The organism is Vibrio sp. Vb0598, assembly GCF_033338935.1.
Taxonomy (GTDB): domain Bacteria; phylum Pseudomonadota; class Gammaproteobacteria; order Enterobacterales; family Vibrionaceae; genus Vibrio; species Vibrio alginolyticus.
On record NZ_JAWOTP010000005.1, the window covers coordinates 115,343 to 173,013 of the forward strand.

Annotated in this window: 55 protein-coding genes (2 of these 55 running past the window's edge); 28 read left to right on the top strand and 27 right to left on the bottom strand. The window is 44.4% G+C overall.

Annotated features, from left to right (window positions below; translation table 11 throughout):
- Positions 1-1,128, top strand: partial view of an FAD-binding and (Fe-S)-binding domain-containing protein gene (locus R7Q38_RS07455; protein WP_213969507.1) — the 3' portion only. It extends 1,908 nt beyond the left edge of the window; only the last 1,128 of its 3,036 coding nucleotides appear in the window; the start codon falls outside the window, past its left edge; the stop codon is at positions 1,126-1,128.
- 73 nt (positions 1,129-1,201) lie between these two features.
- A complete protein-coding gene (locus R7Q38_RS07460) occupies positions 1,202-1,663 on the top strand; it encodes a methyltransferase family protein (protein ID WP_033905135.1) in 462 nt (153 codons plus the stop codon).
- Between the two features lie 110 nt (positions 1,664-1,773).
- Here R7Q38_RS07460 and R7Q38_RS07465 read toward each other — a convergent pair whose 3' ends face one another.
- The 6 genes from R7Q38_RS07465 to hutC form a co-directional block, all read right to left on the bottom strand.
- Positions 1,774-2,499 carry a DUF3581 domain-containing protein gene (locus R7Q38_RS07465; RefSeq protein ID WP_047100718.1) on the bottom strand — a complete coding sequence of 242 codons (726 nt, stop codon included), beginning with the start codon at positions 2,497-2,499 and terminating at the stop codon, positions 1,774-1,776.
- Between the two features lie 335 nt (positions 2,500-2,834).
- Positions 2,835-4,370, bottom strand: a complete 1,536-nt coding sequence (gene hutH, locus R7Q38_RS07470) for a histidine ammonia-lyase (protein WP_017634855.1) — start codon at positions 4,368-4,370, stop codon at positions 2,835-2,837.
- Positions 4,371-4,381: 11 nt separating this feature from the next.
- Positions 4,382-6,079, bottom strand: coding sequence for a urocanate hydratase (gene hutU / locus R7Q38_RS07475; protein WP_025998636.1), 1,698 nt, complete (start codon positions 6,077-6,079; stop codon positions 4,382-4,384).
- Between the two features lie 73 nt (positions 6,080-6,152).
- Positions 6,153-7,163: a formimidoylglutamase gene (gene hutG, locus R7Q38_RS07480; protein WP_239938354.1), complete on the bottom strand. Its 1,011-nt coding sequence runs from the start codon at positions 7,161-7,163 to the stop codon at positions 6,153-6,155.
- A 1-nt stretch (position 7,164) separates the two neighbouring features.
- On the bottom strand, positions 7,165-8,415 hold the full coding sequence (hutI, locus tag R7Q38_RS07485) for an imidazolonepropionase (protein ID WP_318114177.1): 1,251 nt from the start codon (positions 8,413-8,415) through the stop codon (positions 7,165-7,167).
- 129 nt (positions 8,416-8,544) lie between these two features.
- Positions 8,545-9,252 carry a histidine utilization repressor gene (hutC, locus tag R7Q38_RS07490; RefSeq protein WP_005385493.1) on the bottom strand — a complete coding sequence of 236 codons (708 nt, stop codon included), beginning with the start codon at positions 9,250-9,252 and terminating at the stop codon, positions 8,545-8,547.
- A gap of 248 nt (positions 9,253-9,500) precedes the next feature.
- Here hutC and R7Q38_RS07495 point away from each other — a divergent pair, with 248 nt between their 5' ends.
- Positions 9,501-10,244 carry a sporulation protein gene (locus R7Q38_RS07495; protein ID WP_017821818.1) on the top strand — a complete coding sequence of 248 codons (744 nt, stop codon included), beginning with the start codon at positions 9,501-9,503 and terminating at the stop codon, positions 10,242-10,244.
- Between the two features lie 6 nt (positions 10,245-10,250).
- Here the strand turns inward: R7Q38_RS07495 and R7Q38_RS07500 are convergent, their stop codons facing one another.
- Complete coding sequence (locus R7Q38_RS07500) at positions 10,251-11,228, bottom strand: DUF3187 family protein (RefSeq protein WP_005377942.1); 978 nt, start codon at positions 11,226-11,228, stop codon at positions 10,251-10,253.
- Between the two features lie 403 nt (positions 11,229-11,631).
- Here R7Q38_RS07500 and thrS point away from each other — a divergent pair, with 403 nt between their 5' ends.
- From thrS to R7Q38_RS07530, 6 genes are all read left to right on the top strand, one after another.
- Positions 11,632-13,560: a threonine--tRNA ligase gene (thrS, locus tag R7Q38_RS07505; RefSeq protein ID WP_005395892.1), complete on the top strand. Its 1,929-nt coding sequence runs from the start codon at positions 11,632-11,634 to the stop codon at positions 13,558-13,560.
- A gap of 3 nt (positions 13,561-13,563) precedes the next feature.
- The gene (infC, locus tag R7Q38_RS07510) at positions 13,564-14,115 is read left to right on the top strand and encodes a translation initiation factor IF-3 (protein WP_080276913.1); all 552 of its coding nucleotides are present in this window, start codon (positions 13,564-13,566) and stop codon (positions 14,113-14,115) included.
- A gap of 121 nt (positions 14,116-14,236) precedes the next feature.
- Entirely contained in the window at positions 14,237-14,431 is a 195-nt protein-coding gene (gene rpmI / locus R7Q38_RS07515) for a 50S ribosomal protein L35 (RefSeq protein WP_005377932.1), read from the top strand.
- Between the two features lie 40 nt (positions 14,432-14,471).
- Complete coding sequence (gene rplT / locus R7Q38_RS07520) at positions 14,472-14,825, top strand: 50S ribosomal protein L20 (protein WP_004727974.1); 354 nt, start codon at positions 14,472-14,474, stop codon at positions 14,823-14,825.
- A 189-nt stretch (positions 14,826-15,014) separates the two neighbouring features.
- The gene (locus tag R7Q38_RS07525) at positions 15,015-15,332 is read left to right on the top strand and encodes a heavy metal-binding domain-containing protein (protein ID WP_005377919.1); all 318 of its coding nucleotides are present in this window, start codon (positions 15,015-15,017) and stop codon (positions 15,330-15,332) included.
- 366 nt (positions 15,333-15,698) lie between these two features.
- On the top strand, positions 15,699-16,508 hold the full coding sequence (locus R7Q38_RS07530) for a helix-turn-helix domain-containing protein (protein ID WP_005377917.1): 810 nt from the start codon (positions 15,699-15,701) through the stop codon (positions 16,506-16,508).
- On the opposite strand, the gene R7Q38_RS07535 is transcribed toward R7Q38_RS07530, so the two are convergent.
- Positions 16,501-16,686: a hypothetical protein gene (locus R7Q38_RS07535; RefSeq protein ID WP_005377915.1), complete on the bottom strand. Its 186-nt coding sequence runs from the start codon at positions 16,684-16,686 to the stop codon at positions 16,501-16,503. The two genes, R7Q38_RS07530 and R7Q38_RS07535, sit on opposite strands and share 8 nt — an antisense overlap.
- A gap of 270 nt (positions 16,687-16,956) precedes the next feature.
- Between R7Q38_RS07535 and R7Q38_RS07540 the strand changes: the two genes are divergently transcribed.
- From R7Q38_RS07540 to pheT, 6 genes are all read left to right on the top strand, one after another.
- Positions 16,957-17,745: a TetR/AcrR family transcriptional regulator gene (locus tag R7Q38_RS07540; RefSeq protein WP_005377913.1), complete on the top strand. Its 789-nt coding sequence runs from the start codon at positions 16,957-16,959 to the stop codon at positions 17,743-17,745.
- 248 nt (positions 17,746-17,993) lie between these two features.
- Positions 17,994-20,372 (top strand): efflux RND transporter permease subunit, encoded by a 2,379-nt coding sequence (locus R7Q38_RS07545; protein WP_239939241.1) that lies wholly within the window; start codon positions 17,994-17,996, stop codon positions 20,370-20,372.
- An 18-nt stretch (positions 20,373-20,390) separates the two neighbouring features.
- The gene (locus tag R7Q38_RS07550) at positions 20,391-21,182 is read left to right on the top strand and encodes an outer membrane lipoprotein-sorting protein (RefSeq protein WP_239939242.1); all 792 of its coding nucleotides are present in this window, start codon (positions 20,391-20,393) and stop codon (positions 21,180-21,182) included.
- 10 nt (positions 21,183-21,192) lie between these two features.
- Positions 21,193-22,368 (top strand): hypothetical protein, encoded by a 1,176-nt coding sequence (locus R7Q38_RS07555; protein ID WP_411913399.1) that lies wholly within the window; start codon positions 21,193-21,195, stop codon positions 22,366-22,368.
- A gap of 191 nt (positions 22,369-22,559) precedes the next feature.
- Positions 22,560-23,543, top strand: a complete 984-nt coding sequence (gene pheS / locus R7Q38_RS07560; protein ID WP_005385470.1) for a phenylalanine--tRNA ligase subunit alpha — start codon at positions 22,560-22,562, stop codon at positions 23,541-23,543.
- 18 nt (positions 23,544-23,561) lie between these two features.
- Positions 23,562-25,967, top strand: coding sequence for a phenylalanine--tRNA ligase subunit beta (pheT, locus tag R7Q38_RS07565; RefSeq protein WP_239939243.1), 2,406 nt, complete (start codon positions 23,562-23,564; stop codon positions 25,965-25,967).
- Between the two features lie 212 nt (positions 25,968-26,179).
- Here pheT and R7Q38_RS07570 read toward each other — a convergent pair whose 3' ends face one another.
- A complete protein-coding gene (locus R7Q38_RS07570; protein WP_239939244.1) occupies positions 26,180-27,061 on the bottom strand; it encodes an AEC family transporter in 882 nt (293 codons plus the stop codon).
- Between the two features lie 534 nt (positions 27,062-27,595).
- On the opposite strand from R7Q38_RS07570, the gene ihfA reads away from it, so the two are divergent.
- Complete coding sequence (ihfA, locus tag R7Q38_RS07575) at positions 27,596-27,892, top strand: integration host factor subunit alpha (protein ID WP_005377899.1); 297 nt, start codon at positions 27,596-27,598, stop codon at positions 27,890-27,892.
- Between the two features lie 121 nt (positions 27,893-28,013).
- Here ihfA and R7Q38_RS07580 read toward each other — a convergent pair whose 3' ends face one another.
- A complete protein-coding gene (locus R7Q38_RS07580) occupies positions 28,014-28,793 on the bottom strand; it encodes a phosphoribosylglycinamide formyltransferase (RefSeq protein ID WP_025766820.1) in 780 nt (259 codons plus the stop codon).
- A 315-nt stretch (positions 28,794-29,108) separates the two neighbouring features.
- On the opposite strand from R7Q38_RS07580, the gene R7Q38_RS07585 reads away from it, so the two are divergent.
- Positions 29,109-29,759: a thiopurine S-methyltransferase gene (locus R7Q38_RS07585; protein ID WP_213973290.1), complete on the top strand. Its 651-nt coding sequence runs from the start codon at positions 29,109-29,111 to the stop codon at positions 29,757-29,759.
- A 72-nt stretch (positions 29,760-29,831) separates the two neighbouring features.
- Here the strand turns inward: R7Q38_RS07585 and purT are convergent, their stop codons facing one another.
- The 7 genes from purT to R7Q38_RS07620 form a co-directional block, all read right to left on the bottom strand.
- Entirely contained in the window at positions 29,832-31,007 is a 1,176-nt protein-coding gene (gene purT, locus R7Q38_RS07590) for a formate-dependent phosphoribosylglycinamide formyltransferase (RefSeq protein ID WP_225472801.1), read from the bottom strand.
- A gap of 143 nt (positions 31,008-31,150) precedes the next feature.
- Positions 31,151-32,038, bottom strand: coding sequence for a cytidine deaminase (gene cdd / locus R7Q38_RS07595; RefSeq protein ID WP_005377892.1), 888 nt, complete (start codon positions 32,036-32,038; stop codon positions 31,151-31,153).
- A 429-nt stretch (positions 32,039-32,467) separates the two neighbouring features.
- Positions 32,468-33,145: an LrgB family protein gene (locus R7Q38_RS07600; protein WP_005385454.1), complete on the bottom strand. Its 678-nt coding sequence runs from the start codon at positions 33,143-33,145 to the stop codon at positions 32,468-32,470.
- 1 nt (position 33,146) lies between these two features.
- Positions 33,147-33,521: a CidA/LrgA family protein gene (locus tag R7Q38_RS07605; protein WP_005377887.1), complete on the bottom strand. Its 375-nt coding sequence runs from the start codon at positions 33,519-33,521 to the stop codon at positions 33,147-33,149.
- A gap of 55 nt (positions 33,522-33,576) precedes the next feature.
- Complete coding sequence (sbcB, locus tag R7Q38_RS07610) at positions 33,577-34,998, bottom strand: exodeoxyribonuclease I (RefSeq protein ID WP_262634187.1); 1,422 nt, start codon at positions 34,996-34,998, stop codon at positions 33,577-33,579.
- 157 nt (positions 34,999-35,155) lie between these two features.
- A complete protein-coding gene (locus R7Q38_RS07615) occupies positions 35,156-36,529 on the bottom strand; it encodes an L-cystine transporter (RefSeq protein WP_005377885.1) in 1,374 nt (457 codons plus the stop codon).
- A 200-nt stretch (positions 36,530-36,729) separates the two neighbouring features.
- On the bottom strand, positions 36,730-37,419 hold the full coding sequence (locus R7Q38_RS07620) for an NAD(P)H-binding protein (RefSeq protein ID WP_053350419.1): 690 nt from the start codon (positions 37,417-37,419) through the stop codon (positions 36,730-36,732).
- Positions 37,420-37,667: 248 nt separating this feature from the next.
- On the opposite strand from R7Q38_RS07620, the gene cobT reads away from it, so the two are divergent.
- The 8 genes from cobT to btuD all read left to right on the top strand — a co-directional run bounded on the left by cobT (position 37,668) and on the right by btuD (position 45,733).
- Positions 37,668-38,711 carry a nicotinate-nucleotide--dimethylbenzimidazole phosphoribosyltransferase gene (gene cobT, locus R7Q38_RS07625; RefSeq protein WP_021707632.1) on the top strand — a complete coding sequence of 348 codons (1,044 nt, stop codon included), beginning with the start codon at positions 37,668-37,670 and terminating at the stop codon, positions 38,709-38,711.
- A 29-nt stretch (positions 38,712-38,740) separates the two neighbouring features.
- On the top strand, positions 38,741-39,517 hold the full coding sequence (locus R7Q38_RS07630) for an adenosylcobinamide-GDP ribazoletransferase (RefSeq protein WP_053350436.1): 777 nt from the start codon (positions 38,741-38,743) through the stop codon (positions 39,515-39,517).
- Complete coding sequence (cobU, locus tag R7Q38_RS07635; RefSeq protein WP_025766771.1) at positions 39,514-40,047, top strand: bifunctional adenosylcobinamide kinase/adenosylcobinamide-phosphate guanylyltransferase; 534 nt, start codon at positions 39,514-39,516, stop codon at positions 40,045-40,047. The genes R7Q38_RS07630 and cobU overlap by 4 nt, the downstream gene beginning before the upstream one ends.
- Before the next feature lie 11 nt (positions 40,048-40,058).
- On the top strand, positions 40,059-40,673 hold the full coding sequence (gene cobC / locus R7Q38_RS07640; RefSeq protein WP_225491444.1) for an alpha-ribazole phosphatase: 615 nt from the start codon (positions 40,059-40,061) through the stop codon (positions 40,671-40,673).
- A gap of 128 nt (positions 40,674-40,801) precedes the next feature.
- The gene (locus R7Q38_RS07645) at positions 40,802-42,598 is read left to right on the top strand and encodes a M3 family oligoendopeptidase (protein WP_138939952.1); all 1,797 of its coding nucleotides are present in this window, start codon (positions 40,802-40,804) and stop codon (positions 42,596-42,598) included.
- 274 nt (positions 42,599-42,872) lie between these two features.
- A complete protein-coding gene (locus R7Q38_RS07650; protein WP_005377878.1) occupies positions 42,873-43,901 on the top strand; it encodes a succinylglutamate desuccinylase in 1,029 nt (342 codons plus the stop codon).
- An 82-nt stretch (positions 43,902-43,983) separates the two neighbouring features.
- A complete protein-coding gene (btuC, locus tag R7Q38_RS07655) occupies positions 43,984-44,979 on the top strand; it encodes a vitamin B12 ABC transporter permease BtuC (protein ID WP_005377877.1) in 996 nt (331 codons plus the stop codon).
- Positions 44,966-45,733, top strand: coding sequence for a vitamin B12 ABC transporter ATP-binding protein BtuD (gene btuD / locus R7Q38_RS07660; protein WP_017820884.1), 768 nt, complete (start codon positions 44,966-44,968; stop codon positions 45,731-45,733). Before btuC ends, btuD begins: the two co-directional genes overlap by 14 nt.
- A 69-nt stretch (positions 45,734-45,802) precedes the next feature.
- Here btuD and R7Q38_RS07665 read toward each other — a convergent pair whose 3' ends face one another.
- From R7Q38_RS07665 to R7Q38_RS07675, 3 genes are all read right to left on the bottom strand, one after another.
- A complete protein-coding gene (locus R7Q38_RS07665; RefSeq protein WP_005377875.1) occupies positions 45,803-46,378 on the bottom strand; it encodes a nucleoside triphosphate pyrophosphohydrolase family protein in 576 nt (191 codons plus the stop codon).
- 109 nt (positions 46,379-46,487) lie between these two features.
- Entirely contained in the window at positions 46,488-47,060 is a 573-nt protein-coding gene (locus R7Q38_RS07670) for a DUF1415 domain-containing protein (RefSeq protein WP_053306933.1), read from the bottom strand.
- Between the two features lie 89 nt (positions 47,061-47,149).
- Entirely contained in the window at positions 47,150-48,373 is a 1,224-nt protein-coding gene (locus R7Q38_RS07675; RefSeq protein ID WP_053306932.1) for an MFS transporter, read from the bottom strand.
- A 106-nt stretch (positions 48,374-48,479) separates the two neighbouring features.
- Between R7Q38_RS07675 and R7Q38_RS07680 the strand changes: the two genes are divergently transcribed.
- Entirely contained in the window at positions 48,480-49,349 is an 870-nt protein-coding gene (locus R7Q38_RS07680) for a LysR family transcriptional regulator (RefSeq protein ID WP_137281907.1), read from the top strand.
- A gap of 27 nt (positions 49,350-49,376) precedes the next feature.
- Here R7Q38_RS07680 and R7Q38_RS07685 read toward each other — a convergent pair whose 3' ends face one another.
- Positions 49,377-49,607, bottom strand: coding sequence for a glutaredoxin family protein (locus tag R7Q38_RS07685; protein ID WP_005377871.1), 231 nt, complete (start codon positions 49,605-49,607; stop codon positions 49,377-49,379).
- A 138-nt stretch (positions 49,608-49,745) separates the two neighbouring features.
- Here R7Q38_RS07685 and R7Q38_RS07690 point away from each other — a divergent pair, with 138 nt between their 5' ends.
- Together R7Q38_RS07690 and rlmF are read left to right on the top strand one after the other, a co-directional pair.
- Positions 49,746-50,261, top strand: a complete 516-nt coding sequence (locus R7Q38_RS07690) for a M48 family metallopeptidase (RefSeq protein WP_137281908.1) — start codon at positions 49,746-49,748, stop codon at positions 50,259-50,261.
- Positions 50,248-51,375: a 23S rRNA (adenine(1618)-N(6))-methyltransferase RlmF gene (rlmF, locus tag R7Q38_RS07695; RefSeq protein ID WP_318114178.1), complete on the top strand. Its 1,128-nt coding sequence runs from the start codon at positions 50,248-50,250 to the stop codon at positions 51,373-51,375. Before R7Q38_RS07690 ends, rlmF begins: the two co-directional genes overlap by 14 nt.
- Before the next feature lie 71 nt (positions 51,376-51,446).
- Here rlmF and R7Q38_RS07700 read toward each other — a convergent pair whose 3' ends face one another.
- The 6 genes from R7Q38_RS07700 to R7Q38_RS07725 all read right to left on the bottom strand — a co-directional run.
- A complete protein-coding gene (locus R7Q38_RS07700; protein ID WP_005397755.1) occupies positions 51,447-51,767 on the bottom strand; it encodes a hypothetical protein in 321 nt (106 codons plus the stop codon).
- Between the two features lie 70 nt (positions 51,768-51,837).
- On the bottom strand, positions 51,838-53,433 hold the full coding sequence (locus R7Q38_RS07705) for a S41 family peptidase (protein WP_225472828.1): 1,596 nt from the start codon (positions 53,431-53,433) through the stop codon (positions 51,838-51,840).
- 364 nt (positions 53,434-53,797) lie between these two features.
- Positions 53,798-54,562, bottom strand: coding sequence for a hypothetical protein (locus tag R7Q38_RS07710; protein WP_017633951.1), 765 nt, complete (start codon positions 54,560-54,562; stop codon positions 53,798-53,800).
- A gap of 30 nt (positions 54,563-54,592) precedes the next feature.
- On the bottom strand, positions 54,593-55,267 hold the full coding sequence (locus tag R7Q38_RS07715) for a GntR family transcriptional regulator (protein ID WP_225472830.1): 675 nt from the start codon (positions 55,265-55,267) through the stop codon (positions 54,593-54,595).
- A gap of 152 nt (positions 55,268-55,419) precedes the next feature.
- Positions 55,420-56,952: an aldehyde dehydrogenase (NADP(+)) gene (locus R7Q38_RS07720; protein ID WP_318114179.1), complete on the bottom strand. Its 1,533-nt coding sequence runs from the start codon at positions 56,950-56,952 to the stop codon at positions 55,420-55,422.
- 21 nt (positions 56,953-56,973) lie between these two features.
- Positions 56,974-57,671, bottom strand: the 3' portion of a protein-coding gene (locus R7Q38_RS07725) for a 4-hydroxyproline epimerase (protein ID WP_239932028.1). The gene runs 304 nt beyond the window's last position; the window shows 698 of its 1,002 coding nt (coding positions 305-1,002); the start codon falls outside the window, past its right edge; it ends in the stop codon at positions 56,974-56,976.

Consider the following 57,671-nt stretch of genomic DNA (forward strand, 5'->3'; position numbering starts at 1 on the left):
ATCAAAACCATGATTGACCGCGTACGTCATTCTATCAATCGTCGTCACGAGTATGACTTCTCTCACGAAGTGTATGAAGCGATGAATGGTTGTTTGGCGTGTAAAGCGTGTGCGAGTCAGTGTCCGATTAAAGTCGATGTTCCGAGCTTTCGCTCACGTTTTTTAAACATCTATCACTCTCGTTATCAACGTCCTGCAAAAGACTATCTGGTTGCGAACATTGAGACTATGCTGCCGATGATGGCAAAAGCGCCAGGTGTCGTAAATGGTGTTTTGAAGCAGTCGTGGGTGAAAAGTTTAACGGCATCTACGGTCGGGTATGTCGATGCGCCGTTGTTATCAGTACCCACCTTGAAACAACGAGTAGAGTCGCTGACAACGCCTTATGATCTGCAAGCGCTCAGTGGTTTGTCTTCGTCTGAAAAGAGCAAGCATGTTTTAATTGTTCAAGACCCATTCACTAGCTACTACGACGCTGATGTCGTTGAAGACTTCGTTAAGTTATTGAAAAAGCTGGGCATGAATCCGGTGCTTCTGCCGTTTAAGCCGAATGGTAAAGCACAACACATTAAAGGGTTTTTACGTCAGTTTAAGGACACAGCAGCCGACACAGCGAAGTTCTTGGCGATGGTCGCGGATTTGGATATCCCATTAGTTGGCGTCGATCCTGCTTTGGTGCTGTGTTATCGAGATGAATACGCTGAAGTACTTGGCAGTAAGCGAGGTAATTTCGATGTACTAACAGCCCACGAATGGCTTTACCCAAGACTAGAAGCGTTTGAAAGCGGAGAGCATAAGGCGCAGGAACCTTGGTATCTGTTTGCGCACTGTACTGAAAAAACCAAAATGCCAAATGCGGAAAAAGAGTGGGGCGCTATTTTTGCTCACTTTGGTGCAGTTTTGAATACGGTACCTGTTGGCTGTTGTGGTATGGCGGGTACGTTTGGTCATGAGGTTGATAAGTTGTCGATGTCGAAAGATATTTACAATTTAAGCTGGAAGCCAAGCTTAGATAAGTTGGATAGCGAGAGATGTTTGATTACAGGCTATTCTTGCCGCAGCCAAGTGAAACGCTTTGAAGGAACGAAGCCCAAGCATCCCGTTCAGGCATTGTTAACTTTGTTGTAATCGGACTAAATCAAGCCCAGTTTTACTGGGCTTTTTAGAAACCGTACTTAGACCCTTTCAAAGGATATGAATCTTGAGAAAACTTGAACTCAAAGTCCCACCTGTTGCGGTGTTTTTGTTAGTCATACTTTTGATGTACGGACTTAAAGTTTTGACGCCGAGCATGAACATTCGAGTACCCTTTGTTGAATTTGTAGTAGGTGTATTAACTTTGTTGTCTGGCTACATGGGCATTGCTGGCGTGTATGAATTTCGCAAAGTAAAAACCACAGTGAACCCAGTAAAACCTGAAGCGGCATCTTCTGTTGTAAGAACTGGTGTGTTTGCCTTTTCACGCAACCCTATGTACACGGCATTATTGCTTCTAATCATAGCAACTGGTTTGTGGTGGCAGCACTTGAGTGTGGTGCTTTGTGGCGTGATATTTGTCAGTTATATGAATCGGTTTCAAATCAAGCCTGAGGAACGCGTTTTAGAGCGATTGTTTGGTGAAGAGTATGTGGATTATAAAAACCATGTTCGTCGTTGGCTCTAAGCATTGCGTTTAGTTTTGTTTGGATGAGACATAAAAAGAAAGCCCAACGGTCGACGTTGGGCTTTCTTTTAGTAAACACGTTTTTTGTGCGCTTCTGATAGGGCAGTCGACTAGGCTGCCTTAACGAACTTTGCTAGGAATGCATCCTTACGTTCATTAAAGCGGCGTACAAGGTCGTCAACCGCTTCTTGGTCATATGGCTTCAAGCCACTTGCAACCATGCGCTTAATACCTTTACCAACGACTTCACCGTCTTCTTTGAACGCAAAGTTTAAGGTGACTACACCTCGTTTTCCTTCTACGTCGAATGTTGCGCCAGTGAAATCAACCTCTGGATGCGTAAGGTCTAAGCGTGAAAATTCGACTTCCATGCTTTCATAAATAACTAATGGACGCTGGCAGTTAATCATCATTTGCTTCTCTTCCATAAGAGGAACCATGATGTGAGGGAAGTTCATACCAGAAAATTGCACGTAATTTGTCACTACATGCTCAATAAATTCCGGATCGTGGTTAGTTTCACCTTCACGGGACATGTGTAAGTATTCTTTACCTGCCTCGTCAACAACAGCGCTTTCTTTGTCACACTTATTTTCAATATGAAGTGCTACACCATCGTTTACCATGCCAGAGAAGTTAAAACGCATCTTTTGGCTAACGCCTTCTTTACTAAGAAGCACAGCGAAAAGTAAATCTCCAGGGACACAAAAGCGTTTGTTGTCTTCATCATGAATTGGGTTGTAGTCACCTGCGACACGTTTTGCAAAGTGGCTTGCTTGTTCGCGAGTGAACTGAAACTGGTGATTAGTGTTTGAAAAATAAGGTGTTAGAAACATAATTTTTACGTAGTAACCAAAACTGTGTGGGATTATATGCGAATATCTGCGTAGCAATGGTCCATCCAGTGAAAACTTCACCGTATCCTAACAATAAGACACTATTTCGGCGGATAAACCGTCAAAAACGCATACTTTAGCAACGCTTTTATTTGTGAAAACAATAAACAACGACCTTTTCGCTCGCCTATCTTTTAAAGTATAGCCATCAAAGTAGACAGGCGTTCATAAATAGTGCTATCAACATGTTTAATCGTATGTAAAAAGGCTCCACGCAGAACGTAGAGCCTTCAAGTCATCATCTTTTTATTCGGTGAAATGCCAGTTATGCTTAATTATTGAACACTGGGTAACAAGCTCTCTGGCATGAGCGTGTTGTGGATAGCCAGCTTAAGCAGAGTGTTTGCCTGTTCAATGTCTGGAGCAAAGTAGCGATCTTTATCGTAGAACGATACTTTTTCACGCAACATTTGTTTCGCAATCTCAATACGCTCAGAGGACTTGTTTGGCGCTCTAAAGTCTAGGCCTTGTGCTGCTGAGAGGTATTCGACAGCCAGAATACCGCGAGTGTTTTCGCCCATTTCTTTCAATCTGCGAGCCGCGAATGTTGCCATTGACACGTGATCTTCTTGGTTTGCAGATGTTGGCAAGCTGTCTACTGACGCTGGGTGAGCGAGTGTTTTGTTTTCACTTGCTAACGCAGCAGAGGTAACCTGAGCAATCATGAAACCAGAGTTCACACCACCATTGTCGACTAAGAACGGTGGTAGTTTTGATAGCGCGCTATCGATAAGTAATGCCATACGACGTTCAGACAAGCTGCCGATCTCGGCAATCGCAAGTGCTAGGTTGTCGGCTGCCATTGCAACAGGCTCCGCGTGGAAGTTACCGCCAGAGATGATGTCACCATCTTCAGCAAACACCAACGGATTATCTGATACGGAGTTCGCTTCTACTTGTAATACTTCCGCCGCATTGCGGATTTGCTGTAAACACGCACCCATCACTTGAGGCTGACAGCGCAAAGAATACGGGTCTTGTACTTTTTCACAGTTAGTGTGCGAATCACCTATTTCACTCGATGTGTCTAACAAATGACGGTATGCGAGTGCTGCGTCCATTTGGCTGCGATGACCACGTACACGGTGAATGCGCGGATCGAATGGACGTCGGCTGCCGAGAGCGGCTTCAACAGACATTGCACCACAAACGGTTGCTGACGCGAAAAGGTCTTCCGCGATAAACAGTCCTTCCAATGCGAACGCTGTGGATGCCTGAGTCCCATTTAGTAGCGCTAAGCCTTCTTTTGGCGCCAGAGTGATAGGCTCTAGACCTGCGATTTTTAATGCTTCTTGCCCGGAAATGATATTACCGTTGTGGCGAGCTTGTCCTTCTCCCAGTAATACTGTGCTCATATGGGCTAGAGGAGCTAAGTCACCTGATGCGCCAACAGAGCCCTTTTTAGGTACGCAAGGGTAAACTTGTGCGTTGACTAGGTCGGTCAGCATATTAATGACTTTTAGGCGAATCCCAGAAAAGCCACGAGACAGACTATTGATTTTTAATACCATCATCAGACGAACCGTTTCATCTGACATAAACTCACCGATACCTGCCGCATGAGAAAGAACGATACTGCGTTGCAGTGTTTCTAAATCTTCTGGTGCTATTCGTGTGTTAGCCAATAGCCCAAAACCAGTGTTAATTCCGTAAACCGTTCTATCTTCCGCGATGACTCGGTCTACGACCTGTGTGCTTTCTTCAATGGCCGGAATGGCTTCAGGATCCAAAGTGAGGTTGACTGGTGAACGGCTCACTTGGCGTAGTTCGTTTAAGCTAATATGACCTGGCTTTAGCGTTAAATTTAACATCTCTTTCATCCTTACTTGAGCTTCTTCAGTTCTTCGTTGAGCATTGGCAAATCTAGCCCTTGCTCTGCTGCACATTGTTTAGCGATATCGTATCCCGCATCAGCATGACGCATGACACCAGTTGCTGGGTCGTTATGCAGCACGCGGGCAATACGTTGTGAGGCATCTTCGCTGCCGTCACAGCAGATAACCATACCTGAGTGTTGCGAGAAACCCATTCCTACGCCACCACCGTGGTGCAGTGAAACCCAAGTTGCGCCGCCCGCCGTGTTGAGTAGCGCGTTTAATAATGGCCAGTCTGATACGGCGTCAGAACCGTCCATCATACCTTCGGTTTCACGGTTCGGGCTTGCTACAGAGCCAGAGTCTAAGTGATCTCGACCAATGACAACGGGCGCTTTAAGTTCGCCATTTTTCACCATTTCGTTGAATGCTTGACCAAGACGCTCACGATCTTTAAGACCAACCCAACAAATACGCGCAGGTAAACCTTGGAACTGAATGCGCTCGCGAGCCATATCTAGCCAGTTATGTAAGTGCGGATTATCTGGAATTAGCTCTTTTACTTTTTGGTCGGTTTTATAGATGTCCTCAGGATCGCCAGAGAGAGCAGCCCAACGGAAAGGACCGATACCTTCACAGAATAGAGGACGAATGTAGGCTGGAACGAAGCCAGGGAAATCGAATGCGTTTTCTACGCCTTCTTCCAAGGCCATCTGGCGGATGTTGTTACCGTAGTCTAGTGTTGCGGCGCCGCGATTTTGTAGCTCTAACATCGCTTGAACTTGCACAGCCATGGATTTTTTCGCTGCTTTTACGACCATTGCTTCATCTTGCAAACGCATTTCTGCTGCGTGAGACATGCTCCAGCCTTGTGGTAAATAGCCATTGAGCGGGTCGTGTGCAGACGTTTGGTCTGTTACGACATCAGGCGTGATATTACGTTCTACCAGCTCAGAGAAAACGTCTGCTGCATTACCTAGTAGACCAACCGATACTGGTGTGTCTGACTCTTTAATGATAGCTAGCGCTTCATCTAAAGAAGTCGCTTTCTTATCGACATAGCCTGTACGTAGGCGGTAATCGATACGTGATTCATCACACTCTACTGCAATCATGGAGAAGCCCGCCATTGTACCAGCGAGAGGTTGAGCACCACCCATGCCACCAAGACCACCCGTTAGAATCCAACGGCCATTTGCGTCACCGTCAAAGTGTTTTTTTGCAACAGATACGAACGTTTCGTATGTGCCTTGTACGATACCTTGCGAGCCAATGTATATCCAGCTGCCAGCGGTCATTTGGCCGTACATCATCAAGCCTTGTTTATCGAGCTCGTTGAAGTGTTCCCAGTTTGCCCAATGCGGAACAAGGTTTGAGTTTGCGATAAGCACGCGTGGGGCATTTTTATGAGTAGGGAAAACACCAACAGGCTTGCCTGATTGAACTAAAAGCGTTTGGTCATCTTCGAGTCTTTCAAGTACTTCAACAATCTTGTCGTAACATTCCCAGTTTCGCGCTGCTCGGCCAATGCCGCCATATACAACCAGTGAATGTGGATGTTCTGCAACATCAGGATCAAGGTTGTTCATCAGCATACGAAGAGGGGCTTCGGTTAGCCAAGATTTTGCGCGCAGTTTATCTCCGTGAGGTGCACGAATTGTTCTGCTTGTATCAAGTCGTGGATCTTGTCCCTGGCGCTGTGTCATTTCAGACTCCTTTAGTTTCTCGTGATGACCAAGTACTTGCTTGGTCGTAATAATCAGTGGCATCTGGGATGCATTATGGTTTGTGCTGTTTTTCCGCCATTGCGTTGGCGATATCCCAACACAAACGGGCAGCTAATCGTGCTGTTTGAATATCGACGTCATAATTTGGGTTGTATTCGGCGATATCAGCCAGCATTAACTTATTTTTGTAATGAAGAATTCGATCTAAAAAGGGGGCAATTGTGTCGTAACTCACTCCCCGAGCTGCTGGTGCGCTGACTCCAGGTGCGGTTGCAGCAGGGAATACATCCAGATCAATAGTCAAATAGAGGTAGTCACAGTCGTCAATAAAATGCTGAAGCTGAGTTAAGTGATAACTGTGGTTTAAGTAGCAGAGCTGATTGTCCTCTACATACCAAACATTTAACGCATCTGCTTTTTCAAATAGCGCTTTAGTGTTGCTACTACGGCTTACACCAATACAAGCGTAATGAAAGTCCCAATCGTTACGTTGACAAAAATGATGAATTTGGTTGAAGGGTGTACCAGAGCTCGGTCTTATGTCGGCGAGGTTACTCTCAAATGCGCGCAAATCGAAATGCGCATCGAAATTGATAATGCCGATTTTAGGTTTCTTCTCTGGATGGTGCGCTTTAAAATATTCCGCTAAGCCGGAAAACGAGGCCCACGCAATCTCATGCCCACCACCTAGCACGATGACTGGCGTATGGGGCAGTGCGCTTGAAATGGTTGCTGCACATAGAGCTTGGCTCTCTTCCAGTAAGTCGTCTTCACACACCACAGTACCTAAGTCATATAGTGGGGCGTCTTGGTGCCATGCTAAATTAGCGAGTGCTCGTCGGATTAAGTCTGGCGCTTTTTTCGCGCCAATGCGTCCTTTGTTTCTCGCAACGCCAGCGTCGGTAGCAAAACCGAGTAATGAGACGCCATGCGCAACGGCACTCAACTCATCTGCTTTTTGGCGTTGAACAACGTGATGAATTCGCTGACCAAGCTTGCCGTCCTCGGCATCATGACGGCCTTGCCAATGAAATAGGGGAGAATGTAGGTCGAATTGAGACATATTATTGGCCTCCGTGTGAAATGTATTCACCATTTACTATACGACCTACCAGACGTTTTGCTCCGACTTGATAGCTTAAATCCGCAGGGCTTTCGATATCCCATATAGAGAAGTCCGCATCAAACCCTACTTTGATTTCGCCACGTGAGTTTTGATAACCCAGAGCTTTGGCTGCATGTTGCGTTACACCACGCAGTGCTTCTTGCGGTGTAAGGCGAAATAGCGTGCACGCCATATTCAGCATGAGTGTGAGATCAGAAAATGGTGATGTACCTGGGTTGACGTCCGTAGCAATTGCCATCGGCACGTTATGCTCTCTCAACAACTCAATCGGTGGTAACTGAGTTTCTCTTAGAAAATAAAAGGCGCCAGGCAATAGAGTGGCGACGGTGTTTGATCGAGCAAGTGCTTTAACACCTTGCTCATCTAAAAACTCGATGTGATCCGCTGACAGACCGTTGTATTGCGCAGTGAGGGCTGTACCACCGAGATTAGAAAGCTGCTCAGTATGCCCTTTAACCTTTAAGCCGTGACGTTTTGCAGCTACAAACACTTTTTCTGTTTGTTCAAGATTGAAACCAATCGATTCACAAAAAACATCGACACTCGTAGCTAATTCTTCCTTTGCGACAACAGGGATTATGTCCTGACAAATGTGCTCAATATAATCATCTGCACGACCTTGGAACTCTGGCGGAATGGCGTGAGCGGCGAGAAGTGTAGTCGTGATTTTAACTTTGCGCTCTTGCTCTAGCATTTTGGCGGCACGGAGCATTTTTATTTCATCATTCAGTGTCAATCCATAGCCAGATTTCACCTCGACAGAAGTGACGCCACTCGCGAGTAACCCATCTAAACGTGGTAACGCTAACTCAACTAGTTGTGCTTCGGTTGCAGAGCGTGTCGCATGTACCGTTGAGAGAATCCCGCCGCCTTGTTTGGAAATTTCTTGATATGGCACGCCGTTTAAGCGCATTTCAAATTCGTTGGCACGATTGCCCGCGTAAATAAGATGAGTGTGACAGTCGATCAGGCCCGGCAGAACTAACTGGCCTTGAAGATCGATACTCTGAGGGTAATGTTGGGCAGACAACAGAGACTCGGTTTGCGGTGCGTCTTCACCAATGGCACAGGTACTGATCGCAACGATTTTTCCAGATTGAATACCAATGCGCGCTGGAGGCGTTGGAAGGTATCCGCACTCTCCCGATTGCATGGTAATTAGACGTGCGTTTTCAATCAGCAAATCCATGTTTGTGTCCCTGTGTTTATTTGTATCATTAAATGTATATACAAATAAATAGAGCAAAATAAGAACACTGACAAGATTGATGTTGCTAAAATGTGATCAAAACGTAGATCTAGAGGACAAATCTTGTCCTTAAATGAGCACTTTTGAGCTCAGCTTATATTTGTTACCAGGGTGATAAAGTAGGGCGGTACTGACTAACTTATCTTGGCTCCACGTTCTGCGATTCAAGAGAAGGCAAGGTTCATTGGCTTGCATTTTTAAGTCTTGCTTAATACGGCTTTCAGGCACAATTGCCTCTACAGTATGTTCTATCGCGCTGAGTGGGCAATTATCTGACAGGTATTGATTTGGAGTGATTTGTGTGAAGTCTTGATTTAAATAACTCGGGGCATATTGGCTATTCACCCAGCGGAGCTCCAATTGAATCGGCGTTTGGTCTTCATAGTGAATAATTTCACTGTAAAACACTGTCGTGCCTAGCATAACGCCGAGTTTTGTCGCAATGTTGTCATCTGCTTTTATGGCAATCTGTTTGAGCACTTTACTGCCATACTTTCGCCCTCTATCGCTGACTTCTTCGGCAATGTTTCGAATGTCTAGCAGGGGAGATTCTGACTTTTCACCAGGATCACACACGAACGTGCCTAAGCGTGGGCGACGTTGTAATCGGCCCTCATTTACTAAATCCCGAATTGCTTTGTTCACTGTCATTCTACTGACACCAAATTGCTCGGTAAGCTCAATCTCGGTGGCGATGCGATGACCAACTACCCACTCTCCAGCATCAATTTTATCCAGGATAAATTGTTTAATTTGAATGTAGAGTGGTGCAGACATAATGATCTCCCTTTATTTGACTATACAAATACTGCTTAATTTAGGTACAAATTGCAAACATTTCTCGACGAATGTACCGCTTAGTGACCGAGCAATCCTATTGCAGAGCTGAATGACTCTTGCTGCTGAGCATTATTTGGATTGATGATTGAATTCAAACATTTTCTTGTGGTCTATTGCTTGCACAGCAGAAAACAATTGTGTAAACAAACGATTATTAGAAGAAAAATCGCTAAAAAAGGAAAAGTATGTTTAAAAAATTGAAAGCATCACTGGGGATCGGCTCTGCAAAAGTAGATACCATTTTGGACGAAATGAGCGTGTTTCAAGGAGCGACGCTGAAAGGGCATGTTCATATCAAAGGCGGAGACGTCGAACAACAAATTGATGCTATTACGATTAAATTGAACACGGAAATGAAAGTCGAAGTGGATGATAGCGTAAGTTACCAAACCTTCACTATTGATCAATTGAAAGCAGTTGACCCTTTTGTGATTCAACCTAATGAAGAAAAGCAGGTTCCGTTTGAGCTAAAACTGCATGATGAAACGCCAATTACTGCGGTTAGCGCACTTAAGAATCAATGTCATGTTTGGGTCGAGACGACGTTAGATATTGATTTTGCGATTGACCCGCGTGACCGTGACTATATTGAAGTGAAACCACTACCAGTAGCATCTCGGGTTATTCAAGCGATCGAGCAAGCTGGCTTCACTATGGTTAAAGCCGATGTTGAAAAAGGCTTTTTGCGCGGTGGCTCGTTTGCCTCTCGCTCTGGTATTTATCAAGAGCTAGAGTTCCGTAACAGCGGCTTTATCTCATCAAAAGAAATTGAGCTCTCTTTTATTCTGGAAGGGCAGGTCATGCATTGTTTGGCAGAGATTGACCGTTCGCTCAGCTTGGCTGGTGACCAATATCGCTCGTTTACGTTGCCGATCAATGCAACCGATGCTCAAGTCGCTGCCGCAGTTGCACCAACGCTAAATCTATAGCTCTCATCAACTTGATGAAAATATGTACCGATATCCTATTGTGAAAGCGATATCGGTACTGTTATCCATGTTTCTTGCGTTCTCTACGGCTAAAAACTCAAGCGCTGAATTTTCCATTAGATATCGATAGCCTAATACCAGTTCATTAGAGGCATCAGCAAACTCTGTGGGCCCTTCTGTTGAGCCTTGATACCAATGATATTCCAACATCAGGTGATGGTTATCTTCTAAGGCATAACGGTACCCACCCGCAATGGCAATCGTATTATGTCGATAGGGCAGATCGAGTAAGGCACGGTCATCCGAGCGAAAAGTCATGCCAATCATCGAATAAAATGCATGAGCATCACTTAAGTAGCTGTAGTTTAATTGGAAGCCTTGCTCGAAACTGCTACCTTGAAAAGTGCCGTGAGCCACATCGTTAAAATACAAACTGCCGCCAATCGATAGGCCGTGATGTTCATTTTGGAACACTTGATACTGTAAGTAAGTAGATAGGTTATTGGCCAGTGTTTGTCCTTCGAAATCATCTTCAAGCACATCATATTGCGGCATTGAAATGTAAAAACGATCTCTGTCTACTTTATCCCGCCCATTTTGTCCGATACCGAAAAGTTTATGGAAGCTTTTCGTCAGTCCATCTAAATGGTTGTCAGCGGCAAAGACCCATCGATAGTTGAGCTCCCACTGCCAACGGTTGCTGACTTGCCATTTGCTGCCTAATTCGATTTGATTGTGGTAATAATCCAGTGCGTATTCATCAGTATGAGCCCAAACACTTGCCACGGTTCCCGAACCATAGGCTTCGACAAAACCAGAGGGCAGACTGTGTCCTGAACGTAGTATGTTGGTGTGACTAACCACTTGCATTGGGGATTGTGCGTAAGAACGCAGCGGGCCATATAAGTCATTTGATGCGAAGGCTTGCAAAGAACATATCGAGGTGCTTAGAAGCACCATAAAGCGCGATTTGAAATAGACCATGATGAATACCTACATACAAACTACTCTATAAAACAACTATATACCTAAATCGCACGTTGAGCTCTCGCCCAGCGTGTTAGGCTTTGTATCGGTTCACACGTAATAGGGGATATTGTAATTTGTTGTGTAAGTTCATTGAGGGGCAATTCCATTCATCAGCTATGCGGTCTCTTAAAAAAGCATGATCAGATTGTCGTGACGGGTCTGCGGTTAAGTTCTTATGACAAAACAAAATCGCGCTTTGCATTCTAAATGTGAGCTAGGTACAATCCCACTTTCGATAACGGTCCGGTATTCGTGTTACCGAGAGGCCTTTATTGACTCTCAACTATTTTCAACAAATAGCTTCTAATTTGAATAACATGTGTTGCTTGGTGTGCAACACCACTGTAAAGGACATAGCATGCCTATTATTACTCTTCCTGACGGCAGTCAGCGTCAATTTGACAACCCAGTATCTACTATGGAAGTTGCGCAATCGATCGGTCCCGGTCTTGCAAAAGCAACTATCGCTGGTCGTGTAAACGGTAACCGCGTTGATGCGTGTGATCTAATTGAAGAAGACGCAAGCCTTGAAATCATCACAGTTAAAGATGAAGTAGACGGTCTAGAAATCGTTCGTCACTCTTGTGCTCACCTTCTTGGTCACGCTCTTAAGCAGCTTTACCCTCAAGCTAAAATGGCGATCGGTCCAACCATCGACAATGGCTTCTACTACGATATCGACCTAGACGAATCTCTAACGCAAGAAGATCTTGAAAAGATTGAAAAGCGTATGAAAGAGCTAGCGAAAACCAAGTACGAAGTGGTTAAGAAAAAAGTAAGCTGGCAGGAAGCGCGTGATACGTTTGAATCACGTGGCGAACCATACAAAGTGGAAATCCTAGACGAAAACGTATCTCGTGATGATCGTCCAGGCCTTTACCACCATGAAGAATACATCGACATGTGTCGTGGTCCTCACGTTCCTAACATGAGCTTCTGTCAACACTTCACTTTGCTGAATGTTGCAGGTGCTTACTGGCGTGGTAACAGCGACAACAAAATGCTTCAACGTATCTACGGTACGGCTTTCCACGACAAGAAAGCACTGAAAGCGCACCTAACTCGCCTAGAAGAAGCGGCGAAGCGTGATCACCGTAAGATTGGTAAGCAACTAGACCTATTCCACATGCAGCAAGAAGCACCGGGTATGGTGTTCTGGCATCACAATGGTTGGTCTATCTTCCGAGATCTAGAAGTATTCATCCGCGCTAAGCTAGATGAGTACGGTTACCAAGAAGTGAAAGGTCCACTTATGATGGACCGTGTTCTTTGGGAACGCTCTGGGCACTGGGACAAATACGCTGATGCAATGTTCACAACTTCTTCTGAGAACCGTGAATACGCGATTAAGCCAATGAACTGTCCAGGTCACGTACAGATCTTCAACCAAGGTCTAAAATCGTACCGCGACCTACCGCTACGTATGGCTGAGTTTGGCTCATGTCACCGTAACGAACCATCTGGTGCACTACACGGTATTATGCGTGTACGTGGCTTTACTCAGGATGACGCTCACATTTTCTGTACTGAGAGCCAAATTCAAGAAGAAGTAACAAACTGTATCAAGATGGTGTACGATACGTACCAAACATTTGGTTTCGACAACATCGTAGTGAAACTGTCTACTCGTCCAGAGAAACGTGTAGGTTCAGATGAAATCTGGGATCAATCTGAAGAAGCATTGAAGCAGTCTCTTGAATCGATGGATATCCCATACGAAATTCAAGAAGGCGAGGGTGCGTTCTACGGTCCTAAGATTGAATTCACACTATACGATTGTCTAGACCGTGCGTGGCAGTGTGGTACTGTCCAGCTAGACTTCAACCTACCAGGTCGCTTAGGTGCAACTTATGTAGGTGAAAACAATGAACGTCTTGTACCGGTAATGATTCACCGTGCGATTCTAGGTTCACTAGAGCGCTTCATCGGTATCCTTATCGAAGAATATGCTGGTTTCTTCCCAACTTGGTTGGCGCCAGAACAAGCAGTTCTTATGAACATTACTGATAAACAGTCAGGTTATGTTCAAGAAATAGTACAAAAACTACAAAAAAGTGGAATTAGAGCTAAAGCGGACTTGAGAAATGAGAAGATTGGCTTTAAAATCCGCGAACATACTTTGAAGCGTGTACCGTATATGCTTGTTGTTGGTGACCAAGAAATGGAAGCTGGCGAAATTGCAGTGCGTACTCGTAAAGGTAAAGATCTTGGTAAATTTAAAGTGGATGATTTTATTGCATACATCCAAGACGAGATCTCTAGCCGTAAGCTCAATCTGGAGGAATAAGCTATTAAAGGCGGAAGACGTGGCCAACAGCCGGTAAAACAAAACCCGCACCGTATCAACGGTGAAATTCGTGGTATTCGTGAAGTTCGACTAACAGGCGCTGACGGTGAATCAGTTGGTGTTGTATCGATTCAAGAAGCCATTGCAGCTGCTGAAGAAGCTGGTATGGATCTCGTTGAGATCAGTCCTAACGCCGAGCCACCTGTTTGTCGTGTGATGGACTATGGTAAGTTCCTCTTCGAGAAGAGCAAAACTGCTAAAGAGCAGAAGAAGAAGCAAAAGCAGGTCCAGATCAAGGAAGTAAAATTCCGTCCTGGAACTGATATTGGAGACTATCAGGTAAAACTACGCAACCTGACGCGTTTCCTTGAAGAAGGCAACAAAGTGAAAGTAACAATTCGCTTCCGTGGCCGAGAGATGGCACACCAAGACATCGGTGTTGACGTTCTAAATCGTCTTAAGGAAGATACTGCAGAAATTGCTGTAGTTGAATCTTTCCCTAAGAAGATTGAAGGTCGCCAGATGATCATGGTGCTAGCCCCTAAAAAGAAGTAATTAACGGCTCATCAAGTAATTAAAACCTAGCCGCTTTCCTTTCGATAAAGGCATAACGGCTGGGTTTTGTTCGCCCTAATTACGTTGTTTATTAAACCTACTCAATGCGGAGTTATTCATCATGCCTAAGATGAAAACCAACAAAGGTGCTGCTAAGCGTTTTAAGAAAACTGCTGGTGGTATTAAGTACAAGCACGCTACAAAACGTCACATCCTGACTAAGCGTACTACTAAGAACAAGCGTCAACTACGTCCAAATGCAATCCTTCCAAAATGTGAAGTGGCTGCAGTAATCCGTATGTTGCCATACGCTTAATTCTTTTTAGTTATCAATCGTTTAGTTTAGGAGAAGCATAATGCCTCGCGTAAAACGTGGTGTACAAGCTCGTGCACGTCATAAGAAAGTTCTAAAACAAGCTAAAGGTTACTACGGTGCGCGTTCACGTGTTTACCGCGTAGCTTTCCAAGCAGTTACTAAAGCTGGTCAATACGCTTACCGTGACCGTCGCGCTAAGAAACGTCAATTCCGTCAACTATGGATTGCACGTATCAATGCGGCATCTCGTCAAAATGGTCTATCTTACAGCCGTTTCATCAACGGTCTTAAGAAAGCATCTATCGAGATCGACCGTAAGATCCTTGCGGACATCGCAGTATTCGACAAAGCTGCATTTGCAGTTCTAGTTGAAAAAGCGAAAGCTGCTCTTTAATTAGCAGTTTAGGATTAAGAGAAGGAGAGCATTAGCTCTCCTTTTTTATTGCTAAAATTTATACCCAAATGACTTTTAGCTTGGCTATTTAGAGTATTGTTTATCAGTCTTCTCAATTTATTGGTTAGCATCTTATGTTAGTTATAAGGTAGCTTGGGTATAAATTTTTACGTTTATAAGGGATTAAAAATGATCTACACAACGACCGAAAGCATTCCTGGCAAGCAGATCTCTGAAATCAGAGGGGTTGTAACTGGTAATGTTGTTCAATCAAAACATATTGGCCGTGACCTCATGGCGGGTATCAAGAGCATTGTTGGCGGCGAAATTCGTGGTTACACGGAAATGATGACCGACGCGCGTGATATTGCTATACAGCGCATGGTGGCGGACGCTGAGTCTAAAGGTGCCGATGCAATTGTAGGGATTCGATTTACCACAAGCTCAATCGTAGATGGTTCTTCGGAAATTTTGGCATTTGGTACTGCGGTGAAATTAGCGGACTAGTCTACTTGAATAACATTGCAAAAATGCCAATAGAGAGCGGTGAATTATTATGCATTTACCGTTCTGTTCCTTTTAGGTTAATTATTCTAGATTTTTGTAGAGCGAATGGATTTATATTCTCAACTTTACGTTACTATTAAAATTAATCACGACAATTTAGAGTGATTGCTTTACCTTTATTTTGCATATTATTTTATATCTATAATGAAATTGAATTCATATTGAATTTTTCATTTGTTGTGTGAATTCTCCTTTCAGTATATTAATTCATGTTTTTCTTATAAAAATATGAACTTATACCTTGCCAAGCGGTTCTAAATTGTTACAAATACTATACAGCTGTAACATTGCCAAAAGGAATTGTAGATGAGAGATCTGACTCCCGAATACTTGCTAGCCGCATTACGCCAAGCGATTAAAACAAAAGGGCTAACATATCGAGAGCTATCTGAGAAAATGGGTATGCCACTGTCTACCTTTAAGAGACATCTTACAAGCACGAATCTCGCTTTAGATAAGTTGCTGGAATATTGTAGAGCGGTTGATTGCACGTTAGATGAACTACAAAAGCTCGCAAATCAATTGCAAGGTGAAGACGAGGATTACTTTAGTCGTACGCAGGATGAGGTATTCTTTCAATTCCCTCACCTTTACGACTTTTATCGTGAATTGAGAATGTTACGAGGTAAAGACGGCTATTCTATTTTAAAGAAAAAGTATGACTTGTCTGAGCAGAGCATGTCCGATTACTTAAAAGCATTAGAGTTGTTGGATCTCGTTTACGTTGATGAAGATAAAAATATAACGCTGCACGGACCTTTATATTATAGCTATGCAGAGAACTCCAAGCTCAACGACAAATATACCGAAATCATAAAAGAGCAGACGACTACCCACGATAAGTGTGTTCGCGTTGCTTTGGCGCGTATGAAAATTACCGAAGAACAGCTTTTGTTACTGGAAGATCAAGTCGCAAAGACCGTCATCGATTTTCATTCCAAAAATGTTGTAGCAGAGAACTTTAATGTCTCTGATTTTACTAATATTGTTCTACTTGCTGGGCCACATCAGCCAGTCACATTCTCTGACGGCATTATTGAGACAGAGGGGCGATTTATTGATGATATTCGTTATGCCATCGCATCTGCAGGTGATAAGCCAAGCCTATCTATATAGATTTTGAGCCTTTTTTGAAGAGAGTTTCTGAAAGGGCGTTGCAAAAGAAAAAGCCTAAGACAGCAAATACTTTGTAAGTAGGGCATTCAGCGGTGTTTGCTCTTAATTCAGACTTAAAGTGTTTTGGGCTTATTTCGAATAATACCTGTTCAGCATCTACTTTCGTTATTTTTAACATGCTGATTTCCTTCGTTGTTCCTCCCAAAGCCTCTCTCGCTTCCTCTACAAAGAAACCATTATCGTTGAACCAAGCATCCTGTAGCTACTTGGGTATGCATAATTGGTAGCTATTTATCTTCTAATTATAAATTCATACTTGAAATGTTTGTTTTTTGATCTATTATGACGAAGTGTCATTTGTGACGGTTCGTCAACTTTAGTTGCGTTCCTGTATTAAAGAATCGTGTTACAATTATTGGGAGTGTGTTGGTATACGGATCAAAGGATTATGTTTAACTTTCGCTGTAAAAAATATAGCAAGCAAGACGGATGTCGTGTGTCTTCAGGGCTAACAAAAAAGCAACAGGCGATTGCTGATCGTGAGATAGAGCTTATTCAATTGGCTAAGTCTTTAGTTCAAGAGCAAGGCTTTGCCAACTTAACGATGGACAAGCTTACAGCGTCAAGCCCTTATTCTAAAGGGACGATCTACAATCATTTTTGCAGCAAAGAAGATGTGATTCTTGCGCTTTGTATTCATTCGCTGAAAAGCGAAGCAATATTTTTCGAACGTACCGCCAAATTTAATGGCAATACCAGAGAAAAAATCATTGCGATGCATGTAGGTTATCGTATTTACGCTCGTATGGAGCCAGTACTATCAACTTGTGCGATTGTTGCAAAGACGCCTTGGGTTCTAGAGAAGGCTTCGCCTAAACGTGTGAATGAACTGAATAACTTGGAAGAACAAGTAATAGATGGTGCTGATGCGCTAGTGAACAATGCGGTAGAATGTGGTGATCTTAAGTTTTCTCCCGCAATTGGTTCTGATGCTATTGTATTCGCCAACTGGTCTATTGCATTCGGTTCAAACGCTTTGGCGCAAAATGCATCGAACAGTCGATGTATTCAGCGAATTCAAGACCCATTCTCAGTACTGCACAACGCGAATATGTTACTTGATGGTTTAGGTTGGTCGCCTTTATCTACAGAATGGGACTACCGTAAAACCTGGCGTCGAGTGGAGCAGGAGTTATTTAGTGAAGAGCTTGCTTATTTAGAGTCAGTGAATCGCTAATAAACTGGAAAGGCCAATCTGACGTTATGGTTGGCTTTTTTATCGCACTATTGTGACGAATCGTCATTAAATCTCGAAGGTTGGCGTTCAGCCAATGATCACGAGAAGCATAGGAAGTTACTAAAAACTAACTTATGTAGCCAAATTCATTCGATCTAAAGTTTGCATGTCGAGTTTGTCTGGTTATTTACAGCATTTGCTGTTTTTTAGTTTTTAAATTTGACGAAACGTCACAAAAGGAGAGTGTGATGCCACATCACAACGTTCAACAATACGCCCGTTCAGGGTGGGGTAAGCTACCAACGAATTACAGTGTATTGGTGATGCTTGCTACCGTTTTATTGATTGTCATAGCAACCATTGGAGGAAAAAATCTTTACTTTAGAGGAGATTACGACATCTTCTTTGATGGAACAAATGAGCAGTTACTTGCGTTTGATGAAATTCAAACCACCTTTGCAAAATCTGACAGTCTTGCTTTGGTTATAGCGCCAAAGAGCGGCACTGTTTTTACTCCTAGCACATTATCTCTTATTCAGCAGATCACTGACGAGGCGTGGCAAGTTCCATACTCCACCCGCGTTGATTCCCTCGCCAACTACCAGCATACCGAAGCGTTTGAAGATGATCTTCTTGTCGAAGATTTACTGTATAGCGAATATGAATTGACACCTCAACGAATAGAGAAAGTCAAAAGTATTGCGTTGAGTGAGCCGGTTTTGAAAAGTTCACTGATTTCTGAAAAAGGAGATGTCACGGTCGTAAACATTACGGTCCAACTCCCTGAAATAGATAAAACTGCTGAAGTACAAGAGGTGGTTGCTTACATAAACGGAATGATTGTGCGTTATCAGCAAGTGTACCCAGACACGGAATTCCACAAGGCTGGTATTATTGCAATGAACTACGCGTTTATGACCGCAGCCCAAGATGATAGCGCAACATTAGTGCCAACTATGTTACTAGTGATATTGGTGTTTCTGACCATCATGTTGCGCTCATTGCTTAGCGTCATCGCGACGCTCATCGTTGTTATCGGCTCGGTTATGGTTACAATGGGCTTGTCAGGATGGGCTGGTATGTTCTTAAGCACGGCGACCGTTAATGTGCCTACCTTGGTGATGACGCTTGCCGTCGCAGACTGTGTACACATCATCGCGACAATGCGTCAGTCTATGCAAAACGGCTTTAGTAAAGCCCACTCTATTGAGCGAAGTATTGCGCTCAATTTCATGCCTATCTTGATTACCTCCATTACCACCGCGATCGGCTTTTTAATGATGAATATGTCGGATTCTCCAATCCTGAGAGATTTCGGCAACCTATCAGCCCTTGGCGTCATGGTTGCTTGTTTCCTTTCCATCACGTTACTTCCCGCCTTGCTTAATATCCTTCCGGTTACGGTGAAGTCGGATACTTCTGATGAAAGAAAGCACTTTATGGATCATTTAGGAGATTTCGTGGTGTCAAAGCGACATGCGTTATTGCCGTTGTCGGTGCTTGTTATTGTCGCGAGTGCGAGCTTGATTCCGCTGAACAAAGTCAATGATGAATCCGTCGAGTACTTTGGCCATAGCAATGAATTTCGCCGAGCGGCTGATTTTATGGAAGAGCGAATCAGTGGCATGGCGAACATCAGTATCGCGATAAAAACCAACGAATCGCAGGGCATTGCCGATCCTAATTTTCTCAATTCCGTGGGTAAATTTACTGACTGGCTAAGGTTGCAGCCAGAAACGGACCATGTTGCGACCTTGAGCGATGTTTATAAGCGCCTAAACAAGAACATGCATGGAGATGATCAGGCTTATTACTCGCTCCCTCAAGACAGAGAATTAGCGGCTCAATATCTGCTGCTTTATGAAATGTCACTACCGTATGGTTTAGATTTGAACAACCAAATCAATGTAGATAAGTCGTCGATCAAGATGGTTCTCACCGTGGAGAACTTGGGCAGCGTCGAGCTTGTTGATTTGGAAAATCGCATTTACCAATGGTTTAACGAAAACGCGCCTCAATATGATGTTGTTGCGTCTAGTCCTTCATTGATGTTTGCGCATATTGGTGAAACGAATATGGCCAGCATGCTGTCAACCTTGCCCATTACTCTTGTCTTAATCTCTGCATTACTGATCTTTGCCTTGCGTTCGTTCAAGCTTGGCTTAATTAGTCTTGTCCCGAATATTGCTCCTGCGCTTATTGGTTTTGGTATTTGGGCGCTGGTTTCTGGCGAGATTAACTTGGGATTGTCTGTCGTTGTGACATTAACGCTTGGTGTTGTTGTCGATGACGCCGTTCACTTTCTTTCTAAATATCAACACGCTCGTAAAGATGGCCACAGTGCGGAGCAAGCGGTTCGCTACGCCTTTCGTACCGTGGGGCGCGCACTCTGGATTACGACGGTCGTGCTTGTTGCTGGTTTCTCTGTTCTGGCGATGTCGAGCTTCCGTTTAAATGCCGATATGGGACAGCTGAGTGCCATTGTCATCTTTATTGCCCTTGTTGTGGATTTCATCTTCCTACCGACTCTACTGATGTTGTTTGACAAAGGCGTTTACGACGAGGTGGAGCGCCGAAATAAGCTTAAATCAACTGACTCTCAAACCAAGACTGTTACTCAGTCATAACGAATTAAAGGATCGAACATGAATTTAGTAAAAAATGTCTTAAAAGTATCAGTACTTTCTGTCTCGCTTATTATGAGTCATGCGGTGTTGGCGGATGAAGCCAAAGGACTAGAAATTGCCCAAGAGCGCAAAGCCCGTGATGAAGGGTGGGGGGATTCTGTTGCTACGATGCAAATGATTCTGCGAAACGCGCAAGGAGAAAGCAGCACACGTTTAATGCGCTTACAATCACTCGAAGTTGATGGCGATGGTGACAAAGGGCTCACGATATTTGATGAACCGAGAGATGTAAAAGGCACGGCGTTTCTTAACCATTCTCATACGGAGGGTGCCGATGACCAATGGCTTTACCTTCCTGCACTGAAACGTGTGAAACGTATTTCCTCGCGTAACAAATCAGGTCCTTTTATGGGCAGTGAATTCGCGTATGAGGATCTCAGTTCCTTTGAGATTGAAAAATACCGTTTCAACTACCTAAAAGATGACAGCATAAACGGGCAAGATGTTTTCGTCGTAGAGCAAATTCCGACCGATAAGAACTCAGGTTATACCAAGCAAACGGTATGGTTAGATAAAGCGCATTATCGTCCACTTAAAGTTGAGTTTTACGACCGCAAAGGCTCTTTGTTAAAAACGCTTTCTTTTTCCGATTACAAGCAATATCTCAACCAATATTGGCGAGCGCACACTATGGCGATGACAAACCATCAAACAGGAAAAAGTACTGAGCTAACGACTAGCGAAATGCGTTTTAACACTGGATTACAAGACAATGACTTTCATAAGAATGTGTTGAAGCGAGTGAGGTAGTGGAGGAAAAATGAAGCGATTAAATCTTGGGTTGTTGCTTAGTGCAGCAGCCTTTTTTTACTCGATGCCTCTGACTGCCGTCGAGCTCGCAGGACAAGTCAATATTGAGCATCGTCAGTTTTTTAAAACGGGCTCTCAGGGTCAGAGCAAAGCGCAAACGTCATTGGTTTTGCAGCCAGAATTTTACTGGGAGATACAAAATGGTGATGCAAACTTTACTTTCACACCTTTCTATCGTCTGGATGGTCTAGACGATGAGCGAAGTCATGGCGACATACGAGAGGCACTTTATCTGAGTTATTGGGATGATTATGAGCTTCGAGTTGGGATTAGTAAGGTCTTTTGGGGAGTGACTGAATCAGCCCATTTAGTTGATGTAGTAAACCAAACAGATGCCATTGAAGCCGTCGATGGTGAAGATAAACTCGGTCAGCCGATGTTACATTTTACCTCTTTCAAAGACTGGGGCACCGTCCACGCAATGTTGTTACCTTACTTTAGGGAACGAACGTTTGCGGGTACAGATGGCCGCTTGCGAACCGAACCCGTTGTCTCTGATGATGCTATCTATGAATCAAGCAGAGAAGAGAAGCACGTAGATGTGGCTTTTCGATATTCGAAAATGCTTGGCGATTGGGACGTAGGCCTAAGCTATTTATATGGAACAAACCGGGATCCTTACTTTCGTTTAGAGTACGGAGAATTAAAGCCTTACTACGCTCTGATGAGTCATGTCGGTCTGGATGTGCAAGGAATCGTTGGCGATTGGTTATGGAAACTGGAAAGTATTTATCGAGATAGTGCTGATAATCATGTCGGTCTTGTGACGGGCTTTGAGTATACCTTCGTCGGTGCATTTGACACGGTTTGGGATGTGGGGGTTATTGGTGAGTACCTCTATGACAGTCGTGGGAACAACGCACAAACTATCGGTCAAAATGATGTGTTTGCAGGTATTCGTTGGGCGCTCAATGATGAGGACGGAACGGAAGTATTGACGGGAATTACGAAGGATTTAGATAACGATGATGTTTACAATGCTAAGTTAGAAGCATCGAGCCGAATATCGAATCACGTTAAGTGGCAAATTGATGCTTGGTTGTTTAAAAATGAAACACCAAATGATTTGCTCTACTTCGCTAGAGATGACGATTTTATCGAGCTATCTATTCAATACTATTTCTAAAACAAAAGGGCACAACTAAACGGCAGATTAACTAAAGATGACATTTTTGACGTTTTTGTGCTCTTTTTATTCAATAACCTCTTCTTTTCGTAATTCAATTTGGCATTGGTGCCCGGTTTGGCTACTATGTACAGCTATCAAAAAACCAATCACTCCCTTATGGACACTACCCACAGGTAGATGAGGAAACGATGCAACATCTAGAAGAGATCATTGCTAGCGCGAGCACTGCAATTGAAGCTGCCGAATCGCTAGTCGCACTTGATGAAGTGCGTGTTCAGTATCTGGGTAAAAAAGGTGAGCTAACTGCTCAACTTCAAAGCCTAGGCAAACTACCACCAGAAGAACGCCGTGAAGCTGGTCAAGAGATCAACAAAGCGAAAGGCGTAGTTCAGCAAGCTATCGCAGCTCGTAAAGATGCACTACAACGTGCTGAGCTTGAAGCGAAACTAGCAGCAGAAACAATCGACGTAACACTACCAGGTCGTCGTATTGAAAACGGTGGTTTACACCCAGTAACTCGTACTGTAGAGCGTATTGAGAAGTTCTTTGGCGAACTTGGTTTTAACACCGAGGCAGGCCCAGAGATCGAAGATGCATTCCACAACTTCGATGCGCTAAACATCGCAGCTGATCACCCAGCGCGTACTGACCACGATACTTTCTTCTTCAACCCAGACTTGATGCTTCGTACTCATACGTCAGGCGTACAGATCCGTACGATGGAAAATGGTAAACCACCATTCCGTTTCATCGCACCAGGCCGTGTATACCGTAACGACTACGACCAAACGCACACGCCAATGTTCCACCAAGTGGAAGGCATGCTGGTTGATGAGAACGTAAACTTTGCTCAGCTGAAAGGCATCCTGCACGATTTCCTATGTAACTTCTTCGAAGAAGAAGTAGAAGTACGTTTCCGTCCATCTTACTTCCCATTCACTGAGCCTTCAGCTGAAGTAGACGTGAAAGGCAAAAACGGTAAATGGTTAGAAGTACTAGGCTGCGGTATGGTTCATCCGAACGTGCTACGTAGCGTAGGTATCGATCCTGAAAAATACTCTGGTTTCGCATTCGGTATGGGTGTTGAGCGTCTAACAATGCTTCGTTACGGCGTGAACGACCTGCGTGCGTTCTTCGAGAACGATCTTCGTTTCCTAAAACAGTTCAAGTAATCCAGAGGGTTCATCAACATGAAATTCAGCGAATCATGGCTTCGTGAGTGGGTAAACCCTGCGGTTACTACTGACGAGCTAACTCACCAAATTACAATGGCCGGCCTAGAGGTAGACGAGGTTCTTCCTGTTGCTGGTTCTTTTACTGGCGTTAAAGTCGGTCACGTTGTTGAATGTGGCCAACACCCAGATGCAGACAAACTGCGCGTAACTAAAGTTGACGTGGGTGAAGAAGAGCTTCTAGACATTGTTTGTGGCGCACCTAACTGTCGCCAAGGTCTGAAAGTAGCAGTCGCAACAGTTGGTGCTGTTCTTCCAGGTGATTTCAAAATCAAAAAAGCGAAACTACGTGGCCAGCCATCTCACGGCATGCTTTGTTCGTTCACTGAACTAGGTATCGACGTTGAGTCAGACGGCATCATGGAACTAGCAGAAGACGCAGTAATCGGTACTGATTTCCGTGAATTCCTAGGTCTAGACGACGTAACAGTAGACGTAGATCTAACAGCAAACCGCGCTGACTGTTTCAGCATTCGTGGTCTAGCTCGTGAAGTTGGCGTACTAAACCGTGCTGACGTGACTGAGCCATCAGTAGAAGCAGTTGCCCCTTCAATCGACGATAAAGTGTCTATCGAAGTGAAAGCGCCAGCTGCGTGTCCTCGTTACCTAGGTCGTGTTATTAAGAACGTAAACGTTCAAGCTGAAACGCCACTATGGATGCAAGAGAAACTGCGTCGTTGTGGTATTCGCTCTATCGACCCTGTAGTAGACATCACTAACTACGTTCTTCTAGAGCAAGGCCAACCAATGCACGCATTCGATCTAGCGAAGATCGAAGGTGGCATCGTAGTTCGTATGGCAGAGCAAGGTGAGAAGCTAACGCTTCTTGACGGCAACGAAGCAGAACTAAACGCAGATACACTAGTAGTTGCTGACCACAACAAAGCACTTGCAATCGCAGGTATCTTTGGTGGTGAAGAGTCTGGTGTAACAACTGAGACTAAAGACGTTCTACTAGAGTGTGCATTCTTTGCACCTGACCACATCCGTGGTCGCGCACGTAGCTACGGTCTTCACACTGATTCTTCAATGCGTTTCGAGCGTGGTGTGGATTACGCACTACAAGTGAGCGCAATGGAGCGTGCCACTCAGCTTCTTGTTGAGATCTGTGGCGGTGAAGTAGCACCTGTTGTTGCAGTAGAGTCTGAAGCAGACCTACCTAAGCCAAACAAAGTTGCTCTACGTCGTACTAAGCTAGACAACCTGCTAGGTCACCACATTGCAGATAGCGACGTAGTAGAAATCCTAGAGCGTCTAGGTTTGACGGTTGAAGCTTCAGAAGAAGGTTGGATGGCAGTAGCGCCAACATGGCGTTTCGATATCGCTATCGAGCAAGATCTGATTGAAGAAGTTGGCCGTATCTACGGTTATGACAACATTCCTAACCAACACCCAGCAGCAGCACTTAAGATGCACAACCACGTTGAAGCGGATCTTCCACTGAAACGCGTTCGTGATCTTCTTGTTGACCGTGGTTACCACGAAGCAATTACATACAGCTTCGTTGAGCCTGAGCAACAAAAGCTAGTTGTACCTGGTGTTGAGCCTCTAGTGCTTCCAAACCCAATTTCTGCAGACATGTCGGCAATGCGTCTTGGTCTTATCCAAGGTCTGCTGAACACAGTTGTTCACAACCAGAAGCGTCAACAGCCACGCGTTCGTCTATTCGAATATGGCCTACGTTTCATCCCATGTGAATCTGCAGAAAACGGCATGCGTCAAGAGCCTATGCTTGCAGGTGTTATTGCTGGTACTCGTGGTGAAGAGCACTGGGATATCGAAACCAACACTGTTGATTTCTTCGACCTTAAGGGCGATCTAGAAGCGATTCTAGAGCTATCTGCGAACGAAAAAGCGTACTCTTTCGCTGCACTGTCACCTGAAAGCAAAAAAGCTAACCCAGCACTTCACCCAGGTCAATCTGCGGCAATCATCGTAGACGGCAAAGAAGTGGGCGTGATCGGTACCGTTCACCCTGAGCTTGAGCGTAAGTTCGGTCTAAACGGTCGTACTATCGTATTCGAAATCGAATGGTCTGCAATCAACAGCAAAGTGATCCCAGAAGCGGTAGCGCTTTCTAAGTTCCCTTCAAACCGTCGTGATATCGCGGTAGTAGTGGATGAAGCTGTTGCATCTGGTGACATCGTTAACGCTTGTCTAGAGCAAGGTGGCGAGTTCCTTAAAGATGCGAAACTGTTCGACGTTTACGTAGGTAAAGGCGTTGAAGATGGTAAGAAGAGCCTAGCAATCGCTCTGACTCTACAGTCACTTGAGCGTACGCTTGAAGATGCAGATATCGCTGGTGCGGTTGACGCTATCGTTGCTCACGTTTCTGAGAAGTTTGGTGCGTCTCTGCGTGACTAATCTCGCGTAACGTATCTTCTTAAGAAATGAAAACCCTGCCAGTTTGGCAGGGTTTTTATTTTTAGGATTACCTTATCGTTGTTCAAGTTGCTTACTGCTCGCACCATCCCTCATTACTTTAAAATACTAGACCAAACTAGGGATGGCCCTTACCCGAGATTAGGAACGTATTGTTTTTCAGCTAATACACGCTAACGATAGCTTGTTGGCGGTTAGGCAGCGAGTGAGAGGGTATAGCTAAGCAGAAGAGGTAGCGTAAGAATGCTGAAAAAGTTGCCAAATAGTACCATTGACGCCACTTTCATGGGTTCTATATTCAGCCTTTCCGCAAATAGGTAATTCATGACGGCTGGCGGCAGCATTGTGAAGAGCACCATCATTTGCACTTGCATCGTTGGAAGGGGAATTAACCAATAAATAAGTGCAAAAGCGACAGCACCAGTTGCCAGTGACTGCACGGTACACAACACACCAATCTTTAAACCGTCCAACCTTAAATGACACATTTGTGCCCCCAGAGATAAAAGCATCACGGGTACGGCCGCTTGCCCAAGTAGAGCCGTGGCTTCGTATAAAGGCGCCCATGCACCCACATTTGACACGTTGAGAAACAGAGCCAACGACGCTGCTAAAAAGATTGGCATCTTGACTATTTGCTTAAAAGGGTTGCCATGACTAAGCAGCATTACGCCTAAGCTGATATGCAAGCATGCTGACACGACAAATAAAAGCACTGCTGACGACAGCGCAATTTCTCCAAACGTATAGGTAAACAAAGGAATAGCTAGATTTCCGCTATTGCGAAACATATGTGGTGGCGCCCAGGTTTTAAACGAGAGTGACGTCCATCGACATACCGGGATCATGAGTAGTGCGGGAATTAAAACCGCGACAATTGCCGCCAAAAGAAGCGGCCCCTGATTTGAATCGAGCGGCATGCTAACGAGTGACGAAAATACCAGTGCTGGCGTAAATACCTCAATATTAATGCGGTTTATTGGGCGAAAGTCAGGCTTGATGTAACGACCGACCAAATAGCCAACTCCGACAAGAGCAAAAACAGGGAAAAGAATATTTATGATTTGATTAATCATGGTCGCCTAGAAGCAGTGTAAGAAGCTAATGAGGAAATACACGAACTTCCACATTATCAATCTTTATATATGGCGTCATCGTTAAACAGCGAGAAGCGTGGGTTTAATCAAGCTTTCTAAGCACAGTTGCAAAGTACAGGTGGTCATACCTTTTAATCTAATTGTTACGTATCGAGTTACATACAAATCACTGAATTTACGACAAGTTCTATGTCAAGTGTCTGTTAAATAACCAATATCTGATATTTTTATTAAATAGTGTTTAATGTTGATATTTAAGTTACTTTTAGTTTTATAATCTGGATGTTTTTCCTGATAAAGATGAAACAAAAACAAAAATATCAAATTTCTGGCGTTTAACAATAATTTACGTAGTGCTATTCCTTTTGTTCGCCAAGAAAAAAGTTGGCGAAAATCATAAGCTTGTCATACACTTCCTGATGTAACCCCGATATGTTGTTGAATTGGTAGGGTAAAACTGCTCTGGCGCTACACTAACGTAGCATTGTTTAACATAGCTTTGAGGAAAGTTTTATGGCGCTCACAAAAGCCGAACTGGCAGAAAACCTGTTTGATAAATTAGGATTTAGTAAGCGGGACGCCAAGGAAACGGTGGAAGTGTTCTTTGAAGAGATTCGTAAGGCACTGGAAAGTGGCGAACAGGTAAAACTGTCAGGTTTTGGTAACTTTGATCTTCGTGACAAGAATGAACGACCTGGTCGTAACCCGAAAACTGGTGAAGATATTCCAATTACTGCTCGACGTGTAGTGACTTTTCGCCCGGGTCAGAAGTTAAAAGCTCGTGTAGAAAACCTGAAGAAAGTACAGTAAGCCGAATAAATGGATCACGCTAAGGCGTGGTCTTTTTTTGCGTAAAATTCGTGTGCATACAAATGAAAACCACCGCAATGCGGTGGTTTTTCTGTTTATGAGAGACGCTTAATGATATCGGTTACGCCGCTTCTAGATGCGTTGTTAAGTATGGTTGCCATGCTTGTTGGTACAAGTTCTTAGACTGTGTACGCATGTTGCGAATAGAGGCAAGCTCTATTTCGCTTAGCTCACGTTTTTCCAACATCGCTTGACGTTCTAGTTTCTGGATTTTTTCGTATAGGTCGTGTTCGGGACCGCTTTTTACATCTGCGATTGCTTTCAAGTGCAGTTGAACTTCGGCTACTAGGTTTGTTTTTGGTAAACGAACGAGCAAGTTCAAGTCTCTATATCCTGAAGGGCCAGGTTTTTTGAATCGATTTTTTACTTTCACAATCGTTGTTTCACGCTCTAACGTTTCATAAATGGAGACTAAACTCGCGACGTCTTCAGCTACAATCGTTGCACGTGCTAGGTCAGTAATACGTTCAACTTTCCCATCTAACTCTAAAGCTATCTTTTCTTCTGCTCGTTGTTTGGATTTCACGCCTGCGAAGTATGGCTGAGCGTCATTAAGAAGTGCGGTACTCTTACAGATAGTTTCAAGTTCAAATTGTGCTTGGTGAGCTTTGCTGTAAAGGATGTCGAAGTCAGAATATGGCTGAGTTGGTGTGGTGTCGATTGACTGAATGCCATATAAACCGCTAAGGCTGTGTTTAAAAAGTTTCGAACAAACTTCGTTTTGGCTGGTTGAACGATTTTGTTCGCCACTAGGCGCAGGGGTAATTGGAAGTGCGGCAAATGCCGGTGCACGGCTAAGTACCAAAAGCATCAATGCTGTAGTACGAAGAAATAAGCTCATTCACTCTCCTTAACTTGCTTGTACTTAGAAAATAGGGAACATAAAGGTCGCTAAGTTCGGCAAATCAGGTACTAACTTATAAATGGGGCCATTACGAAAGATTCCAAGGTTTCAGTTTTATCTTGAAGTAGAATCGTGCGTTAGATCACCATTTCTCTTTTCTTTATTCTGATTATCAGATAAAGGCGCGTCTCCTATGAGACCGATTACATCCTATCACCGCAGTATTAACCAAAGATGAACGGCATAGACAAATTGAAAAAAAACGTTAGTCTTACCTCTCAAAATGAAAACAGCCGACAAGTAGAAAGTAAAATGAGAGACCAAGAATTTTGGCATAACAAATGGGCCAGCAATCAGATCGGATTTCACTTGGAAGATGTAAACCCGCTATTACCAGTATATTGGAAACACACTAATCCAAAGCGTGAAGATAAAGTGTTAGTTCCTTTATGTGGAAAGTCAGAAGACTTGATTTGGCTAGCGATGAAGCATGATTCGGTTGAAGGTGTTGAGCTAAGCCATATTGCTGTGCGTGCCTTTTTTGCTGAACATTTTTACACGCCAACGGTAACGCCTCTTAATGGCATGCACGAGCTTTATCAATTTGATGAGCTCTCTATTTATACTGGGGACTTTTTCACTGCACCAGTATCTCAAGCCGATATCATTTATGATCGCGCCGCGTTGGTTGCTTTACCGCAAGATATGCGAGAGGAGTATGTAGGGCGTCTCAAGCAACTGCTGAACCCAGGCGGTCGTATTTTGCTTGTTACACTCAACTATCCTCAAGAAGAGATGGCGGGGCCTCCATTTAGCGTGCCGGTCGAAGAGATAGAGCAGTTATTTTCAGGTTACAAAGTTACTTGTTTGAACGTAGATGAAGCTGACGAGAATCATCCTAAAATTGCGAAAAAAGGCTTAAGTCGCTTCTCTGAAGAAGTGTACTTAATCGAGAGTGAATAGGCTCTCTTCGGTTTGGAACACGAAATAGCGCAGCAATTTGAGCTGCGCTATTTTTGTATGAGTGGTTCGTATTTAATAAATGATATTCACTTTTGAAGCACTTTCAACAGCATCTTGAACGGCTTCTTCGGTGGTTTTTCGTCGCGTAAGGACAACACCTAAACGGCGGCGGCCATCGATTTCTGGCTTACCGAATAGACGAACTTGTGTTTGAGGTTGAGCTAAAGCTTTGCTTAGGTTTTCAAAGCGAATGTTTGTGGAAGTTCCTTGTCCAAGAATAACAGCAGACGCAGATGGGCCATATTGCACAATATTATTAATTGGCATTCCGGTAAACGCGCGCACGTGGAGAGCAAACTCAGACATTTCCTGTGAAATCATTGTAACCATACCCGTATCGTGAGGGCGAGGAGAGACCTCATTGAAAATGACTTTATCGCCTTTAACAAATAGCTCTACACCAAAGATGCCGTAGCCACCGAGCGCGTTTACCACTTTCTCAGCCGTGTATTCAGCTGCTTTTACTGCGTTTATTGACATAGCTTGCGGTTGCCATGATTCGCGGTAGTCGCCATCTTCCTGACGATGACCAATTGGAGCACAGAAATGCACACCGTCAACGGCTCTGATGGTCAATAAAGTGATTTCGTAATCGAAGTCGATAAAACCTTCCACGATAACGCGACCTGCACCCGTACGCCCGCCTTCCTGAGCGTAATCCCATGCTTTTGTAACGTCGTCTTCGGTCTTGATAACACTTTGCCCTTTACCTGAAGAGCTCATCACAGGCTTCACCACGCACGGAATACCCACATGCTCAACCGCGGCTTTGAAGTCTTCAAAGTTATCTGCAAAACGATAAGGTGAAGTCGTCAATTCCAGTTCTTCTGCTGCCAAACGTCGGATACCTTCACGATTCATTGTTAGCCTGGTTGCCTTAGCGGTTGGAACAACATTCAGTCCTTTTTCTTCAAGCTCTACCAGTTTGCCGGTTGCGATGGCTTCAATTTCTGGTACGACGTAAGTAGGTTGTTCCTTCGTAATAACTTCTTCTAAGGCGTTCCCATCTAACATGTCGATAACATAACTACGGTGAGCGACTTGCATCGCTGGAGCATTGGCATAGCGATCACAAGCAATCACTTCTAAACCAAGTCTCTGGCATTCAATGGCGACTTCTTTACCGAGTTCGCCAGAGCCTAAAAGTAATACACGGGTAGCATTTGCGCTAGTTGCAGTGCCAAACATAGTGTTCCCTTACAAAATAGAGTGATGAGACATAAATTGCAGGAGATCATACTGAAGTTTTATGACAAAGCAAACGTTTGCTTTTGGTTTTTAGGTAATAAAAAAGCTCTACATGTTGTAGAGCTTTTTGTTGAATTTGTCGTTTATACGTTGACAAAACTAAGCGGAATATCTGGATTCAACGCTTCCAACGTTGATTGCGTATCGGCTAAGTGACTGATCTTACCTTCAGAGTTTTCTACCAATGCAGCGGCTTTGATGCTGTCAAAGGTTTCACCCGCAAGTAAAACTTGGATTAGCGCAACTTGTAGCGGTGGCAAGCTAGGATTAAACGCTGCATTTTCTGCATAAGCGCCTTGGAATACACGGCCGCTAGTCATCTCTAATGCTAAACCACTCAAGTTGTTGGTGTATGGAGAGTGGCTCATGTTCATCGCTTCAACTGCACTTTGGATGAGTGCGTCTTCATCATCACATGAGAATTGGTGTTTAACTTCTGCCATTAAGCCGGACTCGATACCGAGATCGTTTGGTCCAAAGGCTTCAGGCAGGTATTCATGAAGTGACTTTTCTTCACGTTCTGGGAGCTGGATTTTAAGCTCGTTTGCGGTAGATAACTCATTCATGAACTGGCGGCAGTGACCACATGGGCTGAAGTTGATAGTGATATCCTTAACACCACGTTCGCCTTTCATCCAAGCATGGCTAATCGCAGACTGCTCTGCGTGAACCGTTTGACCCAACTGTACACCAAAGAATTCCATGTTGGCACCGAAGTAAAGGCGACCTGAAAGACCACGAACGATAGCGCCGACATAAAAGTCAGAAAGGGGAGCATAGGAGTACGCTGCGGCAAAAGGAAGTAGCGCAACACGAAGCTCTTTGTCTGATAGACCGGTAGCTGAAAGCAACTGCTCAAATTGTTGAACTGAAAGCGTAGCATCAAAATCATCAGCTTGGATGATAGGAGCAAGTTGTTTGGAAAGTGCTTCTGGAGCGCCTGCTAGCGCCTGTTCAATGCGACTTTTCATGTTGAATCCTTGTTATTGCATGGACAGTTATTCTATGTGAAAGATAGAAATGTTCCGTGCGTTAGATCACGATAAATAATGCAATTGATAATTCTGTTACATAATTAGAGTGAGCTCACACATGTATTCGATTGCACAGGTGTGAAGCGTTATCTCCGTCTCACAATTAACCATATCAGTATATGTTCATATGACCAAGGAGCAGGAGTATGTTACCCACGCGACTTTACCGCTATGCTACTTTATACCCACGTAATCTAGAGCGAGTGGTAGAACCTAGAATGCTAACGCTATGAATGTATATCTCGATCAAGTCCCTTCACGGTATTACTGGGTGAGGTTGATAGATAAGATAGGGTTTTGAAAAGGGTAAGGAAGAAGCGGAAAGGCTACGGCCTGCCGGAAGGAGGGCAGACCGAGAGCGCTTAACTATTGATATAGCCAGACAGCCAAAGCAAAAAAGCTTGGAGCCAAAATAGAAGTTATGATCCCACATAAAACCAATGCGAGTGATGAGAACGCGGCATCTATGGGCTGTTTCTCTGCACAAGTAGCGGTGCCTAAGGCATGAGAGACTGTACCCATTGTCAGACCACGTGCAATCGGGTGTTTAATTCCAATCAAATTGTAAATTGGGTATGCCAAAATTGCGCCCAATAAACCGACAATCAGAACCAAGATCGCTGCAACGGCGGCTTCACCACCGAGGTGACTCGATATTTCCATCGCTATTGGTGTAGTGACGGACTTACCCACTAGACTCGCGATTAAACTGATATCCGCTTTGAAAGCGACTGCGATCAAGGTGGTTGTCATCATCGACATCACACTGCCTACTGTGCAAGCAAAAGTGATGATTCGCCAGTTTGCTTTAATTTGTGGTAGTTGTTCATATAGTGGATAAGCCAGAGCAACTACAGCAGGTTGAAGCAAAAAGCTAATTCCTTCGTTATCCGCATAATACGTTTCAAATGGCACATTTAAGTAAGTAAGCAAAGGAATGAGCACTGCGATACTGATCAGCAAAGGGTTTGCTAGAGGATTGTTCACTTTGATTGCGATTTGGCGAGCGATAAGAAAAACCGCAATGGTAACAACTAACCACATATCAGTGTTTCTCCTGTAGCAAGTAATCCAGCAGCCAAGCGAGGCTGACCAATACAATGAGTGAACCGCCAACCGCGCTAGCGATGATAGGGAGCGCATTGGCGAGTAGTAAATCGAAATGCTGCATTAATCCGACGCTGATAGGAACGAACAATAAGATCATATAGCGTATAAATAGCGTGGCGCCCGGTTTGACCCAGTCGACTTTTACAAGCCCAAGAGTCATGGAGAAAAACAGTACGAGCATACCGATGACACTTCCTGGAACGGAAACGCCAGTGAACTTTTGAATGGTAATTCCGATGCCAAGTGCTCCCATGATGAGGAAGATTGAAATGAGCAGTTGGATCAGTTGTAAGAATCGTTCTTTAATCATTTTGACAGTATATAAACAACAAGCACACCATAAGGTGCGCTTGTATTAGGAGGAGTTAGGAAGCTAAGCTCTCTACATAACGGTACACGGATTTTAATATCGCAATCTTCTTTTCGTCACTTTCATGTTCGTGAACTAAGTTTTCTAAATTCAGCATGTACTCTTCAATTTGGCTTTCAAACACTTCTCGACAGTGTAGTGCCCAGCGTCTTTGTTCTTGCTCGTCTAATGTGCCTGGGAAGTTACGCGCACGATAGCGGAACAATAGAGGTTTAATGCGCTTGTCATCAAATTCAATGTCTAATGCAGCAAGATTATTCGGATCGGTTTCGCGAATGATATCCATAGCTGCGCGATCGGCTGGAGAAAAGAACCCGTCGTAAAGTTGTATATCGACGTCATCACTTTTATCGAATTTGCGCTCGACTGAAAAGAGGCTAATCAGCTTTTCTCTAATTTCAGGATGTTGGCGCAACAAAGCGAGATTGGCGAGACATTGTTGGCGATCAATGCCAATAGACTCTGCATTTTCAGCCGTTAACGTTTTTGCAGGGGCGAGAATAGGGCATTTGTTCAAATGAACTAGTTTAACTGGCACTGGTAGCAATTCACCAAGATCTTCGCGCTTCGTGTAGAGTCTTTCGTGCAGCTCTTCTGCGGATAGCTCAAGAATAGGTTGAGGGTCTTTCGCTAAATCGATGGTGATAACGGCGTTATTATTGGTTGGATGCCAAGCAACAGGCACAATCCAGCTAGTGTACTGGCATTCGCGCCCTAGCATGCCTGAAACGTGCATCAACGGTGTCATGTTGACGATGTCGACTAAATCATTGAGCTTGCGCTTTTGGCGCATAGAAAAAAAGTAATCAAACAATTTTGGTTGCGCTGCTTTTACTTTCTTTGCCATTTCGATAGTCGCAACCACATCTGCCATGGCATCGTGCGCGTTACTATGTTCTATGCCGTTAGCCACAGACAAGTGTTCTAATTTAAAGCTAGTGAAGCCATCTTCGTTTTCTGGCCATTCTACGCCTTCTGGGCGAAGGGCATGGCACGCGCGTAGTACATCGAGTAAATCCCAACGTGAGTTACCGTTTTGCCAACTCCATGCGTATGGATCGATAAAGTTGCGATAACAAGTATAACGGGTCACTTCGTCATCAAAGCGAATGCTGTTGTAGCCTAAACTGGTAGTATTGGGTTTCGCGAGTTCAGCGTGAATCTTAGCGATAAACTCTGGCTCAGAAAGGCCTTCTTGAACCGTTTTTTGCGGAGTAATACCAGTAATAAGTGCAGCTTCAGGAGACGGAAGATAATCAGCAGGTGGCTGGCAGTACATGACTAAAGGCTCGCCGATGATATTAAAGTTTTCATCTGTACGAACACCAGCGAACTGGCTTGGGCGATCTTTCGCGGGGTTGGTTCCCCATGTCTCATAATCAAAGAAGAAAAAAGTGGGCTGATTATCTTGGTGCATTCTGCTTACCGTTTACAAAACCGATGACAGTATTAGACCATTCAACGCCTTGACTAGCAACGAAAGATGCAAGTTGAATTTTTGAAAATGAAAAAAGCCGATGGCGAACCATCGGCTTGATATTTTACGTTATATCGCTTTGGAAGGAATTTGAGTTCTATGCTCGTGTTTCTTCCAATGTTGCTTCACTTTCTGGTGACTTCAGCACTCGGCTAGCAATTGTACCCGCAGTCATTGAACCTGAAACGTTTAGTGCGGTACGTGCCATGTCAATCAATGGTTCAATAGAGATGAGCAGTGCCGCGATGGTCACAGGTAAGCCCATTGCAGGAAGAACAATCAAGGCTGCAAACGTCGCACCGCCGCCGACACCTGCAATACCAAATGAACTGATGGTGATAATCGCAATCAATGACAGGATAAAGTGTAGATCAAGTGGGTTGATGCCCATTGTCGGAGCTACCATCACTGCTAGCATTGCAGGATAGATACCCGCACAGCCGTTTTGGCCGATAGTGGCACCAAACGATGCTGATAGGTTTGCAATCGCTGGTGGTACGTTAAGCTTCGTGATTTGCGCTTCTACGTTTAGTGGAATTGTTGCTGCTGAGCTACGAGATGTAAACGCGAAGGTCAGTACAGGCCAGATTTTCTTAAAGTATTCCGCAGGGCTAACGCCGACAAAAGAGACTAATACGCCGTGAACAACAAACATCAGTGCGATAGCAACATAAGACGCCACAATAAAGCCAAGTAGGTTTAGGATGTCGCCTGCGCTTGATGTCGCTACCACTTTTGCCATCAGTGCTGCGATGCCGTATGGCGTTAGGGCCATGATCATCTTCACTAGTCGCATAACGATAGATTGAGCAGCTTCTACGAAAGTACGAATCGGTGATTCCAACTCTGCTTTTTCCATCATCACTTTACGAGCGGCGATACCAGTTAACACGCCGAAAATCACAACAGCGATAATTGATGTCGAGCGAGCACCTGTTAGATCAGCAAATGGGTTGGTTGGAATGAAACTAACTAGCATTTGAGGAATAGTTAGGTCACTTACTGTACCGGCACGGCTTTCTAAAACGGCGATACGAGCGGTTTCACGCGCACCTTCAGTTAACCCTTCTGCTGAAAGGCCAAATGTCGTTGTCACCAAGATACCGATAAGTGCAGCAATTGCAGTCGTTACTAAAAGAACAGAGATGGTCAGGCCAGAAATTTTACCTAAAGATCCACCTTTCTCCAATTTAACAACTGCAGAGATCATCGATACCAACACCAGTGGCATGATGACCATTTTCAGTAGACCAACGTAGCCACTGCCTACAATGCCTACCCATTCAAGTGTTTGAGCAATAGCGCTGTTGCCTTCACCGTGAATGAGTTGCAAAGCAAGACCAAAAAGAGAACCGGTAACAAGACCGATCAAAACGAGACGTGAAAGAGTGTGTTTCTTTTGTTGTTGGTTAAATAGAAAGAACAATATGCCAACAAAGACGGCTAGAGAGGCTATCACTGCAAAATTCATAATTTGACCTTATCAACCAGCCGAAGTGGCGGTTGTTTTTTATACGGGGTTTTATACGGATTTATTTATGGAGCGTAAGATAACGCTCGTAATATAACTTTAAAAATGACAAACGGGTATTAGCTAGATCTAAAATGAATATAAAAACGAGATCTAAGTCGCGTGAGAGTGTGAATTAGCACGTTAATTGTACAAAATGGTTATTCGTAGTGATGCAGTAAGTCACGCATTTCTTTCCTTTGTAAGTAAACCACCGAGTCTTCTTGATAACTGAAAAGTTGATAAATCATCGCTTTGGCGACATCTTCTGCTCGAATAGGTAAAAAGTTGGACAGTTTGCCTAGCATAAGTGGGCGAATTACCTTAAACAGAGTTTGTACTAACTTCTCGTCCATTCTTGGGTTTTGACGTTGACCAACAAGCGGGCCTGGGCGAACAAATACGATTTCCTCAAAATCCATAGCTTCGATTCGTTGTTCCATTTGTCCTTTACAAGCTAAGTAATGGGATGGCGATTTACTATTTGCACCGAGGCTAGAAACAACCGCAAGGCGTTTGACTCCGATTGTTTTCATTTGTTGGGCGACTTTGCACACCAGATCAACATCTACTCTACGCAAATTATCCTTACTACCAGCTTGCTTAAGGGTCGTACCTAAACAGATAAAGCCGATGGTTGGTGTTGGTTGGTTCTCATCCCATTGGTGGATAGAAAGGTCTGCATCAATGAGAGGAATAAGCTTGTTGTCCACATCTAGGACGCCATCGAGTGGGCGGCGAGAAAGATAATATAATGTTCCAACACCTGATTGATTTATGAGGTTTGCAATGACTTTTGAGCCTACTAAGCCAGTTGCACCGGCGATGATTGCGCAGGTGTTGTTATCCATATCTTTTCTCCTATATGGGAACATAGTCTAAGCTATTGTAGCGGATTTCAACGAGTTACTTATAATCTCGTGCAAGAAAGGTGAGACGCTCTGCGAACTCGGCAGACTATCCTGAGATAAACTTGATTAGCGCTGCCCCAATTGGATGCAAGTGTATACAATAGTGGGCGCGCAAAAACTGTCGCTGAACAAGACCTCTTGAACAACAGAACACCTCTCACCCAGACAACATCAAAGGAACGTAAAAAATGGATGACTCTTTTGCTGCGGAGATACAAGCACGCATAGATAACAAAACCAAACCCGTCGGTTCTTTAGGCTTATTGGAAAAGGTGGCACTGCAGTTAGCTCTTATTCAAAGTCAGGATAAACCTCAGCCAGTTGATTCCATCGCTATCTGCAAACCGAGCATGCTGGTATTTGCTGGAGATCACGGCGTTGCAGAGGAGGGTGTGAGCATTGCGCCAAGCGAAGTCACTCAACAAATGGTGGCTAACTTTCTCGCTGGCGGCGCAGCCATCAACTGTTTTTGCGACATTAATGGCATTCAACTCAAAGTAATAGATTGCGGCATGTTGGCTCCTATTGATGTGCTGGTTCCAGAATTTAAATCCCATCCCAACTTGGTTGAACAACGGTTGGGTAACGGTACGGCTAATTTTTCTAAACAATCAGCGATGTCCCCAGAACAAGTGGCGTTAGGTTTAGAATATGGTGCGAAGATTGCTGAGCAAACCATTTTGCATGGTTCAAACCTCTTGATGTTCGGTGAGATGGGCATCGGTAATACCAGTTCGGCCTCAGCACTGTTATCGGCACTGAGCTCATTAGATATTGATTATTGTGTTGGCGTTGGCACCGGAATCAATCAACAGCAGTTGAGCCGCAAATATAAACTGGTAGCACAGGGGGTAAACCGATGTCGAGGTCTTGATACCAAAGCGATTCTCGCACAGGTTGGGGGCTTTGAAATCGTACAGATAGTGGGCGCTTTTTTAGAAGCCAAGCGGCTTAAAACTCCAGTTTTAGTGGATGGGTTTATCGTATCGGTAGCGGCTTATATTGCGACGTTGTTAGACGAAGAAACGCGTGAATACATGTTGTTTGCCCATCGCTCTGAAGAAAATGGACATAAATTTGTATTGGAACATCTAAAAGCAGAACCTCTGCTCGACCTTGGTTTACGGCTAGGGGAGGGAACAGGAGCCGCTCTTGCCTTGCCTCTGTTAAAAGCTGCTGCCCAGTTTTACAACAAAATGGCGAGCTTCGAGAGTGCAGGAGTTACAGTTTAGTGTCAGTCCCTGATAATTCTGAGAAAGTCATGCCGTCATCGTTAAGATACCAGTGGGAGTTATTTCTATTAGCTACCAGTTTTTTTAGCCGCTTACCCGTGCCCCAAGCGTTGCCTTACAGTGAAGAACGCATGAATCAGGCAGGCCGTTACTTTGCGTTAGTTGGTCTCGTGCTTGGAGCACTTTGCGCTTTGGTATTCTCGCTCACCTCAATTTTTTTCCCAGAGTCGGTTGCCATAGTATTAACGATGGTGTTTAGCTTATTGTTAACTGGGGCTTTTCACGAAGACGGCTTGACCGATATGGCGGATGGCATTGGCGGTGGCATGACCGTAGAGCGACGCCTCTCTATTATGAAAGACAGTCGTATTGGCACTTATGGTGCCGCCACTCTCATTATGGCGTTATTGGCTAAGTATGTTTTTTGGAGTGAACTGGCTAACTTGCCGCACTTTTGGTTGGTCATTGTCGTCGCTTACACCGCAAGCCGAGCACTAGCAGCGACGCTTATTTATGACATGCCTTATGTCAGTGACAGTGATACGTCGAAAAGTAAACCGCTAGCAAGTCGCCAGTCTTCTCTAGAAGTCTCCATTTTGTTGTTTACTGGTGGCATAACATTGCTTGTGCTTGGTATCGCGGATGCGATCTTGATATCGCTTGTTCTCGTGGTATTTCGTTTGATGTTCAAACGTTGGTTAACCAAGAGAATTGGCGGCTTTACGGGGGATTGCCTTGGCGCAGCGCAACAGTTGTCGGAACTGCTTATTTATCTCACTATGATTGGGTTGTATCACTCCTCATGAAGCAATTGATACTCGGTGGCGCGCGCTCTGGGAAGTCGCATTTGGCAGAAAAAACAGCTAAGCAATTATCGGTCGCTTCTCATCGATCATTACACTATGTTGCAACCGCGCTGCCATTTGACCAAGAAATGCGAGAGCGAATAGCGCATCATCAAAAGCAACGCGGGGGCGAGTGGCAAGAGCATGAATGCCCCCTTCATTTATCTGAGTTACTGACAAATTTCGCTACCACCGATGTTGTATTGGTCGATTGTTTAACCTTGTGGCTCAACAATTGGATATTTGAGTTAGGTGATGAATGTTCCCATGAGAAGCTAGAAGCAGAAATTGAAAAGCTTATAAAGATGGTACGTGGCTCAGATGCGACGTTAATATTCGTCTCTAACGAGGTTGGAATGGGCATTGTACCTTTGGGGGCGGTTAGTCGTTATTTTGTGGATAATGCAGGACGGATGAATCAAAAACTAGCCAGTGTTTGCCATCGCGTTACCTTTGTTGCTGCTGGTTTGCCGTTGGTTCTTAAAGAGTAGGATGGAACAAAATGAAAACACTCAATATCTATCTTGTGCGTCATGGAAAAGTAGACGCTCCACCAGGACTCCATGGCCAAACAGATGTAAAAGTTACGCCTGCTGATCAAGAGAGTATTGCTCGGGCTTGGGCTGAGAGTGGACGAGGTGTGGGTGGAATAATTTCTTCTCCACTTTCACGCTGTCAAGAACTGGCAAACATCATTGCTGAACAGCAATTATTACCAGTAATGACGGATGAATCTTTACAAGAGATGGCATTTGGTGATTTTGATGGTATGCCTTTTGATCTGCTCACTGAGCAGTGGAAAAAGCTAGATGCTTTTTGGCAATCGCCAGCACAACATACGTTGCCGAATGCTGAGAGCTTAAGCACATTTTCTGAGCGCATATGTCGCGTTTGGTCTCAAATCATCAACGATATCAATGACAATCTCCTTATCGTCACGCATGGTGGCGTCATTCGTATGATTCTTGCTCATGTATTGGAGTTAGATTGGCGTAACCCAAAGTGGTATTCGACGTTGTCGATAGGAAACGCTTCTGTCACGCATATAACAATTACTATAGATGAGCAAATTTACGCCTCGGTGCGTTCGATTGGCGTACCTCTTTTAACTCGTTAATTTATAAATATTAAAATGCCCAGAACGATATTGCTTACGGGCATAGTCACGGAAGATGTCAGTGGAAGCCCATCTGCTAGGTGCAGGAAGCGAAAATTGACTCAGTTACATAAAAAGGAAATATAGAAATGACAACGCCGAGTTGGGATTTGTCCATCGTTTATAACGACCTTTCTGACCCACGAATTCAAGACGATATTGCTCTTGTGGAACAATGTATTGATCTTTTGAATAAACAATCAGCAGATTGTGGCAACGTAGAGATCATGCAAAATGCGATTTTAACCAATGAAGCCGCGAGTCGTTTAGCGGGCACAGTTGCAAATTTTGCGAGTTGTTATGCTTCTGTTGATGCAACAAACGCCGAAGCGAAATCGTTACTTGGTAAAATGACCCGCATCTTTTCGGAGCTTTCCCAAGCGTTCAGTCCCTTTGATTTGACATTAACTCATGCCGACGAAGAGTTTATCTTGCGCGTGTTAGACCATGAGAATCCTGATATCAGTGGGCAAGCTTTTTCTATCTTGAATTCTAGAAAGTTGGCGGATACTCGTCTTAGCAACGCAGAAGAACAGTTACTGGCTGCGATGAGTGTGGATGGCAAATCGGCTTGGGGTAACCTATACGATAACCTGACTGGCTCATTGAAAGTGAAGCTTGAGTACACAGATGGTAATAGTGAAGAGCTTGGGTTTTCTCAAGCGGCAAGCATTCTTTATGGTTCTGAATTCGAGCGTCAAGAAGCCGCGTGGCGAGGCGTACAAGATGCAATGCAAACGCACCAAGAATCATTCGCTGCGATTTTGAATGCGTTAGCAGGATGGCGCTTAACTGAAAACAAAAAGCGTTCTACGAAGCGTGAAGTTCACTTCCTAGAGCCGAGTTTGCATGGTAGCCGAATCCAAGCTGAAACTTTAAATGCGATGATGACAGTCGCCAAAGACAGTCGAGCTATTGGTCAGAAAGCAGGTTTATTGATGGCGCAAGTACATGGTCTGGATGAGATGAAACCTTGGAATCATCTGGCGGCTATGCCTGCTTTGAGCGGTGAAGCGAAGGTTTACGACTTTGATGAAGCGATTGATGTTATTTGTGAAGCATTTGAAACAGTAAACCCTGAGATGTCGGAGTTTGTCCGTTTGATGGTACAAAATGGTTGGATTGATGCCGCGCCAAATGCTAACAAGCGTCTTGGCGCATACTGCACCAAACTGCCAGCAACGCGAACACCACTTGTGTTTATGACTTGGAGTGGCAGCCGTTCAGACCTTATGACTCTGGCACATGAACTTGGCCATGCGTTCCATAACTGGGTTATTCGTGATTTGCCACTTTGCCAAACTTACTACCCAATGACGTTAGCAGAAACCGCCTCTATCTTTGCAGAAAACATCGTTCGTGATCATTTGATTTCGAAAGCTGAGAGCGTTGATGAAAAGCTCGAGATGTTGTGGGAAGAGTTGTCATCTGCGCTAGCTTTAATGATCAACATTCCGGTTCGCTACGAGTTTGAAAAATCGTTTTATGAACGCCGCCAGGATGGAGAGTTAACCGCAGATGATTTCTGTGAGTTGATGTCAGAAACTTGGAAAGAATGGTATGGCGACGTAATGAGCGAACCGGATCCGTACTTCTGGGCAAGCAAGCTGCACTTTTCTATTGATAGCGTGAGCTTTTATAACTACCCATACCTATTTGGCTTCTTGTTTAGCAAGGGTATCTATGCACAGCGAGAAACCAAAGGCGAAGCGTTTTACACCGATTACATCAATTTGCTGCGCGATACAGGCTGCATGATGGCGGAAGATGTCGTCGAAAAGCATCTGTCTATGGATTTAACCCAGCCAACGTTTTGGCAGCAGAGTGTTGAGCTAGTGCGTGAAAAAGTCGATGAGTTTGAGCGTTTGCTCGCACAGCGCGGCTAAGTTTTTCGCAGTGTTGATGCATAATCTGCTTTATAGCTACAAAAATTTGATCAAATCATAATGATCTTAATCAGGGCTGTGGTAAAGTTCACAGCCCTAACACTTTGTAATTGTTTGAAAATTAAACGCCTCAATGCTTGATTTGAGTGCCTGGCGCGAAAAGGCATCGGATTTTCGAGGGAAATAGTGATTTCTACTCATAAGTGAGATCGCAGCAACAAAAATCCTTTGTACAATTTATTAACATATCCGCCGTGCTATTAAGGAGTAACGCATGACGAAGTCTCTCTTTCGCCAATCGTTTTTAACTGACACGTTAGATGTTCATATTGATGTTGCACCAGCGGAGCAGGTGCTTTCTAACGGTGTAAAACTTAAACTCTATCAGCGTGGTGTATTAGAAGTAATCCCTGCGAATTATACTCAGGATACGAAGAACATCATCATCTCTTGTGGGGTTCACGGAGATGAAACCGCACCGATGGAGCTGGTGGATTCCATTATTCAAGACATAGAATCTGGGTTCCAGACGGTCGATACCCGTTGTCTGTTCATTATTGCTCACCCAGAATCCACTCTGGCGCACACGCGATTCCTTGAAGAAAACCTCAACCGTCTGTTTGACGAAAAAGAACACAAACAGACAAAAGAGCTTGTTATCGCCGATACGCTTAAGCTGCTTGTTCGAGATTTTTATCAGGATACCGACCCGACAACACGCTGGCACCTTGATTTACACTGCGCGATTAGAGGCTCGAAGCACTATACGTTTGCAGTAAGTCCTAAGACTCGTCATCCTGTGCGCAGCAAGGCATTGATCGATTTCTTGGACAGTGCACACATTGAAGCTGTGCTCCTGTCAAACTCACCATCGAGTACGTTTAGCTGGTACAGTGCCGAGAACTTTGGTGCGCAGGCTCTCACGATGGAGCTTGGACGCGTGGCTCGTATTGGTGAAAATGACCTCGATAAACTGACCGCGTTTGATTTGTCTTTACGTAATTTGATTGCGGAAACGAAGCCAGAACACCTACCAAAACCATGCATTAAGTATCGCGTAAGTCGCACAATCGTTCGTTTGAACGAAGACTTTGACTTTATGTTCGACGACAATGTTGAAAACTTCACCTCATTTGTTCACGGCGAAGTGTTTGGTCATGATGGCGACAAACCATTAATGGCGAAGAATGAAAACGAAGCGATTGTCTTCCCGAATCGCCACGTCGCAATAGGTCAACGCGCAGCTCTGATGGTTTGTGAAGTGAAAACCCGTTTTGAAGAGGGTGAGTTGGTTTACGATTAATCCAACATTGCTTTGAGAAGTTAATTGCAATTTACCGAGGCTTAACTGTAAGGTTAAGCCTCGTTTGTTTTTATCGGTCGCTATGGATTTTCAACAACTTATCCTGAACAAGGAACGACGCTGGCAACGTAACCTGATGGTTATGTCGATCGTCCTCGCTGTACTCTCTGCCATTCACTTGATGGTCGGAGAAATTTTCCTTTCTCCTTTTCAATCCTTATCTGCATTTGAACAGAAGCTATTGGTGGACTTGCGTTTACCGAGGTTAGTGTCCGCGGCAATTATTGGTGCTGCGTTAGCGGTATCTGGCGCGACGTTACAAGTGTTGCTTGGGAACGTGTTGGCTGAACCTGGCGTGCTCGGTATATCTGGTGGTGCAAGCTTAGCAATGGTCTTAATCATGTTCGCGTCACCTGTTCTTCCTACCCCGATTGTTTTTATGTTGGCAGCGATTGCAGGCTCGATGGTCTTCACGTTTGTTTTGGTGGCGATAGCAAGGGCAATGCACCTGACGACGGCTCGATTGCTTTTGGTTGGGGTCGCATTGGGTATTTTATCGAGCGCGATTGTGACGTGGGCTTTTTACTTTAGTGATGATCTTAGCTTACGCCAACTGATGTATTGGTTAATGGGCAGTATTGGCGGTGCGAGTTGGTATCAACATACCGTTACCTTGGTGATGTTACCGGTGCTCATCTGGTTATGTTGTAAAGGCAAATCGCTTGATAGATTGATGCTGGGTGAGATTCATGCGACCCAATTGGGTGTCGATGTGCATCAAATGCGTTGGAAACTGATCCTCGCCATTTCTGTTTTGGTGGGTAGTTCAGTCGCTTTGGGTGGCATCATCAGTTTTGTTGGTTTGGTGGTGCCGCACTTGTTGCGTTTGGCTTTTGGTACGGAAAACCGTTATTTATTGCCACTTTCTGCAATATCTGGTGCTGCGTTGCTTGTATTTGCTGACATCGGCGCAAGACTGTTATTGGACTCCGCAGAGTTACCTTTAGGTGTCATGACAACATCGATTGGCGCACCTATTTTCATCTGGATGCTGGTGAAGAGTCATGATGCACGTTAAACATATGTCGGTTGGTAGTCGATTATTGCCTCTTTCTTTTGAATGCAAAGCTGGCGAAATCGTACATATCGTTGGGCCTAATGGTTCCGGTAAGAGTACTTTATTGGCTGCGATTTCTGGTACGTTAAGTCACCGAGACGGTATGAGTGGTGAAGTGTACGTTGGCAACAAAAACTTGCTTACTTTACCGTTGTCAGAGCAAGCTCATGTTCGAGGTTATTTGTGTCAGCAATCGCGCCCAGCGTTTAATGTTGATGTGTTTCAGTATCTCGCTTTATCTCTGCCAAGTGGTGCTGAGATTGCGGATATCAAAGTGCGTGATGCCGTCAATATGGTGGTGGAGCTGGTACAACTGCAAGATAAGCTTCATCGCAGTATTCAAACATTATCCGGTGGTGAGTGGCAGCGTGTCCGATTAGCAGGTGTATGTTTGCAGGTGTGGCGTACCATTAATCCTTTTTCGCAGTTTTTAATTTTGGATGAGCCAGCAGCACCGTTAGATATTGCGCAAGAGGGTCTGCTCTATCAATTGATTAACGCTATGGCGGCGCAGGGAATTGGAGTATTGGTTGCTAATCACGATCTCAATCGCACATTAAAGCACGCAGATAAAGTATTGCTGCTTAACAACGGTGTGCTGCACTCATCAGGAAGTGCCGATACTGTGCTAACGGAAGAAGCGCTCGGGGAAGTGTTCAATACTCAAGTCAAAAAGGTCATCGTAGATGAGCAACCTTATTTAATCTTTGATTAGTATTTAGGGACAATAAAAAAACGACCTACTTGAGGTCGTTTTTTTAATCGAGAAAGCCAAACTCAACGCTTACTGAGTTAGCGGTTTTAGATCTGCTGGGCGGTAGTAAACAGATTTGAGTACTTTGCCTTTACGAATGGTTTTACCTTCCGATACGAAATCTTCGGCGCATTTCGCGATGATGTATTCACCTTTCTGCACCGCCATCAACTTGATGCCTTGTTCCGCGTAGAATGCTTCTGTTTCTGAGTACTCTTGCTCGTTACGGCATACTTTGCTCATGTTGCTTGAATGTACTTCATCCCAGCAAGGAATAAACTCGATACCACGGTTTACCGCAACGTTTAATAGAAGATCGATTAAGTAGCTGATCGCCAGGTTGTCTTCTACTTTGCTGTGGCCAAGATGAACGAGACGGCCCATTAATACATACACGCTGTCTACGATGGCATCTGCTTGCTCAGTTTTACAATCTGCTTCTGCTAGCTCTGTTAGCTCTTCGATCGCCAAAGAGGTGTGTAGTGTGTCTGCTTGCGTATCAAGGCTTGCAGCGTCTGCGACTGGTAAGTCGAACGTACTACGGAACTCGGTGATATCACGGTATAAGTGATCAAAAATCTCTTGGGTTAGCTTTGACAGTTGCATTCTAATTTCCATTGAATCGATTGAAGCGGCAATGATACCAAACCGCACTTTGAACCCCAAGGGCATTGCATCTAACTGGTGATAAATCTGCCTTTGGGAATGGTGGTGCTTAACGAAATAGGTAAGGGAACAGCTTTTTACGTTCTTCCTCTGAAAGGGAGGAAACACGAGCGATGTTTGTATCGGGAATGGATTCAGGATCAGGATAGTGTTTTAGTACCTTTTCCATACTCTCTTCGCGAATCAAATGGAAGATTGGGTAAGGAGAACGATTGGTCAGGTTTTCGTCGTCTTCAGGCCTTGCGCCGCCAAAACAGTAATCCGGATGGAAAGTCGCTACTTGGAAAATGCCTTCCCAGTTTTGCTGCTTAATTAATCCTTCAACCCAATCGATACAAAAGTTGTAGTCCCAGAAATCTTGTAGCATGTTGGGAACCACAACCAACGTGGTCTCAAGTTGTTCGGGCTCTGTGTTACTCAGCTCAATCAGTTGCAATAAAATATCTTCAAGAAGCGCTTCTTCTTGAGTCGCTTCACTAACAAAGATTTTGATTTGTTTATTACGTTGCGGTTTGGCAGCAAACGGACAAAGGTTGAGTCCGATTACCACATCGTTGAGCCATTGATCGACCTGTTGAGTGATCGCTTCGATATCTGTGTTTTGTGTTGAACGCGTTGACATACGACTTTCTGGTTTTTATTAAAGTAGCCCAAGCATAGCAGAGTTGGTTATCTAAGTAACCAGAGAGGTATTACGCAAATGAGCGTACCTTAGCTACTCTTTAAACTCGCCGCGTCAGGTGTTTGGTCAGTGTGCTTTCTTTCGGCAATGTGTTTCAGATACGCAATTGCAGCAAACATTGCTAGGTAGACTGCGCTTCCCCCCATAAGAACACTCGACCAACCACCATGTTGCCAACAATAAAGAAGTAAGAATCCTCCCAAACTACCGCCTACATAGTAGTGTACTAAGTAGAGCGCTGTCGCGGTGGCTTTGGCGCGAGTGGCATTCTGACCGACCCAACCGTAGGCGAGGGTATGAGTAAAGAAGGCACCAAAACTTATCAGCAACAATCCAACTAGCATTGCAGTCAAGCTTTCAACCGCCGCAATCCACATCCCCGTCATGCTCACTATCGCGCCTAAGAACATACCGAGGATTGATGAATAACGTTTACTCCAGTGGCCTGCGCAACGAGAGGAGAAAGTCCCTCCCAAGTAACAAATAAATATCAGTGAGGCCAACCCGACGGGCACATTGTGAGGTTCACTCACCAGACGGAAACCCATGACGGAGTATAGGTTGACGAACAAAGCAAAGTTAAGTCCTCCTATCAGCATCGCGAACCACACGCGTTGGTTTTTAAAATGACCAATAAGCGCACGATTTTGATGGCGTAAGCTGTTTGATGACGGAGTGAAGTTGCGCTGTGTTGGCAATAAATAGTGAACGCCAATGACACCAAGAAGAGTGAACACCATCATAACTTCAATGGCGACATCAACACTGAAATTGTCCGCCAATAAGCCGCCGCTAATACGCCCTGCAATACCGCCTAATGAGTTAGCCGCAATGTACGTTCCAATTGCCATCGAGAAAGCGTGCTTGTCGAGCTCTTCTGCCATGTAAGCCACGGCGACCGCAGCAAAAGCTGCGAGCGCGACACCGATCAGTGCTCGACATACCACCAAAAACAGAAATGAGTCACCAAACAGCATCAAAGCGGAAAGGGTAGGAATCGAAAACAGACCAGCCATCATGACTGGCTTTCTTCCCACTGATTCTGACAACACAGCCATTGGAACGAGGCTAAAAGAGAGAGCGAGTGTTGAGGCCGCAAATAACCAGTTCACTTGCGTTTCTGAGATCGTGAAAATTTGAGCAAAAGTGGGCAGCATTGGCTGTAGTAGGTATAAATTTGAAAAAACCAAGAAGGAACCAAGCGCTAGCGAGAGCGTAATGCGTTTGTATTCCGGTGTGCCAAAACTGACCATGAATCCTGCCTAATGTGAGCAAATGGAGAGACTGTGATCAATCTATCAGTTCGTTATAAATTAAAAAAATATATTAAAAATATGGACACCATATATTTTTGATCTAATGGAATCGAAACAACTTAAACATTTTCTGGCGGTCGCTGAACATGGAAATATTACCCATGCGGCGAAAGCCCTGCATATTGCCCAGCCCGCATTAAGCATTTCTATCAAAAAGTTTGAGCAGTCTTTGGGTGTTACCCTATTTCGCCGTGATGATAAAAAAATCAGCTTAACGAAAGAGGGCGAAACGCTACTTGTACATGCCAAGCGGGTGATTCAACAGTTGCACGACGCGCAGCTCGCGATTGATGAGTTGAAAGGTTTAGCGAAAGGCGAAGTAAGGCTCGGAACGCCATCAATGATGGGCAGTTATTTCTTTCCACGAATTGTGATGGCGTTTAAAAGCCAGTTCCCGGAGTTAAAATTGACCTTGGTCGAAGCTGGGACTCAATCGATTCGTCGTATGCTGCTCAATGGTCAACTCGATATCGGTGTGATCAGTTGTGATAACGTGCCTGATGACCTAGAAACTGACCATTTGTTTACTAGCCAAATGGTCGCAGTTGTTTCACCTGAGCATGAGTTAGCCCAGCGACACGCTCTTACTTTTGATGAGTTCTTTGAACACGATTTGGTTATGTTTCAGCATGGCTATTTTCACCGCGAATTTTTGGATCAGGTGAGTGAGGAGCATGGGTTTACCATGAAGTCATCATTCGAGACCAACTTACTGCCTTTGATTTTGAGTATTGTAAAACAAGAGTTTGCGATTACCGCGTTACTGGAATTGGTGACTCAACATGAGTCAGGCGTTGTTGGCGTGCCGTTTGAACCACCAGTGACGCTGGATCTGGCACTTGCTTGGCGCAAGCAGGGGTATTTATCAATAGCAGATCGAACGTTTATCGACTTTATCAAGCGCTACGTTTAAACGCAGCGCAGATTCATCGTCCGAGCACTAGTCGCCTTTGTACATCTTCTCGAAGTTCTTTGGGTTCCAGCCAATCATTACCCGATCACCAATTTTTAAAACTGGCACTGAACGAGCACCAAGCGCATCAAGTTCTTTGCGACCGCGTTGCATCTTAGCATTGCACAAACGATAGTTAATATTTTTCGAATCCAGATAACGTTGAGCATCTTTGCAGTGAGGGCATTTGTCTTTGACGTAAAGGACGACACGTTTCATTGAGTTTCTCTCCATTATCATTGGGAGGCGAAGTTTAACGGCCTTTCACAATAAATGAAAGGCGAAAGCTAAGGTGAAACTGTCCTTTATCTCAGGTATATTGAGCGCCTTTATTTTGTCATAACAGACGTTAACTCTATGCATCCGTCACTTCGATACATTCAAGGCTACCCACAAAACATCGTAGAGCAGGTGAGCTCATTGATAACGAGTGGCAAGTTTGTTCCTTGGTTCGAAAAGCGCTATCCCGATAGGCACCAAATCAAAAGCGAAAGGGCGCTCTATGAATACGCCATGACAATCAAAAATCGCTACATGAAGAAAGCCGCGCCAATCAGTAAAGTCGTCTACGATAAGAAAATTCACGCGGTAAACAACGCGCTTGGTTTGCACAGTGTAATCAGTAGAAACCATGGCGGTAAGCTGAAGTCGAAAAACGAGATTCGCATTGCCAATGTATTTAAAGATGCGCCCGAGCCACTATTAAGGATGCTGGTGGTACATGAGTTGGCACATACTCGTGAGAAAAACCACGACAAGGCGTTCTATCAGTTATGTTGCTACATGGAGCCTGAGTATCACCAACTCGAATTTGATGCTCGTTTGTTTATGATTTATCTCGATTTAAAAGCGAATTTGAATGAAGAACAATAATCACAACGCGAAGCAAGCAAAGCCAAAAACTTCAATGGCGGGTCAGAATAAAGACGCGAATAAAGCCAAGCCGAAGCGTGTTAAAGACAAAGTTGCGCGCAAATCCTCGCAGCCTGCGGGAAAGAGCGAAGTCGAGTTCATAAAAATAGCGAAGAATGGTTTGCATGAGCGTAATGTTCATCGAGGTCGTTACGATTTTAAAAAACTCGTGGAAAGTGAACCACAGTTAAAGCCATTCGTTATCAAAAATCCGAAAGGGGAAGACTCCATAAACTTCTCTGATCCTAATGCTGTTAAAATGCTCAATAAAGCATTGCTTGCTGCGTATTATGGTATCGAGTTCTGGGGCATTCCCGACACCTACCTTTGCCCACCGATTCCGGGCCGCGCTGATTACATTCACCGAGTGGCAGAACTACTTGATAGTGAAGTAAAAGGTCAGTACGCGCACCAAAAAGTGAAAGCGTTGGACATTGGCGTGGGAGCAAACTGTATTTATCCGATTGTTGGTGTAACAAAATACGGTTGGCACTATACGGGCAGCGATGTCGATCCAAAATCCATCCAATCGGCTCAAACGATCGTAGAGCACAATCGTGTTTTGACGGGAAAAATTGCACTAATACAGCAACACAATGATGCCAATATTTATCGAGGTATCATTCAACCGAATGATCGTTATGATGTGACGACATGTAATCCGCCATTCCACCGTTCGGCGGAAGATGCCGCTATGGGCAGCCAGCGTAAAATCGATAATCTAAAAGCAAACCAGCGTAAGAAAGGGCTAAAACCTCAAACCGCACAAGTAAAGACAAGTAAGCCTGCGTTGAATTTTGGCGGTCAAAACGCTGAATTGTGGTGTGAAGGCGGAGAAGCGGCGTTTATCCGAAAAATGGCGAATGAAAGCCAAGCTTTTGCTGCGCAGGTCTTGTGGTTTACAACACTTATATCCAAAAAAGACAACGTTCGCCCGATGCGCAAGCAGCTTGAAAAATTGGGTGTGAAAGCCATTCGTGTGGTTGAAATGAGTCAAGGGCAGAAAGTGAGCCGCTTTGTAGCTTGGTCATACATGGATAAGCAACAGCGCAAAGCATGGATTGAACTAAAGTAACGTTGACTGTTTCACACTGAACAATAAAGTAGGAAGCCCGCTGATATCAGCGGGCTTCTATTTTGGGAGATCTAAAACTTAATGATGGGCTCACAATCTAGTGAACTGAGAGAGACAAAAGTATCTGTTTTGGCATAGTACAAGCCACAGGTTTCACCTCTTATCTGCAACGTATATTGGTCTGGAAGATCCGTATAGCTGCCATCCAACAGTTGATTGTTGTTCCCTTTTACTCGTCCTTTTTCAATCAACAAATGCGGTGAGGATTCAAATACGTTATTTGCGATTCTAGGTGCTGGTGTCCCTTGGATTTCTGCGATCGCGTTTTGAATCTCTATGACTGTTTCCGGAGAGTTCTTTTTACTCAATGCTTCAACGGGTTCTTGTGACATAGCTTGGCATCCTATCAAAGAAATCGAAGTGCCTAAGAAAAGCGCAACCCGAATCAGCATTCGTAAAAAGTTAGTTGATCTCAACATGAATTGCCTCTGTTCGTAGCGGAGAGCGAAGATCGCTTAACTCCGGAGATGAAATGTTACGCGGCATGGCGTTGAAACTTGAAGGGGATACTGGCGGACAGGTTCCTGTTTCCATGTAGTTTAGCGCCGCAGAAAGCATACCTTCAGACGGATCGCCTAACGGTTTTGTTAGGTCGTCATTGACCCAGCAACCTTCCACTCTATTGTTTAAGCCTAGCTCGGTATTGATTTGGCTCTTTGGAGTAGGAATAAAACCATCAGCGAAGTCGCCAAATTTTTTCTCGTTCGCCGACTTGAACTGAATAGTGTAGTACATAGTGCCGCAGTTTTGTTCTGGTGAGAACCCATACGGTTTACCTGTGGTTGTTGAGCCTATTTGGATAACCTCCACATCAATGCCGCGCAAAGCGTTGATTAACAGTTCACTTGAGGAAGCCGTGCCTCCTGAAGTCAGTACATATACGCGCTTTTTGTTCAGTGTCGGAAGCACTTGGTCCGAATATTTCTGTGCTGCCCAGTCTATTGCTAGATTCGTAAAGCGATAGATGTTATCCCCATCCTTAATGGTACGCATCACTTTGTCATTGTGAATCAATTCACTGAAGACTCGGTTCTGACCAGCACCGCTTAGCATGTAGCCTACTTGCGAGGACTGAAGGACTAAGCCACCGCCGTTGTAACGTAAATCAACGACGATCTCGTCAACATTCTCTGCTGAGAGCGTACTGAACGCCTCAATAAGCGGGGCTTGAGCGCTTGGTTCAAAGGAGTTGTATTGCAGATAGCCGATCCGCATACCATTGTGTGTAATCACTTTGGCATTTTTAACTGGAGAGGTCATGACATCAGAGGCGGTAAGCGTCACGGTTTTCTCTAGACCGTCAACACTCTCAAATGTGAAGGTGTAATCTTGATTGATGTCAGGGTTAAAGAGCGTTTTGTTAATAAAATCAATGTCGGACTGACTACCGGTGTTAACCACATCAATATTATTGATTTTCAGAAGCTTATCACCACGAGCAATGCCGCTTCTATCAGCTGGCGAGGCTTCTTCAGTGTAGGAAATACGAACGTCTCGAGGTTGTACGCCACGTAGGAATGCCCAGTTAAAACCAAATCCAGCAACTAAACCGGATTGCGATGATTTCATCTCATCTTCATAAGGGACGGTAAAATGGAAGCGATCTTTTGGTTTACCCGTCGCGGTAGTAGCAGAGGTGACCAGCGTATTGAAGTAATCAGTAACAGTTTTGTAGTTTGCTGGATTATTATCAGGAACCTCGTCATACCATAGATACGTTTCGTTAGTAAAAGCTCTTAAAAAGAGTTTTTCGTGTAATGCAGAGCCCAATTTATCTGGATAGGCGGCATAGTTGTCATATGGGTCCAGTCCGACGCGGGGCGTTTCACATTGGTTGATAAACGTTTTCGACGGTTGGCTAAAATCACCGGCTTTCCATGTTGGACCGTTTGCACTGCTAGTGGACGGAGTAGGTGATGAACCATCACCGCCGCCACCGCCACAGCCTTGTAATAATGCGAGAGTGACTGCCGTTGCTAAAGAATACTTAAATTTCACTTTTCTATGTCCTTATAAATAATAGAATTATAATTATGTGTTTTGCTTTTGTTTTTATTAGCCAGGTGAATGTATTAATTTAATTTGTTCGTCTGCAAATTTATAGTTAAATAGTGTGAGGTAAATAACGTAAAAAAGTTGTCTTTTATACTTAAGCTAAATTAGTCATTACTTAAGTTTTCTGTCTATTTCAAAAGAGCTAACAAGACAATTAATAAGTGTGAAATTAAGACAAGTTCTTAGTTGACTAAGCGATGCTTGCTAAATAAAAATCAGAATTAGATTCAGGAAACGCTTTGAATCAATAGTTTGGTAGGGATATATGATGTTATCTGGGGTTTGTTTGATTTATTTGTCTGATGCTTTAACTTAATTTAGTGAGTTGAGCGACGTGCTTTAATAGGCTTCCGTCAATGTTAGGTAAATCATCAGCGAAAAATATCTGAGCACCGGGAGTGCAGCGCATTAATATATTTATTAGTTCACCTTCATTGTTGGAAGTGTTAACTGCGTTAAGTTTCGCTAATTTATTACAAAGCTCGTCCTCTATTTGCACTTTCTGCTCTTCGGTGAGCCTAATGCGACCTATACATACGCCTGGGTTGATATCATGAGAAAGCGAATCTTGTTGAAATCGCTCTTTGAATAAGGTGTCTAATGCCGTACCTTCTTCCATAATAAATCGACGACCAGAACGGTAAAACAAGCCGTCTCCGAAGTTTTCGACATATCCTAGAATTTCCGCGATACGCAAATAGAATCGTAAGCTTGTATCAGAAAGTCCGTAAGTTTGGGCTATCTCTTGCGGTTTAATATCACGAGAAGTCAGCATATAAATAAAATCAAGTAAGTAAGGATGCTCAACGAAAAGGGCGCTCTCTTCATCTGTTAGCATTTGCTCGTTTTGGTGCTGAAGCTCGTTGGCTAAGGTTGCGAGTTCGATGAGATCGGTATTCAGGTAGTTCAGATAAATAAGTACTTTATCCAAACCTAAAGCTGGATTATGTAGGTGGCGTTTAATACTAGATAAAGGGATGCCACTTTTCTCTGACAAGGAATTGTAGCAAAGCCCTTCTTCTTTAATCTTTTGTCGTAGCGCTGCGAGTAAAAACTTTGGTCCAACATTCATCCTTGAATATCACCTTATTCGTTATTCCGTTTACTGGCTGATATTTTGCCTTTCAAGCAGCAGGTTTCGAATCGCTGTGCCCGCTTCTAGAATGTGTTTTTTCAGCAGGTACTTGGCGCCTTCGATATCGCGATTTTGGCACATTTCAAACAAGTTTAAGTGCTCTTCTTCTGCCTTTTTAATGCCTGTAGTAAACAATAGCTGCATGCGTATGTATCGGTCACACTTTGTGTTCAGGTTGTAAATGACGTCCATAGTTTCAGGCATGTTGGCTGGCGCATATAGGGCTTTGTGGAACTCGTAGTTGTAGTTGCTCCATTCTTCTACTTCGGCGCCACTGTTCACTACTGACTCGAAACGTTCGCGAACTTCGCGCGCGCGTTCAAGGTCAGCGTCTGTCATATTTTGAATCGCACGCTCTAAAATGTGGCATTCCACGACAGCGCGCAGTTCAAATAGCTCATTGATTTTCTCTGGAGATAGCTCAGTGACCGTCGCACCTTTGTGAGGTTCAAAGCTAACGAGTCCTTGTGCTTCCAATTGAACTAACGCTTCACGCACAGGAATTCGGCTAACATTAAACTCTTTTGCTAACGCATCTTGACGTAAAGGTTGACCAGTTTTTAACTCGCCCTTCAAGATCTGAGTTCGAATTGCTTCCTCAACGAGCTGAGTACGCGTTTTAAAAACAGGTTTCTGTGACATTGAAGTCTCCCGTGAAATTAATATTGTATCCAATCCATTTTACTTTAGTAGTTTATTGTTTTTCTGGCACAAACCAACTAGGAAAGAAGGTTTTGAGAAGTAGAGTGAAATAAAAGGCATCAGTTGATGCCTTTTTGAGCCATTTGGTGATCTTATTGGGAGACTCTGCCATTTATGGCGCGTTGAATACCCAGTGGGTTCGACGCTTTTAATGAATCCGGCAATAAAGATTCTGGTAAAGCTTGATAAGCGACGGGACGCAACCAACGATGAATAGCCTCTGCCCCGACAGATGTTGAGGCAGAATTGGTTGAAGCCGGATATGGTCCACCATGAACCATAGCGTAACCAACCTCGACGCCAGTTGGCCAACCGTTGAATACAAGGCGTCCGGCGATTTCTTCCAAACTTGGAAGCAGTTGCTTCGCTTGTTCTTCGTCTTCAGCGGTAGCGTGAAGGGTTGCGGTGAGCGATCCAGTCAGTGAATCACTCAGTTTCAACATGTCATCGAAATCTTCACAGATTACGATTAACGATTGAGGACCAAATATTTCTTCCTCCCATTGCGGGTTTTCACGCCAGTTTTTACTGTCCGTCACGAACAGTGCTGGTGAGACATTGGTCGCTTCTGCTTGTTCAGAACGAGTGACGTTAATGCCTGTTTCGGAAGCTCGCTTATCCACTTCGGATTCATACGTTTCTCGGATTCCTTGCGTTAGCAAAGTGGCCGTTGATTGTTGTCGAATTAACCCTTGAGCGATTTCGATAAAGGCTTGCGTTTCTGGGCTATTCAAGACAAATACAACGCCTGGTTTTGTACAAAATTGTCCACAGCCCAAAGTCATAGAAGCCACAAACTCTTCAGCCAATGAGGCGTTTGCTCGTATGGCTGAAGGGAGAATAAATGTTGGGTTAATCGCCCCTAGTTCACCATAGAAGGGGATTGGCTCTGGTCTTTGCTGAGCTAGATTGAACAGCGCACGGCCACCACCGACGGAGCCTGTAAACCCAACCCCTTTAATTTTTGGATGGGTAACGAGTGCTTGGCCAAGTGCGCGTTTGTTGCCTTGCAATAGCGTGAAGATGGCTTGCGGTAAGCACTCTTTCTCCAGTGCAGCCTCAATACACTCTGCAACAAGTTGACTGGTGCCAGGGTGGGCGGTATGGCCTTTTACAATCACAGGACAGCCAGCTGCCAGTGCCGAAGCCGTATCACCACCTGCCGTAGAAAATGCGAGCGGAAAATTAGACGCACCAAACACGGCGACAGGGCCAATTGCGATTTGTTGACGGCGAATATCTGGTTTTGGCAGTGGTTGACGGTTTGGGTTTGGCGTATCGAAAATTGCTTGATGGTGATTACCCGATCTCACAACCTCGGCAAATAGTCTTAATTGGCTCGCTGTACGTCCTATTTCACCGCTTAAACGTGCTTCGGGAAGGGCAGTTTCCAAATGAGCACGAGCAACGATTTCTTCACTCTTCACTTCCAATTCAGAGGCGATAGAGCAAAGTAAGCTCGCTCGCTTTGCATTGCTTAGTTGGCGAAACTCACGCGCAACGCTTTGGGCGGCTGAGGCGGCTTGATTAACTTCTTGCTCTCCATGTACCGGAAACGCTATAGGTAGAGGCTCACCAGTAAAGGCGTTGACTGCGTAAAAAGTGGTTGGTTCTTGTGGGTTCATCATTCTTCCTTACTATCCTTGTTACTTCACTTCAAATCCGTACGCATATGGGTCTTCATCGTCTACCCATATCGTGTTGTGACCGTATACTTGTGCCCATCCTTCAATGCTTGGCAAAATAGCGGCTTTGCCATTCACTTCGGTAATGCCTTCTATACGTCCTTGAAATAGGCTGCCGATGATACTTTCGTGAACAAAGTCTTCTCCTTGATTGAGTTTGCCTCTTGCATGCCATTGCGCCATGCGCGCACTTGTTCCCGTACCACATGGCGAGCGATCCAACGCTTTGTCGCCGTAAAACACAGCATTTCGAGCGGTAGCGTTTTCTTGAGTGGGCTCTCCGGTCCATAGCACGTGAGAAACACCGCACACTGTTGGATCTTCTGGATGTACGCACTCAACCGCTCGAGATACCGCTTCGCGAACTTTTGGAGAAAGCATCAAAATTTCATCTGGAGAGTAGTATTCAAGTCCGGCGTAGTTTTCTTGAGGATCGACGATTACGTAATAGTTTCCGCCATAAGCAACATCGACAGTGAGCTCACCTAAGCCCTCTATGTTCACGGTTACGTCTTGGTGGGCAAGGTAAGCTGGTACGTTAAATATCTTCACCGACGTGACCTTGTCACCTTTTGTTTGGTAGTGCACTTCGATTTGTCCTGCTGGGACATCAAGTATCAAACGGCCTTCTTTTTTGGGAGTGATAAGGCGATTCTCGA

Bases quoted from the DNA above. Each gene is read 5' to 3' on its own strand.
- rplT (WP_004727974.1), top strand. From the start codon at position 14,472: ATGCCTCGCGTAAAACGTGGTGTACAAGCTCGTGCACGTCATAAGAAA.
- R7Q38_RS07580 (WP_025766820.1), bottom strand. From the start codon at position 28,793: ATGAGCTTATTTCTTCGTACTACAGCATTGATGCTTTTGGTACTTAGC.
- R7Q38_RS07535 (WP_005377915.1), bottom strand. From the start codon at position 16,686: ATGTTAAAAATAACGAAAGTAGATGCTGAACAGGTATTATTCGAAATA.
- btuD (WP_017820884.1), top strand. From the start codon at position 44,966: ATGATGCACGTTAAACATATGTCGGTTGGTAGTCGATTATTGCCTCTT.
- thrS (WP_005395892.1), top strand. From the start codon at position 11,632: ATGCCTATTATTACTCTTCCTGACGGCAGTCAGCGTCAATTTGACAAC.
- R7Q38_RS07665 (WP_005377875.1), bottom strand. From the start codon at position 46,378: ATGCAACTGTCAAAGCTAACCCAAGAGATTTTTGATCACTTATACCGT.
- R7Q38_RS07545 (WP_239939241.1), top strand. From the start codon at position 17,994: ATGCCACATCACAACGTTCAACAATACGCCCGTTCAGGGTGGGGTAAG.
- R7Q38_RS07650 (WP_005377878.1), top strand. From the start codon at position 42,873: ATGACGAAGTCTCTCTTTCGCCAATCGTTTTTAACTGACACGTTAGAT.
- R7Q38_RS07570 (WP_239939244.1), bottom strand. From the start codon at position 27,061: ATGATTAATCAAATCATAAATATTCTTTTCCCTGTTTTTGCTCTTGTC.
- rpmI (WP_005377932.1), top strand. From the start codon at position 14,237: ATGCCTAAGATGAAAACCAACAAAGGTGCTGCTAAGCGTTTTAAGAAA.
- purT (WP_225472801.1), bottom strand. From the start codon at position 31,007: ATGTTTGGCACTGCAACTAGCGCAAATGCTACCCGTGTATTACTTTTA.
- R7Q38_RS07540 (WP_005377913.1), top strand. From the start codon at position 16,957: ATGTTTAACTTTCGCTGTAAAAAATATAGCAAGCAAGACGGATGTCGT.
- pheT (WP_239939243.1), top strand. From the start codon at position 23,562: ATGAAATTCAGCGAATCATGGCTTCGTGAGTGGGTAAACCCTGCGGTT.
- R7Q38_RS07645 (WP_138939952.1), top strand. From the start codon at position 40,802: ATGACAACGCCGAGTTGGGATTTGTCCATCGTTTATAACGACCTTTCT.
- cobT (WP_021707632.1), top strand. From the start codon at position 37,668: ATGGATGACTCTTTTGCTGCGGAGATACAAGCACGCATAGATAACAAA.
- hutC (WP_005385493.1), bottom strand. From the start codon at position 9,252: ATGTCTGCACCACTCTACATTCAAATTAAACAATTTATCCTGGATAAA.
- hutG (WP_239938354.1), bottom strand. From the start codon at position 7,163: ATGTCTCAATTCGACCTACATTCTCCCCTATTTCATTGGCAAGGCCGT.
- rlmF (WP_318114178.1), top strand. From the start codon at position 50,248: ATGAAGAACAATAATCACAACGCGAAGCAAGCAAAGCCAAAAACTTCA.
- cobU (WP_025766771.1), top strand. From the start codon at position 39,514: ATGAAGCAATTGATACTCGGTGGCGCGCGCTCTGGGAAGTCGCATTTG.
- hutU (WP_025998636.1), bottom strand. From the start codon at position 6,079: ATGACACAGCGCCAGGGACAAGATCCACGACTTGATACAAGCAGAACA.
- R7Q38_RS07465 (WP_047100718.1), bottom strand. From the start codon at position 2,499: ATGTTTCTAACACCTTATTTTTCAAACACTAATCACCAGTTTCAGTTC.
- R7Q38_RS07680 (WP_137281907.1), top strand. From the start codon at position 48,480: ATGGAATCGAAACAACTTAAACATTTTCTGGCGGTCGCTGAACATGGA.
- btuC (WP_005377877.1), top strand. From the start codon at position 43,984: ATGGATTTTCAACAACTTATCCTGAACAAGGAACGACGCTGGCAACGT.
- R7Q38_RS07555 (WP_411913399.1), top strand. From the start codon at position 21,193: ATGAAGCGATTAAATCTTGGGTTGTTGCTTAGTGCAGCAGCCTTTTTT.
- cobC (WP_225491444.1), top strand. From the start codon at position 40,059: ATGAAAACACTCAATATCTATCTTGTGCGTCATGGAAAAGTAGACGCT.
- R7Q38_RS07620 (WP_053350419.1), bottom strand. From the start codon at position 37,419: ATGGATAACAACACCTGCGCAATCATCGCCGGTGCAACTGGCTTAGTA.
- R7Q38_RS07585 (WP_213973290.1), top strand. From the start codon at position 29,109: ATGAGAGACCAAGAATTTTGGCATAACAAATGGGCCAGCAATCAGATC.
- cdd (WP_005377892.1), bottom strand. From the start codon at position 32,038: ATGAAAAGTCGCATTGAACAGGCGCTAGCAGGCGCTCCAGAAGCACTT.
- R7Q38_RS07630 (WP_053350436.1), top strand. From the start codon at position 38,741: ATGCCGTCATCGTTAAGATACCAGTGGGAGTTATTTCTATTAGCTACC.
- R7Q38_RS07710 (WP_017633951.1), bottom strand. From the start codon at position 54,562: ATGAATGTTGGACCAAAGTTTTTACTCGCAGCGCTACGACAAAAGATT.
- R7Q38_RS07500 (WP_005377942.1), bottom strand. From the start codon at position 11,228: ATGGTCTATTTCAAATCGCGCTTTATGGTGCTTCTAAGCACCTCGATA.
- R7Q38_RS07530 (WP_005377917.1), top strand. From the start codon at position 15,699: ATGAGAGATCTGACTCCCGAATACTTGCTAGCCGCATTACGCCAAGCG.
- pheS (WP_005385470.1), top strand. From the start codon at position 22,560: ATGCAACATCTAGAAGAGATCATTGCTAGCGCGAGCACTGCAATTGAA.
- R7Q38_RS07715 (WP_225472830.1), bottom strand. From the start codon at position 55,267: ATGTCACAGAAACCTGTTTTTAAAACGCGTACTCAGCTCGTTGAGGAA.
- R7Q38_RS07605 (WP_005377887.1), bottom strand. From the start codon at position 33,521: ATGATTAAAGAACGATTCTTACAACTGATCCAACTGCTCATTTCAATC.
- R7Q38_RS07685 (WP_005377871.1), bottom strand. From the start codon at position 49,607: ATGAAACGTGTCGTCCTTTACGTCAAAGACAAATGCCCTCACTGCAAA.
- hutH (WP_017634855.1), bottom strand. From the start codon at position 4,370: ATGTTAAATTTAACGCTAAAGCCAGGTCATATTAGCTTAAACGAACTA.
- hutI (WP_318114177.1), bottom strand. From the start codon at position 8,415: ATGGATTTGCTGATTGAAAACGCACGTCTAATTACCATGCAATCGGGA.
- R7Q38_RS07700 (WP_005397755.1), bottom strand. From the start codon at position 51,767: ATGTCACAAGAACCCGTTGAAGCATTGAGTAAAAAGAACTCTCCGGAA.
- R7Q38_RS07600 (WP_005385454.1), bottom strand. From the start codon at position 33,145: ATGTGGTTAGTTGTTACCATTGCGGTTTTTCTTATCGCTCGCCAAATC.
- sbcB (WP_262634187.1), bottom strand. From the start codon at position 34,998: ATGCACCAAGATAATCAGCCCACTTTTTTCTTCTTTGATTATGAGACA.
- R7Q38_RS07690 (WP_137281908.1), top strand. From the start codon at position 49,746: ATGCATCCGTCACTTCGATACATTCAAGGCTACCCACAAAACATCGTA.
- R7Q38_RS07495 (WP_017821818.1), top strand. From the start codon at position 9,501: ATGTTTAAAAAATTGAAAGCATCACTGGGGATCGGCTCTGCAAAAGTA.
- R7Q38_RS07720 (WP_318114179.1), bottom strand. From the start codon at position 56,952: ATGAACCCACAAGAACCAACCACTTTTTACGCAGTCAACGCCTTTACT.
- R7Q38_RS07525 (WP_005377919.1), top strand. From the start codon at position 15,015: ATGATCTACACAACGACCGAAAGCATTCCTGGCAAGCAGATCTCTGAA.
- R7Q38_RS07670 (WP_053306933.1), bottom strand. From the start codon at position 47,060: ATGTCAACGCGTTCAACACAAAACACAGATATCGAAGCGATCACTCAA.
- R7Q38_RS07675 (WP_053306932.1), bottom strand. From the start codon at position 48,373: ATGGTCAGTTTTGGCACACCGGAATACAAACGCATTACGCTCTCGCTA.
- R7Q38_RS07615 (WP_005377885.1), bottom strand. From the start codon at position 36,529: ATGAATTTTGCAGTGATAGCCTCTCTAGCCGTCTTTGTTGGCATATTG.
- R7Q38_RS07550 (WP_239939242.1), top strand. From the start codon at position 20,391: ATGAATTTAGTAAAAAATGTCTTAAAAGTATCAGTACTTTCTGTCTCG.
- ihfA (WP_005377899.1), top strand. From the start codon at position 27,596: ATGGCGCTCACAAAAGCCGAACTGGCAGAAAACCTGTTTGATAAATTA.